This window comes from Peribacillus sp. YIM B13481, from assembly GCF_042787985.1.
Taxonomy (GTDB): domain Bacteria; phylum Bacillota; class Bacilli; order Bacillales; family DSM-1321; genus Peribacillus; species Peribacillus simplex_A.
Genome location: NZ_JBHZPE010000002.1, coordinates 1 through 42,347, shown reverse-complemented (window position 1 = coordinate 42,347; position 42,347 = coordinate 1). Strand labels below are relative to the sequence as shown.

The window sequence follows — 42,347 nt, the reverse complement described above, 5'->3', positions numbered from 1 at the left end:
CATCAAGGAAGCCATCCAGGGATGATGGAAGGTCATCAAGGAAGCCATTCAGGGATGACGGGAGGCCATCAAGGAAGCCATTCAGGGATGACGGGAGGCCATCAAGGAAGCCATTCAGGTCTGATGGAAGGCCATCAAGGAAGCCATCCAGGGATGATGGGAGGCCATCCAGGAGGCCAACCAGGAATGATGGGAGGCTTCCAAGGAGGTCAACCAGGAATGATGGGAGGTCATCCAGGAGGTCAACCAGGAATGATGGGAGGCCATCCAGGAGGTCAACCAGGAATGATGGGAGGCCATCCAGGAGGCCATTCAGGAATGATGGGAGGCTTCCAAGGAGGTCAACCAGGAATGATGGGAGGCCATCCAGGAGGCCAACCAGGAATGATGGGAGGCCATCCAGGAGGTCAACCAGGAATGATGGGAGGCCATCCAGGAGGCCAACCAGGAATGATGGGAGGCCATCCAGGAGGCCAACCAGGAATGATGGGAGGCCATCCAGGAGGTCAATCAGGCATGATGGGAGGCTTCCAAGGAGGCCAACCAGGAATGATGGGAGGCTTTCAAGGAGGTCAACCAGGAATGATGGGAGGCCATCCAGGAGGTCAACCAGGAATGATGGGAGGCCAACCAGGAGGCCAACCAGGAATGATGGGAGGCCAGCCGGGAAGCCAACCAGGGATGATGGGAGGTCAAGGTGGAGGTCAGCCAGGAAGTCAGCTAGAGATGATGATGCCGGGTCAATTTGGTGGTCAGCCGGGCATGATGCGGGGGCAGCCTGAAGCTATGTTGCCTGGACAAATGGGAGGACAGCCTGGCCAATTCGGTGGCGTTCGTGCTCCTGAAACATTTGGGATACCAACATATGTAGATGAAAGCGATGACTACTAATTATCAAGGAGACAGTGTTTTTAACACTCGTCTCCTCTCTTATATAAATCGTAAGCCAAAGAAAGTCCACCATCTTCAAAGCAGTGTCTATTTAATAACTTTTGAAAAGGGTCATCCAATAATCCTTAAAGGATTCAGCAGTTTTGAAAAATGGGATCGGCAAAGAGAATTGACTTCTTTATTAAAACAAAAGGGTTTCCATCAAACGTATTATATTCATCAGAATTTAATGCCCTTTCAATTCAAAGGGAAATGGTATGGCAGTATGGACTATTTTCCGCCGAGTAAGAAAAAATTCCGATTTTCCAATCATAAGGACCGTTTAGAGGGAATTCAGTTACTGGAAAGCTTCCATGATGTTTCTGAACATCTCTCCATTAACGCGCCTGTTTTTGATCAATCAAAAAAATGGAAAGAGCGTTTATCACTATTTAAAAATAACTTTTCTTATGTTCGCCAATATGTTTCCGAAGATATTATTAAAGAATGGATTAGATGGGGGGAGTGGGCATTAGAGGGTTTTGATAAAAACCAGTCTTTATGGAGTAAGGAAAAGAAAGTCATCATTCATGGTGATTGTGCCCACCATAATTTCTTGCGGAGAGAAGACGGCACTTTAACCTTAATCGATTTTGATCTAATGGCAAGTGCTCCAAGATGCATTGATTATTTACAGTATGCAAATCGAATTTCACCTCATTTGGAAGATGCGGCCACCAAGTTGTGGGAAGTGCCGCAATTGCAAAGCTATCAGTCTGACCTGGCCTTTTTATATGCTTTAACTTATCCTACGGATATTTTCCGTGAATGGAATCGTCTTAATAAAAGTTCTTCTCAGCTTCATTCGGTCTGGAAAATGACTGTGGAAGGTTTTTCGGAGCGGATTAAGATGAATGAAAAATTGGAGAAGAAGATTTCTTCCCTAAAGAGGAAATAAAACGCGCTTTTGGCCGTAACTTACAGAGTACATTCATCGTTAGACACCCATGCTAATTATGAGCGGAATATAGCTCATTCTATTGCAATGGGAGGGTTATTTTGCAGAAAATAAAATGGACACTGCCACTTTATACGGTATTAGCCGCTGTCAGCTTGGTTGGATGTGCTAATAATGATACAGCGAAAAACGAAAATATAACGAATGAAACAGGGTACCATACAACTGAAAAAGATGTATTGGTACGAAACATCAATTATCGGAATATGGGGCAAGGCCTTTACGATAAAGATGATGCATACAGTACGCGGGATCGTAATTACCATGGCCATGAAAGTAAACCGCTTAGGGCCCGATCATCTTATTATAATTCTTATGAAGGCACGTTAGCCGACAAAGCTAATGGAATCGCAAATGGAGTGGACCCTGTTATCGATGCCAGAACAATCATCATGAAAGACGAAATGCTGGTTGCCTTGCTGCTTAATGACTACAGCCAAGCAAAAAATGTCAAAGAAAAAGTCAAGAATGAAATCGGACCGCTTTCAAATGGCCGGAACCTATACGTCACAACCGATCAAGGTGTCTATTATAGGTCGATGACACTTGATAACAATCTTCGTGATGGCGATACGAGGGAAATGGTCATTCTGGATGCCAATGACATGTTCGAGAATCTTAACATTCATCAAGATCACTTAAAATAATTACAGGGCTGACCCCGATTCCATGGTCAGCCCTTTTAGATTTTTTCTGGTTAAGAATCCTTATTTGGGTCAAACTACTTAAAAAGTAAACGCCTTAAGAGGTGAGAATATTGATTAATCAACTAAGGATCCAATTTTTCATGATACTTTTCATACTGCCATTTTGTTTAACCGTTTATGCCGAAGGACCTGTGCAGAAGGAAAATGAACCAATTGAAAGGAAAGTCATCCTTCAGCGTATGTATCTGGATGGCGAGTTAAGTGAGGAGAAATTGACAGAAACAATTTGGTCGATGGAAGACTTTTGGTCAAAATATCAAGGGTGGAAAGTAGTCGATCAAAATGAAGAACATATTGTCCTTAAGAAAATTGAAAATGACATATCTCCGCTTTTAAAAGCGAATGGTTACCTTGGGATGAGGGAAGATGGTACCTTATCCATTTTTATCGGAAGGCCTGAGCACGCCAAGATCATTCATACTTTTTACCAAATAGACGTTGGTAAACTTGAAGTATACAAGCAGGAGGAACTGCAAAAAGGGATACCGATCATGAATAAAGACCAATATAAACAGCTCATTAAAGAATATGAGCCATATTCGGTAAACTAGGATGGGATGACACCCATCCTCTTTGTTTTTCTCCAGCCGTAAACCCCAAATGCGATAAAACGGGATATCGTCCATTGGAAAAGTCTTTGCCGACTACTAAATAACTTTTAATGAACAACCCTTCTTTTTTATGATAAAATGAGAGGTACAGCAAAATCAGGGAGAGAATTAATTTGTATGATTATATAAAAGGCAAGGTCGATTATATTGGACCTGAATACATAGTTGTGGAAAATGGGGGAATCGGATATCAAGTGATGACGCCGAATCCTTTTATTTTTTCCGCCCAATACCAGAAAGAAATCCAAGTTTTTTTATATCATTATGTGCGCGAGGATATGGCTGCATTTTACGGATTTCAGACTCGGCAAGAAAAGGCATTATTCACAAAATTATTGAATGTTACCGGAATCGGACCGAAGGGTGCTCTAGCCATATTGGCATCAGGACAAGTTGATCAGGTGGTGCAGGCGATCGAAAGTGAAGATGAATCGTTTTTGGTGAAATTCCCGGGAGTCGGAAAGAAAACGGCACGGCAAATGATTCTGGATTTAAAAGGGAAACTTGAGAACATTATTCCGGATGCGTTTCCAAGCTTGTTTAACGAAGGCGTAACGGCTGCACTCAGTCCCAATGGTTATACGGAAGCGTTGGATGAGGCCATTCTTGCTTTGAAGGCTCTTGGTTATTCTGAAAAGGAAATCCAAAAGGTTGCTAAGAAGTTGCAGACGGAAGATATGACGACTGAGCAATACATTAAGAAAGCATTGCAAATGATGTTAAGATAAGGAGTGGCGCAATGGAGGAGAGAATATTCAATCAGGAAGCCGATCTGAACGAACTATCCTTTGAACAAAGCCTGCGGCCGCAAAACTTAAAGCAATATATTGGACAGGATAAAGTGAAAGCGAATTTGAGCGTATACATCGAAGCGGCAAGGATGAGGGAAGAAACGCTTGATCATGTACTTTTATATGGACCGCCCGGACTTGGGAAGACGACGCTAGCTGTCATCATCGCCAATGAAATGGGTGTCAATATCCGCACGACTTCCGGTCCCGCCATTGAGCGGCCGGGAGATCTGGCGGCCATTTTGAGTGCACTTGAGCCCGGTGATGTGTTATTCATTGATGAGATTCACCGTCTTCCTCGTGTTGTCGAAGAAGTGCTATACCCGGCTATGGAGGACTTCTGTCTGGATATTGTAGTCGGTAAGGGGCCGGAAGCCCGTTCGATCAGAATCGACCTGCCTCCGTTCACCCTCGTAGGGGCCACGACACGTGCAGGGTCACTATCTGCACCGCTCAGGGACCGTTTTGGCGTTTTAAGCCGTCTTGAATATTATACGGAAAACCATTTGGCTGATATCATCATCCGTACAGCAAGAATCATGGATACGGAAATGAATGATCAGGCAGCTGCAGAGCTTGCAAGAAGGTCAAGGGGCACCCCGAGAATTGCTAATCGGCTTTTACGGAGGGTCAGGGATTTCGCCCAGGTACGCGGTGATGGTACGATAACTGCCGAACTTGCCGATTATGCGCTTGAATTAATGCAGGTCGACCGTTTAGGACTCGATCATATTGACCATAAATTACTTAAAGGGATCATTGAAAAATTCCGTGGTGGGCCCGTGGGTCTGGAAACGATTGCCGCAACGATTGGCGAAGAGGCACATACGATCGAAGACGTGTACGAACCATATCTGTTACAAGTCGGTTTTCTTCAGCGGACTCCAAGAGGCCGGATGGCAACACAGCTGGTTTATGAGCATTTCGGAATGGAGATGCCTGAATGATGAATATACCAAAAATGGTAATGATACTGGGTGTGATTATATTCGTGATTGGTTTTGCGATGAAATATATCCATCTTGGCAGGCTGCCGGGAGATATTTTTCTGAAAAAGGGGAATACGACTTTTTACTTTCCTATCGTTACATCAATCATCGTCAGTGTGGTGTTGTCCGCCATTTTTTATTTGATCGGCCGTTTTAAATAATAATTACAGCTTGATAGACAGGTTAGGAAGTGGAACAGATGAAATTGGAAATGTTTGATTTTCATTTACCGGAGGAATTGATTGCACAAGTTCCTTTGGAGGATAGGGAAGCAAGTAGATTGATGGTGTTGGACAAAGAAACCGGAAAACTCCAGCATGATGTATTCAGCCATATCACGGAATATATCAAACCGGGAGATTGCCTGGTGTTGAATGATACGAAGGTGCTGCCGGCCCGGCTATACGGCAGTAAAGAAGAAACGGGTGCAAAGGTTGAAGTATTGCTGCTTAAGCAAGAGCATGATGATGTATGGGAAACGCTCGTGAAGCCAGCCAAACGGATTAAAGTAGGCTCGACAATCATTTTTGGCGATGGTAAACTAAGTGCCGTCTGTACAGGTGTACTTGAGCATGGCGGCCGAATCCTTGAGTTTAAATATGAAGGCATATTTTATGAAATACTAGAGAAGCTTGGCGAAATGCCTTTACCTCCATATATCAAGGAACAGCTCGACGATCAGGACCGTTATCAAACGGTATATGCGCGTGAACGGGGATCTGCAGCGGCACCTACGGCAGGCCTGCACTTTACCGAGGATTTGCTCGGGAAACTTAAAGGGATGGGTGTCCACATCGCTTTCATCACGCTACATGTTGGGCTTGGTACGTTCCGCCCTGTCAGTGTGGATGATATTGACAGCCACGAAATGCATTCAGAGTTTTATCAAATGACTGAAGGCACAGCCAGATTACTGAATGATGTGAAAGAAAAAGGCGGGAAAATCATCACGGTTGGCACTACGTCAACAAGGACATTAGAAACGATTGCGTCCCGTAATGATGGGGTTTTCAAGGAAGAGAATGGCTGGACGAGCATCTTCATTTATCCTGGTTATGAGTTCAAAGGGATCGATGCGATGATAACGAACTTCCATTTACCGAAATCTACTTTAATCATGCTTATTTCTGCACTTGCAGGCAGGGAGCATATCCTTCATGCCTATGAAACGGCCGTTGAAGAAAAATACAGGTTCTTTAGTTTTGGAGATGCAATGTTAATTAAGTAATAAAGAGTGAGAAGCTCTTGAAGGGAGTTATTGCGTTGACTGCAATACGATATGAGTTAATCAAAACATGTAAACAGACAGGAGCACGGCTAGGCCGGGTTCATACGCCGCATGGTTCTTTTGAAACGCCGGCATTCATGCCGGTTGGAACGATGGCTACTGTTAAAACGATGTCTCCAGAAGATTTGAAACAAATGGGGGCAGGCATCATCCTGAGCAATACGTACCACTTATGGCTCCGCCCGGGGCATGAAATCATCAAGGAAGCTGGCGGATTGCATAAGTTCATGAACTGGGATCGGGCGATTTTGACGGATTCAGGCGGCTTTCAAGTCTTCAGTTTGAGCGAATTCCGCAAAATTGAAGAAGAGGGCGTACATTTCAGGAACCATCTGAATGGTGATAAATTATTTTTATCCCCAGAAAAAGCGATGGAAATACAAAACGCGCTAGGCTCCGATATTATGATGGCATTCGATGAATGTCCGCCATTTCCGGCAACCGAAGAGTACATGAAGAAATCGGTTGAACGGACATCACGCTGGGCGGAACGCTGTTTGAATGCCCATGAGCGCCCAAATGACCAAGGGCTGTTCGGGATCGTTCAAGGCGGGGAGTTTGAAAACCTTCGTAAACAAAGTGCAAAAGACCTTGTCTCCCTTGATTTTCCGGGTTATGCTATTGGAGGACTATCCGTAGGGGAACCGAAGGATATCATGAACCGCGTTCTTGAGTTTACAAGTCCGCTGCTTCCAACTAACAAACCGCGTTACCTGATGGGGGTAGGTTCGCCGGACTCATTGATCGATGGTGCAATCCGCGGTGTCGATATGTTTGACTGTGTACTGCCGACGCGAATTGCGCGTAATGGTACGCTGATGACTAGCAATGGGCGGCTGGTTGTGAAAAATGCGAAATATGCACGCGATTTTGGTCCAATCGATGAAAATTGCGATTGCCATGTATGCAAGAATTATAGCCGGGCATATATCCGCCATTTGATTAAATGTGAAGAAACCTTCGGAATTCGTCTAACGACTTACCATAACCTTCATTTTCTGTTAAACTTAATGGAACAGGTCAGACAAGCTATTCGAGAAGATCGTCTTGGAGACTTTAGGGAAGAGTTTTTTGAGCAATATGGTTTCAACGAACCAAATGCGAGAAACTTCTAATTCCATAAATATTTTAATGAACGAAAGGAGTGAATTTACAAATGGGTTCTTTAACACAAATACTTCCGTTGATCTTAATGTTCGTATTGTTCTATTTCTTATTGATCCGTCCGCAGCAAAAACGCCAAAAAGCTACGCAAAGCATGCAAACTAGCTTGAAAAAAGGTGATAAAGTTGCTACTATCGGCGGCATGCACGGAACAATCGATTCGATCGATGAATTGAAAATCGTCATTAAATCACCAGACGGTACAAAACTGACTTTCGACCGTGCCTCAATCCGTGAAATTACGGAAAGTGCACCAAATAAAGAAGCAACATTATAAGACAAACGAAAACCGGGCCATGTGCCCGGTTTTTTTGCTGTGTTTTTTTAATTGGTGCGTGATTCGGAGCTCATGTTGACCCCAAGCACGCCACCCATCATGGCCGTAATGACAAAACAGCCGTAGTAGATCCATTGCTTGATGGTGAAGAGTGCATCGTGACCTAAATATTGAAAAAGGAACACGACCAACAGATAAAGCATTCCAGTACTTCCGCCTAAGAATAGTCCTTGCTTTTTCCCTTTGCCTCCTGATATGAATCCACCAATGAACAGCGATAAAAAGGACACGATCATGATCACGTATGTCAGGGATGATTCCGTCAGTGAAGTAAAACGAAGAAGGATGGAAACGATTAAACTTGCAATCATCGCTATGGCAAAGATGGAGCCTACGCCATAAATTACGGCGACACTCATTTTTTTAGTTTCGATGGGTATTCCTCCTTTTTAAAAGGCTGTTACGTTTTAGCCTGTTTATGTGTTAGTACAAGCATATTCCCGGTATGGAACCTTTAGACCAGGTTTACAGAAGCTTCCCATAAAATTAGAAAAGATTGTGGAGTAATTTTTCAGTTCCCAAGCCATCCTATGGAATGAAGGATGTGTTAAATGAAGTGGAAACCTATCTGGCTGTTATTTTTAGAACAACAGTGATCTATCTAGTCATCTGGTTCCTTTTTCGAATGATGGGTAAGCGGGAAGTAGGGGAACTTAGCGTTCTTGATTTAGTGGTATCCATCATGATAGGGGACATTGCCGTGCTATCCTTTGAAGATTTGGAAAAACCGTTTGTTCGACAGACTATCCCAATGTTTGTCCTCGCGGGCCTCCAAATGACATTGGCATTGATCTCATTGAAAAGTGTCAGGTTTCGCAATTTCATGGACGGTAAGCCGCAGATCATTATCAATCAGGGGAAAATAGATGAAAAGGCGATGCGTAAACAACGATATAATTTTGATGACTTATTGACCCAGCTTCGTGAACAAGGAATTAATGATTTAAATGTTGTTAAATTTGCCATCCTTGAAACTTCAGGGAAGCTCTCGGTGATTAAAAATACACAAGAAGAAAGGTCGGAAAGTGTAGAAACTCCCTACCCCCTTATAATCGACGGAGAGATTCAGGAGGCTAATCTCGATAAAATTGGCAAAAATCATTTTTGGCTCCGGTACCAGTTGAAAAAAATGGGAGAAACGAATATTAAAGAGATTTCGATTTGCGGATACATAGATGGCCAATTTTACATCGATAAGAATGAAACGAAGAAATGACCGAAGCCGTTAAATGCTTCGGTTCAATTTATTTCCAAGCAAACTTTGATAAAAAGCCGCCCACTACTGGAATCCTGATCAAATCCGCTTTTTTTATGCTGCCTGTCATGAGGAGGGAAAATGTGAACAGCAGGATCACGACCGTCACGGACAGCAAAAGCCGTCCGCCAAGAGGCAGTGAGGAGAGCGGGACTTTATAAAGGTAATAACCGCCCCAGCCTGAAATTAAGGCAAGGCCCAAAGCTGACATGTAGCTCCGGAAATGAAGCGTGAAAGGGACGACCTTCAGCACGGTTGAAAAGTGCAGAAAAGTAACGAGCATCGAACCGACGGCTATCCCGATTGCGGCTCCCATGATCCCGAAACTTTCTTTCGACGCCAGCAGCCAAATCACACCGATTTTAAGGATGTTCCCAGCCAGACTGTTGAACATTGCGGCTTTTGCTAGATCCAGTGCTTGAAGCATGGACTGTAGCGGGTACTGGAAATAATAAAGGATAAAAAAAGGTGCCAGGAATTTAATGAAAACAGCAGCATGGGAAGAGCCATACATGACTTGTAAAATAGGTTCGGCAAAAATGAACAGAATGACGACAGCTAAACAGCCTGTGATAAAGGTGATTTTCAGGGACTGTTGAAGCCTGTGCTCAACGAGTAGAAAGTTTCCGGTCGTACGGGCTTCGCTCACTGCTGGGACAAGTGCCGTCGCCAATGATGACGTAACGAAAGAAGGAAGCATGAGTAAGGGCAGTGCGTACCCTGTCAATTCCCCGTATTGGCTGGTGGCTGCTGCCGCGGTGACACCGGCGATTTGCAAACTCTGGGCAACCACTATCGGTTCAAAAAACCACGAAACCGAACCAATCATCCTGCTTCCGGTGGTAGGAAGGGCAATCCCCATCAATTCGGTGAACGTTCCTTTTCCTGATTTGACATTCTTGATAAATCCTTTCCGGAACTTAAAATGTTTCTTTAATTTAAAGCTAGTCAATAAGTAGATGAGTGAAACAAGTTCTCCGATAATTGAAGCGAACATCGCCCCAGCTGCAGCGTATTCGATTCCATATGGCAAAAAGGCCTTCGTCAGGACGGCTATGAATGTGATTCTTGCCACCTGTTCGATGACTTGTGAGAAAGCGAAGGGCTTCATATTTTGCTTCCCTTGGAAATAACCGCGCAGTACGGATGAAATGGCGATGATCGGTACGATAGGAGCGATTGCCATGAGTGGCCATACCGTCCGATCGTCAGTGAATAGGTATTCTGAGAGAACCGGCGCGAAAAGCAGCATGGCAGGAGTGAAAATCATTGATAGAGTAAAGGTGCAGGCCAAAGAGACGACAAGGATTTTCTTGATTTTCCGTTCATCACCTTTGGCATTGGCCTCAGCAACGAATTTGGAAATGGCGATAGGCAGGCCTAACTGGGTAATGTTCACGACGAGAAATAGGGTCGGTAAAGCCATCATATATAAACCAACGCCTTCTTCGCCGATGAAGCGGGCGATGACAATGCGGTTAATGAACCCAAGAACCCTTGTAATCAGGCTTGCGATTAATAAAATCAGCGTCCCTTTTAAAAACTTGGACATTGAACTCCCTCCCTGCCTTCTCAAAAAAGCGGTTATGCTATACAATTATCTATATGCTTGTACTTGGACAAAGCATGACAAAAGTGTTTGCGTTCTTACAAATGATCGGATTTCCTTCTAAGAAAATGCGCATTCATATGAGAATCATTTTTACTGGAGGCAAAGTGATGACGAAAAAGAATCATCCCTATCAAAGGTATTATGTAAAGGTACGTCCATTTTTGAAAAGCAAGCGTGAGGAATTCCAAATGGTTGGATTGAATGCCGTAACAGAGGAAGATATATGGGGAACCTTAACCAAAAATAAATGGAAGCGTCCGCAGGAAAACATTCACATTCACGAACTCGTAGCCGACATCGTGACTTTTTCGAGCAACCAGTTCATGACCTTCCAAATGGTTGAAGCCTATAAATCACCAAACCTTTTTGAGCCGATTTCTGAAGATGAGCTGAAGGATCTTTTGAAGGAATAAAGCAAAGATATACTTAAATTGACAGCGGTTTGTATATGACTCATAATAGATATGGTTATGCCTTTTTTGGGAAAATTATGGGAAGCTAAGTCTTTTTTCTCAAGAAGCAAAAGGGATGCATTTATTATAAATAAAAAAATGTCAGTTTTATTAAAACTTCAGGAACAGGCGTATTATAGAAAGGGGCCTACTACATAATGGTAAAAAGAAGCAGGATCGTTGCGTTTTTTCTAATCGCACTTTTGATTTTCGCAGCGATGGGATCGACTTCAAAAGGAATCCTAAAGGATATCAAGCTGGGTCTTGACCTTCAAGGTGGTTTTGAAGTGTTATATCAAGTAAAACCGCTGGCTGGGGGAAAGATTACCCCGGATGTTCTGAAAGCTACAGTGAGCTCCCTTGAGAGGCGTGTCAATGTATTAGGTGTCAATGAACCTAGCATTCAAATTGAAGGGAAGGACAGGATCCGTGTTCAATTGGCCGGAGTTAAAGACCAAAATAAAGCTCGGGAAATCCTTTCGACCCAAGCCAAATTATCCTTCCGTGATTACAACGATAAGGAAATGATGACAGGTGCTGACCTGAAAGAAGGCGGCGCGAAACAAACGTTCCAAGATAATAAACCGGTTGTTGAAGTCACATTGAAAGATGTGGATAAGTTTAAAGAAATCACTCAAAAAATTTCCACGATGCAACGTCCGACAAATGTACTCGCAATCTGGTTGGATTTCGAGAAAGGAAAAGACTCCTTTAAAGATGCGGCTTCACAGGACAATATGATATCCGCTCCAGCTGTCAGTGAAGTTTTTAATACGAAGAAGGTATATATCACCGGTCAATTTACGGTGGAAGAAGCGAAAGAGCTTGCCGCCCTTCTGGATGCAGGTGCCCTGCCTGTTGATCTAAAGGAAAAGTACTCCACATCTGTAGGTGCCCAATTTGGTGCAGGTGCACTGCATGATACTGTTTTTGCGGGAATCATCGGAATTGCACTTGTTTTCATCTTCATGCTTGTGTATTACCGCTTCCCTGGATTCATTGCAGTCGTCACTTTAAGCATATACCTTTTCTTGACGCTATTGGTGTTCGATTGGATGAATGCGGTCCTTACGCTGCCTGGTATTGCGGCATTGGTACTCGGGGTCGGGATGGCTGTCGATGCCAACATCATAACCTACGAGCGGATTAGAGATGAATTGAAACTTGGCCGTTCTGTAAAAGCAGCTTATAAAGAAGGTACGAAAAACTCACTTGCTACGATTACGGATGCGAACTTAACGACCTTGCTGGCTGCGGCTGTTCTATTCTATTATGGAACAAGCTCCGTTAAAGGGTTTGCGACCACATTGATCATTTCGATTTTAATGAGTTTCATTACAGCCGTTTATGGTACGCGTCTTTTCATGAGCCTTTGGGTGAATAGCGGGTTCCTTGACAAACGCACAACATGGTTTGGCGTGAAGAAGAAATACATTCACGATTTATCGGAGAAAATTAATTTAATGTCATTGCCAACACGCTTTGATAAAATCGATTTCGTCAAACATCGGAAAGTTTTTTATGGCATTTCAGTCGGTGTAACGATTATCGGGATCATTTTCCTGCTCGTTTTCAGATTGAATCTTGGGATTGATTTCACGAGCGGTACCCGGATTGAGGTTGCGTCCAAAGATGTCTTGACGAAACAGCAAGTCGAAACCGAAATGGTCAAGGTCGGTATTGATAAGGACGATGTCAAGGATGTCAGGCTCACTGGAAAAGAAAATAAAAATGCTGTCGTTCGAACAGTCGGTGTCCTTAATAAGCAGGAAATCGCAAAATTGAAGGACCATTTCAAGAAAGATTATGGAGCAGAACCGAATGTCAGCACCGTATCGCCGACAGTCGGAAAAGAACTCGCGAAAAATGCCATAAAAGCGTTAGCGATAGCATCACTCGGAATCATTTTGTATGTAACAGTGCGATTTGAATGGCGGATGGCTGTACCTGCCGTCGTAGCGCTTATACATGACGCATTCTTCATCATAACGATATTTAGTGTATTTCGGCTCGAAGTGGATATCACCTTCATTGCTGCGGTTCTGACGATCGTCGGTTATTCGATCAATGATACGATCGTAACCTTTGACCGTATTCGTGAAAACTTACGCTTCAGTCGTAAAGTCAAAACCGCTGAAGAGCTTGAGAATATTGTAAATATCAGTATCAGGCAAACATTGACGAGATCCATTAACACCGTACTAACTGTTCTCATTACGGTTATCGCGTTGATGATCTTCGGTAGTGAAGCTATCCGAAACTTCTCAATTGCCCTGTTTATCGGTTTAATATGCGGAGTGTATTCGTCTCTATTAATCGCGTCCCAATTCTGGCTTGATTTAAAAATCAGGGAATTGAAGAAAAAAGGACCACTGAACACCGCAAAAGAAAAGAAACAAAGTCTTGAAGGACAAGTTTAATATGTGAGAGGAGGCTGGCATGATGTCAGCCTTCTTTTTGTGAGACTAGCTTATTGAATAGGGAATTACAGCCATTTTTGAGTTTAAAATAAATTGAAACCGTTATTGTCGTTTTGTATAATAAGTAAGTTAAGGGGTGAATTCATGTTAAAACCAAAAACCCGGTGGAACTTGCGAACTGCCGATGAAAACAAAGTTGCTGTACTAGCTGAAGAGCTTCATATCACACCTTTGGTTGCAGCCCTGCTTGTGAATCGAGGCCTGGACACGATTGAAAGTGCCCGATCATTTTTATTTGTAAAAAATCAAACTTTTCATGATCCATTTTTATTGAAAGATATGGATAAAGCAGTATATAGAATAAGAGAAGCCATTCAAAATGGAGAAAAAATACGGATTTTCGGTGATTATGACGCAGATGGGGTGACATCGACCACAGTGATGATGACGGCGCTAACGAGATTGGGGGCCGATGTGGATTTTTATATCCCGAATCGGTTTACAGAGGGCTATGGTCCGAATCCGATGGCGTTCCGCCTTGCAGCTGAGCAAGGGGTGAAGGTATTAATAACCGTCGATACCGGAATTTCTGCAGTCGATGAAGCAAAACTTGCCGGCGAGCTTGGCATGGATTATATTTTGACCGACCACCATGAGCCGGGACCGGAACTGCCTGAGGCATTGGCAATCATCCATCCTAAACTTGAGGACAGTTCCTACCCATTTGAAGATCTTGCCGGAGTAGGTGTCGCTTTTAAGCTGGCACATGCTTTGCTAGGGGAATTGCCTGAGGATTTACTTGAAATAGCGGCCATCGGCACCATTGCGGATTTAGTGCCTTTACAAGGGGAAAACCGCCTCATCGCTGCGAAAGGAATCGAGCAGTTACGATTGACTGGCCGTCCGGGGCTTGTTGCCCTAATGAAAGTGGCGAATGTTCAGCAGGAAGCATTGAATGAAGAATCAATCGGTTTTGCGATGGCACCGCGGATCAATGCTGTCGGACGACTTGGAGATGCCGACCCGGCTGTGGATTTATTGATGTCTGAAAACTTGGCAGAAGCGATGGAACTTGCCAATGAAATCAATGATATTAATAAAGAGCGTCAGGCGATGGTTGCGGCAATGGCGGAAGAAGCGATTCAAGAGGTTGAGGAAAACTTCCCGCCTGAGTCCAATGGTGTTCTTATCATCGGGAGAGAAGGCTGGAACGCAGGGGTAGTGGGTATTGTAGCCTCCAAACTGGTTGAACGCTTTTACCGCCCCACGATTGTATTAAGTTATGACCGGGAAAAGGGATATGCCAAAGGTTCAGCCCGGAGCATTGCCGGTTTCGATCTTTTTGAAAGTCTTTCCACCTGCCGTGAATTACTGCCTCATTTTGGTGGACATCCGATGGCTGCTGGAATGACATTGAAAATAGAAGATGTTCAGGAGCTTAGGGACCGCATGAACTTGATTGCGAAGGAACAGCTCAGCGAAGAGGACTTCACACCAATTACCAACTTGGATGGAGCAACCACTCTAGCGGAAGTTTCCGTTCAAACGATTCAGGAAATGAGCTTGCTGGCGCCATTTGGGGTTACGAATCCAAAGCCGAAGATTTTGATAGATTCCGTACAGCTTTCAAGTGTCCGCAAAATCGGTGCCAACCAAAATCACTTGAAAGTGCAGCTTGAAGATGGTGAAAGTCATAAACTTGATGGAGTGGGCTTCGGTCTAGGTCATTTTGTGGATGAAATAGCTCCGCACGCTGAAGTCTCGGTGATTGGAGAGCTTTCCATCAATGAGTGGAATAATATGAAAAAGCCCCAGATCTTTGTCCAGGATGTCTCTGTAAACCATTGGCAGTTATTCGATTACCGCGGTAAGGGTCAGGCAGAGAAGTGGCTTGCCGACATTCCGGCACAAAACCGGAAGATCGTCATTTTCTCGGAAGATATCTATAGTAGATATCCATTTTTACAAAACCATTCCGATCTCGTTCATATCAAGAATGGACAGGATGCAGATCAGCTCGACTGCTTCGAAGGCCATGTGGTATTTATGGACATGCCGCCGTTAAGGGAATATTTGAAACGGGTGATTGCCAATAAGAATCCATCGCGTATCTACGCTCACCTTTCCCATGAACAGGACCATTTCTTAAGTACGATGCCAACAAGGGACCATTTTAAATGGTTTTATGCCTTCCTCGCCAAAAAGGGCCCGCTCGATGTGAAAAGATATGGTGATGACCTTGCCAAGTACCGCGGGTGGTCAAGAGATACCGTGGATTTCATTTCTAAGGTGTTTTTTGAGCTTGATTTTGTTACAATAGAGAATGGGTTAATCATGCTCACAACCAATGCGAAAAAACGCGATCTCAGTGAATCTGAATCGTATATAAGAAAGAAAGAGCAATTTGAGCTTGAACAAGAGCTTGTTTATTCTTCCTATCAGCAATTATTCGATTGGTTCAATCATTATTTAGTTCATGAGGCAACAGACCTTGAGGAGGAAACAAAGCAATGGATTTAAAGCAATATGTAACAATTGTACAAGACTGGCCGAAACCGGGTATTGTCTTCAAAGATATTACAACATTAATGGATAACGGCGCAGCTTATAAATACGCAACAGACCAAATCGTCGAGTACGCTCGCGATAAAAATATCGATTTAGTGGTCGGACCGGAAGCACGCGGATTCATTATCGGATGTCCAGTCGCATACTCATTGGAAGTGGGCTTTGCACCAGTGAGAAAAGAAGGGAAACTTCCGCGTGAAACGATAAAAGTCGAATATGGTTTAGAATACGGCAAGGATGTTTTGACTATCCATAAAGATGCCATTAAACCGGGACAGCGTATCCTGATTACGGACGATTTACTTGCAACTGGCGGTACAATCGAAGCGACGATCAAATTGGTTGAAGAGCTTGGCGGAATTGTTGCCGGGATTGCATTCCTTATTGAATTGACGGACTTGGATGGCAAAGATAAATTAGACGGCTATGATGTCTTGACATTAATGAGCTTTTAATAAAGAAGAGCACTCTGACCAGGGTGCTCTTTCTGTTTTACCCGATTTAAATGGATTTTGTCGAATTTCCAGTGAAAAAATGCAGTATTCTTTATAAAATACACTTTTACTCTTTACATCCTTGCCTTTTTTTTCGATAATAGTAATAATAAAGAGTTTTTCTGCTAATAAGTTTATTTGCACTTGCATCCGTGTTAAGCGGATTTATTTTTTTTCGCAAAAATTGTCACGTTTTGCAGAATAAAGGGAAGTGCTACCAATCATACTCAATCCGGATTATATCCGGTGGCAGTTAAAGTGGGGTTAAGGTGATTAAATGGCTAATGATCAAATATTGACTGCCGAGCAGGTTGTAGAACGGGCCAGCTTATATCTTCAGCCGGAAGAAGCTGAATTTATTCATAGAGCGTTTAAGTATGCAGAGTATTCTCACCGGGAACAATTCCGTAAATCGGGGGAGCCGTATATTATTCATCCGATTCAAGTGGCGGGCATTCTTGCTGATTTAGAAATGGACCCTGCAACTATTGCGGCAGGTTTTTTACATGATGTTGTTGAAGACACGGAGATCACTCTGAAGGATATTGAAGAGAATTTCAGTCCTGAAGTCGCCATGCTCGTAGATGGCGTGACCAAATTAGGGAAAATCAAGTATAAATCACAACAAGAGCAACAGGCGGAAAACCATCGGAAAATGTTCGTGGCGATGGCCCAGGATATTAGGGTCATCTTGATCAAGCTTGCCGACAGACTGCACAATATGCGGACATTGAAGCATCTGCCGCAGGAAAAGCAGAGAAGGATATCGAACGAGACGCTGGAAATCTTCGCACCCCTTGCCCATCGTCTTGGTATCAGTACGATTAAATGGGAACTTGAAGATACTGCACTAAGGTATTTGAATCCTCAGCAGTATTACCGAATCGTCAACCTGATGAAGAAAAAGCGTGCAGAACGTGAACAGTATCTGGAAGAAGTCATTGATGAAGTGCGTAAAAACGTTGAGGAAGTCAACATTAAGGCTGATCTTTCCGGCAGACCGAAACATATTTACAGCATTTATCGCAAAATGGCTTTGCAAAATAAGCAGTTCAGTGAAATTTATGATTTGCTTGCAGTCCGGATCGTCGTCAATAGCATAAAAGATTGCTATGCCGTTTTGGGGATCATCCATACATGCTGGAAGCCGATGCCTGGCCGATTTAAAGACTATATCGCCATGCCTAAGCCAAATATGTATCAATCGCTCCATACGACGGTGATCGGCCCGAAAGGCGATCCGCTGGAAGTGCAGATCCGCACTTCCGATATGCATCGCATTGCGGAGTTCGGGGTTGCCGCGCATTGGGCTTATAAAGAAGGAAAAGATGTAGGTGAACAGCCTTCATTAGAAGAAAAATTGACTTGGTTCCGGGAAATTCTTGAATTCCAGGATGATGCGACAAATGCCGAGGAATTCATGGAATCACTTAAAATTGATCTTTTTTCTGATATGGTATTCATTTTCACGCCAAAAGGCGATGTCATCGAACTGCCATCAGGATCCAACCCGATTGATTTCGCTTACAGGATTCACTCGGAAATCGGAAACAAAACGATCGGTTCCAAAGTGAACGGGAAAATGGTACCGCTGGATTATAAATTGAAAACTGGCGACATCATTGAAATCCTGACATCTAAGCATTCATATGGTCCAAGTCAGGACTGGCTTAAACTCACTCAAACATCTCAAGCGAAAAATAAGATCCGCCAATTTTTCAAAAAGCAGCGCCGCGAAGAAAATATCGAAAAGGGCAAAGAGCTTGTTGAAAAGGAAATCAAGGAAATGGAGTTCGATCTGAAAGAAATCCTTTCTGCCGAGAACATCAAGCGTGTTGCAGATAAATTCAATTTCCTGAATGAAGAAGATATGTATGCAGCAGTCGGGTATAACGGAATAACAGCACTTCAGGTGGCTAACCGCCTTACCGAAAAGTGGCGTAAGCAGAAAATGGTCGAGCAAGAAGCGGATATTTCAGAAGCGGTAGCCGATCTGAAAACCTTCTCCAATTCATCTAAAAAACGTGACTCAGGTGTAAGGGTACCGGGGATTGATAACCTGCTTATCCGTTTATCACGCTGTTGCAACCCAGTTCCAGGGGATGAAATCGTTGGTTATATAACCAAAGGCCGTGGAGTTTCAGTCCATAGGCAAGACTGCCCGAACCTGGAAAGTGGTGATTCCGATCATCGCCTCGTACCGGTTGAATGGGAAAGTACGATTAACGAGCGCAAGGAATACATCGTTGAAATTGAAATCAGCGGGTATGACCGCCGCGGCTTATTAAACGAAGTGCTGCAAGCCGTCAATGAAACCAAGACCAACATTTCAGCGGTCTCGGGTAAATCCGACAGGAATAAGGTGGCGACCATTCACATGTCGATTTATATTCATAACATTGCCCATTTACAAAAGGTCGTTGACCGTATCAAACAAATTTCAGATGTTTATTCCGTTAGACGGATAATGAACTAAGGGGTTATTATTACCATGCGTGTTGTTTTACAACGTTCCAAAGCCGCCAAAGTCGTTGTCGCAGACCAAATAATCGGTCAAATCGACAGCGGGCTCGTTCTGTTGGTCGGTGTCACCCATGGGGATACCATCGATGACGCCGCATATTTGGCCGATAAGATTGTCAATCTCAGAATATTTGAAGATGAAAATGAAAAGATGAACCACTCACTATTGGATGTGGGAGGTTCGATTTTATCAGTTTCACAATTCACCCTATATGGCGATTGCCGTAAAGGCCGTCGACCGAACTTCATGGACGCCGCCCGTCCTGAAGAGGCGAATCAAATATATGAAGCATTTAACGAGGAACTCCGGAATAAAGGCGTCCATACGGAAACAGGTCAATTCGGTGCCATGATGGACGTTCAGCTTACTAATGATGGTCCCGTTACATTAATACTGGAAAGCAAAAAATAACCTGCTGCGGCAGGTTTTTTGTTTTTAGTCAATCAGTACGGACGAAAATGAAAAGCCAGCTTCGATGGGAAGCTGGCTTGTCTTTATTTGAAATATCGCGCCAATCCATTATAAATGGCTGATGTGATTTTTTCTTGATACTCATTTGATGATAACGTCAATTCTTCCACTGGATTACTTAAATAACCTAGTTCAATAAGTGTAGCTACCCGTTTGTTTTCCCTGATAACATGAAAATCCCCGTATCGTGATCCGCGGTTTGGCACCTGCATGGTGGAACCGAGTGAATTGGCCAGTGTAGTGGCCAATGAACGTTGGTAGCCATGATAGTAGTATGTTGTTATCCCGCTGGTGATCTGGTCCTTGGTGCTATCATAATGGAGGCTGATGAAAGCATCCGCGTTATGGATATGTGAAGTGCCGACCCGGGAAGGGAGCGGAACATAGGTATTGCCGCTTCTGGTCAATATCACTTTGGCCCCTGCAGCCTGAAGTTTGTCACGCAGCAACTCGGCCGTCCGGATCGTCAGGTTTTTCTCAAGAGTGCCACCGACCCCTACTGTACCGCTATCCCTGCCGCCATGGCCAGGATCGATAACGATTGTTTTATCCTTTAAATATTTTTCAACCCCAGGGCGTTGGATCTGCTCGGAATTCCCTTCGACCGTCACGATCCACCCCGCAACATAAGCGGTTTTCCCGTTATTTAGTTTAATCGAATACCAATCGCCTTCCATGCCTGTTGCGGAGAATGTTTCACCTTCATTGACCTGCTTTACGATTTCCGAGTTGCCATCAGGCTCACTTCTAAAAATCGTTCCATCATGAATGATGGTAATCTTGTTTCCCTTTGCCTCAATCCTTTCTTCCTTTGGCGTTTGTTCAACATTCTCTTTTTCCAAGTACCAACTCACGACCCAGCCCTTTTTTGAACCGGAAAGCTGGATCTGCGTCATTTTTCCCTTTGTTTGTAAGACGGCGTAAGTCTCATCCTTGTTCACCGAACCGATGACCTTGCTGTTTAGAGATGCATCTTTCCGCACATTTAAACCCGTAGCGGTCACCCTTGCAGTGGCTCCAGCCGTATTGATTTTCGAATTACCTTTATCTTGGCTTATTTGTATGTAAGGTTCAGCTACCCAGCCGCGGACTCCTTGGAAATCAATTTCGGCCCACTCATTTTCAATGCGAAAAACGGTCACTGACGTATTTTTATTCAGCTTTCCTAGCGTTGCGCTGCTTCTCGATGGTTCCGAACGGACATTAAGCCGGTCCACCAAAGTGACACCTGTTTTTACAGAGTGGTTCGTTGCTTCTTTTTTCTTAGATGAACCTTTCTTCGCTGCATCCCCGGAAGCGGCGGGAAGCTTAAGATAATCAGAAGAGACCCAGCCTTCAAGATCCGATGTTTTGACTTTTATCCAATTTTCATTCTTTTCAGTGATGTCGACAGCTGTTCCTTTATTCAAGGAGCCAACCGTTTGAAATGTTGTGCCGGGACCTGTACGGACGCGGACTGAGCTGCCTGAGATCATTCCTTGTCCGGATTCCTTTTTGACCAGGTTGATGTCCGAATCCGACGTTCTTTCCACTAGCCAATTGGCGACCCAGCCAGTTTTACCGATGCCCATCCGGATTTCGATCCAGTCGCCATCTTCCTTCAGGATTGGATAGGATTCCCCTTTTGCCAGTTTTTTTACGATAGGGAAACTGAGACCCGCGCCTTCACGTACATTGACCACTTTGGACGTCACGATAATTTCCCCTTCATCTTTTCCAAAAGCGTGATCGATGGGGAAAATTGCTGCCATAATCAGCATTAGGATCAGGCCGAATAAACCCGATTTCTTCTTCATAAGTTGTCTCTCCCTTTTAACGTCTATATGTATGTATTCTCGTTCAACAAAAATTTTCCTCTTTCCCTGTGCAAAAAACATTTTTTTTAGGAAAGAATAAAGCTTATATAACACTAGGAGGGAACCACATGAAATTCAGCGAAAAAAATCAAACGAGCTTAAGCGGGGGCAATCAAGTATTAGGTGTCGATTTTCACGATTTCATCCAGAAGGAACAAAGCTCAAACCTTGTTGAATTGGCATCAGAATACGGAGTCAATGTCAGGACGATCAAAAATTCGAAAAAACATTTTAACCAATAAAACGCGACAAAATACTGAAGCCTGCCTTGACATTTGAAGTTAACGTCCGTATGATTATAAAATATCAGACTTATTACTGCAATAACCAATGATGGAGAAGAGTAATTAAGAAACACATGGAAAGAGAGGAAATGCCGAGGCTGAAAGCATTCCACATGATGACTTAATGAAAGAACCCTCCGTAGGCTTCACTCCGAACGGATTTTTTCTTAATAGGAGATGGACGTAAAACAGGCGTTAACTGTTTTTGAGCGGGGGCACTTATTTTTTGTGCTTCAACTAGGGTGGCACCACGGGATATCCAAACTCTCGTCCCTTGTAACGGATAAGTTACAAGGGACGGGAGTTTTTTGTTTGGAAAAAATCAGTATAGCGCCGTATCAGAAAGGGCGCCTTGCTTTTAAGGAGGAAATAATATGTCTATTCAGATTCCTAGAGGTACCCAGGATTTATTGCCTGGACAAACGGAAATTTGGCAGTATATCGAAAAGACAGCGCGTGAGATTTGTCACCGTTATCAATATAAAGAAATCCGCACACCGATTTTTGAGCACACGGAATTATTTTTACGTGGTGTAGGGGATACGACCGATATCGTACAAAAAGAGATGTATTCATTTCAAGATCGCGGTGAAAGGAATTTAACCCTTCGTCCGGAAGGCACCGCATCAGTTGTTCGGTCTTATATCGAGAACAAAATGTTCGGGTGGGCCAATCAGCCGGTCAAGCTTTATTATATCGGGCCGATGTTCCGTTACGAACGTCCACAAGCAGGCCGCTTCCGTCAGTTCGTTCAATTCGGCATCGAGGCCTTAGGAAGTAAGGATCCCGGAATCGATGCAGAGGTTTTGTCACTTGCGATGAACCTGTACAAAGAACTTGGATTGAAAAAGCTGAAACTTGTGATCAACAGCCTTGGTGATAAGGAAAGCCGGACAGCGCATCGGAATGCATTAATCAAACATTTCGAACCTCGTATTGGCGAGTTTTGCCGTGATTGTCAAAATCGTCTGGAAAAAAACCCATTGCGTATCCTGGATTGCAAAAAAGATCACGATCACGAATTGATGAACACGGCGCCATCCATCATTGAATATTTAAATGATGAATCCCGTATTTATTTCGAAAAGGTTAAACAGCATCTTACGGACTTGGAAATCGAATTCGTCGAGGATCCGACGCTAGTGCGGGGCTTGGATTACTATAATCATACTGCTTTTGAAATCATGAGTGATGCAGAGGGCTTTGGCGCCATTACAACACTTTGCGGAGGCGGCCGATATAACGGGCTTGCTGAAGAACTTGGCGGACCGGAAACACCCGGAATCGGCTTTGCGCTTAGCATTGAACGCCTGATTGCAGCACTGCAAGCAGAAAACATCGAGCTTCCGATCAAAAAGGGTATTGACTGCTATCTTGTTTCATTAGGTGAAGCGGCCAAGGATTATACCGTCAAACTTGCCCATCAATTGCGGAATGCCGGTTTTACTGTCGAAAAAGACTATCAAGACCGTAAAGTGAAAGCTCAATTCAAATCAGCCGACCGTCTCGAAGCGAGATATGTGGCGACACTCGGTGAAGAGGAATTGGCAAATAATAAAATCAACGTGAAGTTCATGGAAACCGGTGAACAAGTCCAAATGGATCTTGCCACATTCGTTGAACAATTCAAAAAGCTACAGGCTTAAGGGGGAAATACCATGTTTGGCAGAACATACTTCAATGGTGAAGTGACAGAAGCAGCTATTGGTGAAAAAGTAACATTAAAAGGATGGGTACAAAAACGTCGGGATTTGGGCGGGGTCATCTTTATCGACCTGCGTGACAGAAGCGGAGTCGTCCAAGTCGTTTTCAATCCGGACATTTCGGCAGAAGCCTTGGCCACAGCTGAAAAGATCCGTAATGAATATGTCCTTGATATCCAAGGGACAGTCATCAAACGTGAGGAAGCCAACTTCAACCCGAATGTAACAACAGGTACGGTCGAAGTTCAAGCCGAAAACGTTACAATTTTAAATGAAGCGAAAACCCCTCCGTTCATCATTGATGAAAGAACGGATGTTTCTGAAGATATCCGCTTGAAATACCGTTATTTGGACTTGCGCCGTCCAGCGATGTTCGAAACGCTGAAAATGCGTAACCAAACAACAAAAGCAATCCGTGATTACTTGGACGGTGAAGGCTTCCTGGATATCGAAACACCTATCTTAACGAAAAGCACACCTGAAGGAGCGCGTGATTACTTAGTGCCTAGCCGTGTACACGAAGGTGAGTTCTATGCACTTCCACAGTCACCGCAAATCTTCAAGCAGCTATTGATGGTATCCGGTTTCGAACGTTATTATCAAATTGCCCGCTGTTTCCGTGATGAAGATTTACGTGCCGACAGACAGCCTGAATTCACGCAAATCGATATTGAAACAAGCTTCATGAGCCAAGAAGATATCATTAACACCGCAGAAAACATGATGGCTAAAGTGATGAAAGACGTAAAAGGGCTTGACGTAACACTGCCATTCCCTAGAATGACATACTTTGAAGCGATGGGCCGTTACGGTTCCGACAAACCGGATACACGTTTCGGAATGGAACTTAAAGATGTCTCTGGAATCGTCAAAGACAGTGATTTCAAAGTATTCACCGGAGCTATTGCAAACGGCGGACAAGTTAAAGCGATCGTCGTTAAGGACGGAAATGCAGATTATTCCCGTAAAGATATTGATGGATTGGCTGAATTTGCAGCGATTTACGGTGCAAAAGGCCTTGCATGGCTGAAAGTTGAAGAAGACGGAGTAAAAGGACCAATCGCTAAATTCTTCGCGGAAGATCAACAGCAATTAGTATCCGTATTGGAAGCTGAAGTGGGCGATCTAATCTTATTCGTTGCAGATAAGAAAGGCGTAGTCGCTGATGCACTTGGAGCACTTCGCAACAAGCTTGGTAAAGAAAGAGGCTTGATTGATCAAAGCAAATTCAACTTCCTATGGGTGACGGACTGGCCATTATTTGAATATGACGAAGAAGAAGGACGCTACTATGCAGCACACCATCCATTCACAATGCCATTCCGTGAAGACATGGACAAACTGGAATCAGACCCAGCAAGCGTCCGTGCACAAGCATATGACCTTGTCTTGAACGGCTACGAACTTGGCGGCGGATCACTGCGTATTTACGAACGCGACGTTCAGGAAAAAATGTTCAAAGTCCTTGGATTCTCGGAAGAAGAAGCGAACGCACAATTCGGCTTCCTAATGGATGCATTCGAATACGGAACGCCACCACACGGCGGAATCGCCCTTGGATTGGACCGTATGGTCATGCTGCTTGCTGGCCGCACGAACCTTCGAGACACCATCGCGTTCCCGAAAACAGCAAGCGCAAGCGACCTGCTGGTTGACGCACCAAGTGCTGTAAGTGACAAGCAATTGGCCGAACTTAGCCTAAGGCTTGCTGCACTAAAAAAATAATCAATCTGACAAAAATATGAAAAAATACCTAGATGGTTTCTCTTGAAACAGAGTTAAGCATTATGATATGATGTTTTCAACAAGTAAGAGTCCTGATGTGTTCGTTCTTTAACCTATAAGTTTTGACCGAACACTTATAGTTACCGGGAGCACTAGTTTCCTGGCCGCGTAAATGCCTCCCTCGAAGAGGACTTACAAACGCGAGGAACCGAGCACCCACCTGCGGAGAGCGGGTTCAAAACAAAGGCGTAAACGGCACAATTGGGACTCTTACAACTTACAAAGCAACTCATGTTAAATAAACATGGGTTTTTTTGTGCGTTAAAATAGTGAAGAATGGTAACTTACAAGTAAAAAGGGTGAATTCACGAGTAAATGGCATGAATTCACGAGTAAATGGTGCAAACTCACGAGTAAAAGGCTTGAATTTACGAGTAAATGGTGCAAACTCACGAGTAAAAGGTGTGAATTCACGAGTAAATGGTGCAAACTCACGAGTAATGGAGTGAAATTACGAGTAAATGGCATGAAATTACGAGTAATGGCGTGAACCCGCAAGTAATGGCGTGAACTCACGAGTAATGGAGTGAAATTACGAGTAAATGGCATGAAATTACGAGTAATGGAGTGAAATTACGAGTAAAAGGGGTGAACTCACGAGTAATGGCATGAATTCACGAGTAATGGTGCAAACTCACGAGTAATGGAGTGAAATTACGAGTAAAGAGCATGATTTTACAGTAAAAAGGGTGAATTCTCGACCGAATAAAAAAAATACATGAGTTTAGGAACAAATCTCACGAATTAAACAGAGTAAACTCAGAGTAAAATGCTGATTTTTAGTTTCCCAGCAGGAAAAAAGGTTTTAATAAAGAAGCTAAAAAAGAAGGAGTTGACGAATGAATGCTAAAACCGTGTGAAAAGCCTATGAAAATGCTCAAACTGGAGGCATTAAGCAGGAGGCTAACATCAAACCATCCAAAACAGGAACAGATAAGGAACGATTTCCGAAAAATTCGAACAGGGTTTAACGGGGAGCGGAGTATTGGAAATGAGTTGAAGGATCTTCCAAAAGAATATCGAGTATTACATGATTTGAGGTTAAGTCACGATGGGAGCCGTTATTTTCAAATGGATTTCCTTATTATCACCCGGAATTACTGTATCATCATCGAAGTGAAAAACTTTGCGGGAATGCTCTATTTTGATCGCTCTTATCCTCAATTGATTCGGACAAAAGATGGGCAGGAACAAGCTTATCTGGATCCATTAATTCAAGTGGATGTGCAAAAATCCTGCTTAATGGATTGGCTCACTCTTCATAACTTTCCCTCGCTACCGATTGAAACGCTCATTGCAAATGCAAACTCGAATACCATCATAAGGACTACCCCAGGTTTTACCCCCATTTTCAAAAAAATCACGGGAAAAGAAACTCTGATTTCCAAGATTCATACCATTGAAGAAAAGTATCCTTCTGCGCAGTTGACCCAAAGGCAGAGCAATAAACTATCGAACACATTGCTGCAAAAAAATACCCCATATGATCCGGATATACTCGAATGGTATCAAATTGATGTGAAAGATCTGCTAAATAGCGTTCAATGCCCTGATTGTTCAGCTCTTCATATGCAATATCACTGGGGCAAATGGTCATGTGGTCAATGTTCTTACGCCTCCAAGGATGCCCACATTCAAACTCTTCGTGATTATGCCCTCCTCATAGAGCCCAAAATTACGAATCAACAAGCACGGCTTTTATTACAAATAGATTCAATTGATATCATGCAACGAATGCTATCTGCTCTTGAATTGCCCTATTTGGGACAATATAAAAATAGAGTATATAGACTTGATGGATTAATTTACGAGTAAAGCGCCCAAACTCACGAGTAAACGCCCTAAACTCACGAGTAAACGCCCTAAACTCACGAGTAAACGCTCCAAACTCACGAGTAAAGTGCCCAAACTCACGAGTAAAGCGCCCAAACTCATGACCAAACCCAATTTCTCTCGAGTAAGTCTCCATTATTCTCGAATACAACTTAAATATCCCCATTTAAGTAACATTCCGCAATATAGATTCGTAAATTATAGTAAGATTGAAATAATAATTAGCCAAGGATAGAAAGTAGTGAGAGCTTTGAAGGATTTATTGAATGCAAAGAGGAAGGAAATGCTTCAATTAGTGGAGCAGCTAGTGAATATAGATAGTGGTTCTCATACGAAAAAGGGCATTGATGAAATTGGTTCGATTTTAAAAACGAAATTTGAAAGTTTGGATTTTATTGTGGATACGGTTGAGCAGCAGAAGTATGGCAATCAGCTGGTCATCCAGCATCGTGACGCGCATCAGCCGCATATTGTTGTCGTCGCACATATGGATACGGTTTTTCCTGAAGGGACAGCCCAAAAACGTCCTTTTAAAGTGAAGGGAAATCGGGCTTACGGTCCTGGTGTTGCTGATATGAAGGCTAGTTTGGTTTTGCTTTTTTATGCGATCCTTTGTTTGAAACAATCGGGGCAGACAGGCTATAAGCATATCCAAATCATTCTCAATAGTGATGAAGAGATCGGGTCTCCGTCGTCCGCTTCACTTATATCGGAAAAGGCGGCTGATAAGAAGTTCGCGTTAATTCTTGAACCGGCAAGGGCGGATGGTTCACTGGTCACGTCAAGAAGGGGCTGCGGGCAATTTAAGGTGGATGTAGTGGGGGTGGCCGCCCATTCAGGAATCGAACCAGAAAAGGGTAGAAGTGCAATTGAAGAATTGGCTCATAAGATCATCGCCTTACACCAATTGAATGATCCAAAGAAAGGAATCAGCGTTAATGTCGGCATGATTGAAGGAGGTTCTGCTGTCAATACCATCGCTTCCCATGCAGCCGCTTATGTGGATGTGCGGATCTCTGAAAAAAAGCAAGAAGGCATCATCCTCAAACAATTGAAAAAAATCTGCGCGGAAACCTATATTCCAGGGACGAAAACGGTATTAAGCGGGAAAATGGACCGGTCTCCCATGGAAAAGAACGAGAAAACGAACTTGCTTTTAGAGACGATCCGTCAGTCTGGGAAGGAGATTGGCATCCAAATCACGGATATGGCCACTGGTGGAGGATCGGATGCTTCTTTTACTTCTGAATTGGGTATAGCGACAGTGGATGGACTCGGGCCCATTGGAGGGGATGCACATAGTGATGAGGAGTATTTGGATATTCCCAGCCTGACAGAACGGACTCTCCTGCTGGCTACCATCCTTCAAAAATTATCGAAAATGACCTAGTACATTAATTCCGATTAGACTGCTTATATTTCGCTTGTCATAAATGATGTTTATGATATATTGTTAAATGGGAAGCTAAATAAGAACAGAATTTATTGGAGTTGAATATATATGCTGCATCAGTTTTCACGAAATGAATTAGCAATTGGCAAGGAAGGCATCGATATACTGAAAAACACGACCGTTGCTGTCCTGGGTGTGGGGGGCGTAGGTTCTTTTTCAGCTGAAGCATTGGCACGCACGGGTGTCGGCCGTATTATTCTTGTGGATAAGGACGATGTCGACATAACTAATGTAAACAGGCAGATTCATGCACTATTATCAACAGTCGGTCAACCGAAAGCGGAATTGATGAAAAATCGCATTCAAGACATCAATCCCGACTGCGAAGTGATCGCTCTTAAAATGTTCTATACAGAAGAAACGTTTGAGGAATTCTTCAGTTATGGCCTGGATTATGTCATTGATGCATCCGATACGGTCATTTATAAGATGCATGTGATGAAGGAATGCCTGAAACGGAATATCAAGGTGATTTCAAGCATGGGGGCCGCTAATAAAATGGATCCTACGCGTTTCCAAATTGCCGATATCTCCAAAACGCATACAGATCCGCTTGCAAAGGTCATTCGTACTAGATTGCGTAAAGAAGGCATCACAAAGGGAATTCCCGTCGTCTTCTCGGACGAAAGCCCGATTGTCATTCGTGAGGATGTCCGGAAAGAAGTCGGCAATGATGAGGCAAAAATCCGTAAAGCCCAAATGCCGCCATCTTCGAATGCTTTCGTACCATCTGTAGCGGGCTTAATTGCGGCAAGCTGGGTAATCAATGATATTTTAAAAGACATTGAAGTTCGCCGTGTAAATGATTGATAATAAGTTGACTGACTCTATACGGGGTCAGTTTTTTTGTCGAAAAAGCATATATTTCCTTATAATAACTTTTTTATCCATATCTTATAGACGGGGTCGAAAGAATGAGATAAAATATTTTCAGAATATTTTTTTTATTCAGATATCATTTTTACTTAAAAGAACATACAAAACAAGGGGGTTTCAAATGAAGAATAAAAAGCTGGCAGGAGTGTTTCTATCGCTTTCATTGGTTGCAGGGGCGCTCGCAGGCTGTGGTGGCGACTTGAAAACCAGCAGTTCAGGCGGGAGTTCATCCAAATCGGGTGACACAATCAAAATTGGGGCCAACCTTGAATTGTCCGGAGGTACGGCATCATTCGGCCAATCGGCCGCAGACGGTTTGAAACTGGCCATCGATGAAATTAATAAAGAGGGCATCAACGGTAAGAAACTGGAAATCGTTAAGGTTGATAACAAATCAGATGCAGCAGAAGCTACAAGCGGTTCGATTAAGTTAGTCAGTCAGGACAAGGTTGTTGCTGTAGTCGGATCAGCGACAAGCACAAATACCTTGGCACAGGTTCAGGTCGCACAGGATAATAAAGTTCCTCTACTTACACCAACTGCAACAAATCCCGACATCACCAATAAAGCTGGAAAGCTGAATGATTATGTGTTCAGAACTTGCTTTATCGATCCATTCCAAGGTACGGTTGCAGCCAATTTCGCATCCGACGAAATAGGGGCGAAGACGGCTGCGATCTATGTGGACAGCGCAAGTGATTATTCTAAAGGGTTGGCCGCAGCTTTTAAAGAAGCGTTCACTGCCAAGGGCGGTAAAATCGTTGCAGAAGAAGCTTATGTTACAAAAGATACTGATTTCCGCTCTACATTGACGAGGATCAAATCCGCAAAACCAGAGTTCGTTTTCCTTCCTGGTTATTATGAAGAAGTCGGATTGATCTTAAAGCAGGCCCGTGAGGACGGGATGGACCTTCCGTTCATGGGCGGAGACGGCTGGGATTCCCCGAAGGTCGTTGAAATTGCCGGAGCGGAGGCGTTAAAAAATACCTATATTACGAATCACTATTCCCCAGAAGATGAAGATCCAAAAATTCAGGATTTCGTTGCAGCCTTCAAAAAGGAATACAATAAAACACCGGATGCTTTTGCCGCACTTGGCTATGATACTGGGTACTACCTGGCAGATGCCATCAAAAGGTCTGGAGATGCCTCTCCCGAAAAAATCAGACAAGCGTTGGAAGAAGTCAAAGATCTTAAATTAGTTTCCGGAACGCTGAACCTTGATGAAAATCATGATCCGATCAAATCGGCGACCATTTTGGAATATGTAGATGGCAAACAAACATTCAAGACAAAAATCAATCCATAATACCTTATGTGGATAGGGGGCAGCACCCCCTATTCTATATTCACTTAAATAACGCCTTATCGGGGAGAGTGGAATATGGAACTGATTCAGCAATTGGTAAATGGCATTTCACTCGGCAGCATTTATGCATTGATTGCGCTTGGCTATACGATGGTATATGGGATCGTCAAGCTGATAAACTTCGCCCATGGCGACGTATTCATGGTTGGTTCATTTGTAGGGTTTTACGCCATAACCGTTATGGACTTATCCTTCATCCCGGCTTTATTGATTTCGATGGTCACTTGTGCCATCTTTGGCGTTTTAATTGAACGGATCGCTTATAAACCCCTTCGTAATGCAACACGGATTGCGGCCTTGATAACGGCCATCGGTGTTTCCCTTCTGATAGAAAATGGGCTGATTTACATCCGGGGCGCCCAGCCGGAAGCCTATCCAAATAATGTCCTTCCGATGGATAAACTCGATATATTCGGCGTTTCCATCAGCAGTCAATCGATATTGATCTTATCTGTATCCATCATTTTAATGATCATCCTACAATTCGTTGTCCATAAAACCAAAATCGGCAAAGCGATGCGTGCCGTTTCATTCGATTCCGAAGCGGCTAAGCTTATGGGAATCAATGTGAATCATACGATTTCAGCTACCTTCGCCATAGGCTCGGCCCTGGCAGGGGCGGCCGGTGTCATTTTTGGAATCTACTATATTAAAATCGAGCCGTTGATGGGCGTCCTTCCTGGCCTTAAAGCGTTTGTGGCCGCGGTATTGGGCGGTATCGGCATCATTCCGGGAGCAATGGTCGGCGGATTGCTGCTTGGAGTCATCGAGGCCTTGGTCAGTGCCGCCGGTTACTCTTTATGGCGCGATGGTGTGGCTTTCATCGTTCTTATCTTGATTTTGATTTTCTTGCCGCAGGGTCTATTCGGTAAAAATAAAAGAGAAAAAGTATAGGGGAGACAAAGCGATGACTACTTTAAAGAATTCAAAGGGTTTTTGGCTCTCGATCGTGCTCGCACTCATTTTTTTCGGAATCATGCAGTTCACCATTTCAAACGGTATGCTCAATCCATTTTATATCAACACACTCATGTTCATCGGCATCAATATCATGCTGGCGACGAGCCTTCATTTAATCATCGGTATAACCGGGCAGTTCTCTATCGGACATGCAGGCTTTTTAGCGGTAGGGGCCTATGCTTCGGCAGTCATGACGATGAAGCTGGAACTTCCTTTCATCCTGGCTGTATTGGCTGGGGGCATCATCGCTGCCGTTGCCGGTATGGTGATCGGGATACCGAGCCTACGCCTGAAGGGGGATTACTTGGCGATCGCAACACTTGGTTTTGGGGAAATTGTCCGGATAATCCTTTTGAATATTGAATATGTAGGCGGGGCAAGCGGAATGCAGGTATCTCATCTGACCACATGGCCATGGGTATTTGCCTGTGTCATGATCACCATCATGGTCATCCGGAATTTTACCAATTCGACTCATGGACGTGCATGCATATCCGTAAGGGAAGATGAAACGGCGGCAGATTCGATGGGAATCAATACGACTTATTATAAGGTGGCGGCTTTCGTCATCGGAGCTTTTTTTGCCGGAGTTGCAGGATCGCTTTATGCCCATAATTTCTATATTATCCAGCCATCGAATTTCGGTTTCCTAAAATCCTTCGATATTCTGATTTTCGTCGTACTTGGCGGTCTGGGAAGTTTATCAGGTTCGGTTTTGGCAGCCATTTTACTGACGATCGTGACGACATTCCTTCAGGATTATCCGGAAACGAGGATGATCATATACAGTCTTGTCCTGATCTTGATGATGATTTTCCGCCCGCAGGGTTTAATGGGAACAAGGGAAATCACGGCACTGTTCACACATAAGAAAACGAATGGGGGCAAAAAGGATGGAAGCCACAATACCGTTGCTTAAAGTAGATTCGGTGGGTATCCGTTTTGGCGGGTTGAAAGCCGTGTCAGATGTGAACGTTGAATTATTTCCAGGGGAACTTGTTGGCCTTATCGGACCGAATGGAGCTGGAAAAACGACATTCTTCAACTTGTTGACGGGTGTTTATGTCCCTACAGAAGGGACGATTGCCTTGAATGGGGAAAATCTAAAAAAGCAGCCGCCTTATAAAATTACCCGTAAAGGGATTTCGAGGACCTTTCAAAATATCCGCCTCTTCAGTGAGCTATCCGTGATCGATAATGTGAAGGTGGCTTACCACTCGCTCGCCAAGCATATGATTCCAAGTTCCATATTCCGGTTGCCGGGACATTTTTCCGGAGAAAAGGAGATGGATGAAAAGGCGTTGGAATTCTTGAGGATTTTCAACCTTGACCATTTTAAGGATGAAAAGGCGAAGAATCTGCCATACGGACAGCAAAGGCGGCTGGAAATTGCACGTGCTCTCGCCGCAAACCCGAAACTGCTTTTACTTGATGAACCAGCAGCCGGGATGAATCCGCATGAAACGAAAGAATTGATGAATCTCATTGCTTTTATCCGGAAGGAATTCAACCTTACCGTATTGCTCATTGAGCATGATATGTCACTGGTCATGGGGGTATGCGAACGGATTTACGTGCTCGATCATGGACAGCTCATCGCTCACGGAAAGCCGGAAGAAATCCGCAATGATCCAAAAGTTATCGAGGCGTATCTGGGCGAGGAGGTTTCATGATGCTGAAAATAGAGGACATCAATGTTTATTACGGCAATATCCAAGCATTAAAAGGTGTTTCCATGGAGATTAACGAAGGGGAGATCGTGACTTTGATCGGAGCGAATGGAGCGGGAAAAAGCACGTTGCTCAAAACGATTTCCGGGCTGTTAAAACCAAAGCAGGGAAAAGTTCTGTTCGAAGGCGATCCGATTGGAGGAGAGGCAGCACAGTCCATCGTGAAAATGGGCATTTCCCATGTACCTGAAGGCCGCCGTGTCTTTGCCAACATGACGGTTGCCGAAAACCTCGAGCTTGGGGCCTATTTGCGAAAGGACAAGGAAGGCATTAATAAAGATATGGAAAGGGTCCATGAGTTATTTCCGAGGCTGCTGGAGAGAATCAAACAGCAGGCTGGCACGCTTTCGGGAGGGGAACAGCAGATGCTTGCAATGGGTCGGGCCCTAATGGCGAAGCCCCGTTTATTACTGCTCGATGAACCTTCAATGGGCCTTGCGCCGCTGCTGGTGAAGCAAATATTCAACATCATCCAGGAAATCAGTGAGGCCGGCACCACGATCCTTTTGGTCGAGCAAAATGCCAACCTCGCTTTATCTATTGCAGATCGGGCATATGTCGTTGAAACGGGCCGAATCGTCCTCTCGGGCAATGCCGAGGAACTCACTTCAAGTGAAGAAATTAAATTGGCTTATTTAGGAGGACACTGAACCGCCGTTTGGCGGTTTTTTTGTGGGGAATTGAAGCTTGGAAGATGGGAAATATACAAGGTAGCTGAAAAATGGACAGGAGATTCATGCATGATTTTATGCATTCAAAATAGTATTATTCAATTTTGATATAGGAATTAAGACTAAAGAGGAGCGAAAAAACTGGGTTTAATTCCCTATCAGTATACTTGTATTTTGGTAAAAATGTAATTAATAGGATGGGTAAAATGAGAGAATGAATAAAATTTTTTGAGCAATAAATGAAGATTTTACAATTTCGATATAATTAAATTATCGGTTTTTTCTGAATATATCCATTGTTTTCACAATATTTAAAATATATAAAGATAAAAATGACAGTGTACTCCTTATGAAAAACTTACTATTTAGCGAAATATTCTCATAATTATTGTATAGACGGAATGAAAATTATGCGGTAAACTATTTTTCGAAATATTAATTTAATTTGAAAAATTTCATTTAATCAATTTTTTCTGGGGCATCTTGAATAAATATTCATGCATCAGAGCTATGATTACAAAATGGGGGGATTATTTTGAAGAAGAAAAAATTAGCAGGGGCATTCCTTTCTCTAACACTTGCTGCAGGAGTTCTGGCGGGTTGTTCCGGCTCCGGTTCATCAGATAAAACAAGCGGGGACGGTGATACGATCAAGATCGGTGTCAACCTTGAATTATCAGGCGGTGTAGCCTCATATGGTCAATCAATTGCGGAAGGCCTGGAACTTGCGACTGCAGAAATCAATAAAGAAGGCATTGACGGAAAAAAAATCAAACTAATAAAAGTCGATAATAAATCTGAAGCGTCCGAAGCGACTAGCGGCGCAATCAAGCTGACATCACAAGATAAGGTTGCGGCGATCGTGGGTGCAGCGACAAGCACGAACTCGATTGCACAAGTGCAGATTGCACAAGATAATAAAGTGCCGGTCATCTCACCTTCTGGTACAAGCCCTGAAATCACTTTCAGCAAGGATAAATTGAATGATTACATTTTCAGGACAAGCTTCATCGATCCTTTCCAAGGAACGGTTGCTGCGAATTTTGCCACTAAAGAAATCAAAGCGAAAAGTGCGGCCATCTATATTGACAGCTCAAGTGATTATTCAAAAGGATTAGCTGCAGCCTTTAAAGAACAATTCGAAAAAAATGGCGGAAAGATCGTAGCTGAGGAAGCTTACATTGCGAAGGATACGGATTTCCGTTCCACATTGACTCGTTTGAAATCGGCAAAACCTGATTTCATCTTCCTGCCTGGTTACTATGAGGAAGCTGGTCTGATCGTGAAGCAGGCGCGTGAAACTGGACTTGACGTCCCATTCATGGGCGGAGACGGCTGGGACTCTCCTAAGCTAGTTGAAATTGCCGGTGCAAAAGCGCTAAATAACACGTTCATAACGAACCATTATTCTTCAGGTGACCCTGATGAGAAAATTCAGAAATTTGTGTCAGCTTTTAAAGCGAAGTACAAAGATAAATCCCCGGATGCATTTAACGCTCTAGGATATGACACAGGATACTTCCTTGCCGATGCGATCAAACGTGCCGGTTCAGCCGATTCAGAAAAAATTAAAGAAGCGCTGGAAAAAACGAAAAACCTTGAGCTTGTAACGGGTACTTTTACATTGGATAAAAAACATAATCCGATCAAATCCGCTACAATCCTTGAATTTAAAGAGGGAAAACAAGTATTCAACACAAAAATCAATCCTTAATTTCGGAGAATAACTCCAACCCTTTCGCCGGCCCTTCGTCATAAAAGAAGGTGCTGGCGAATTCTCATTTTTCAGGTATACCAGGTCACTGAACTTCCCCTTGGCGGAATGCAAAGAGTCTGGACTAATCACATTATAAAATTAGATTTTTCAAGGAGAGTCGAACATGGAATTGATACAGCAGTTAATAAACGGAGTTTCACTAGGAAGTATTTATGCCCTTATCGCTCTCGGTTATACGATGGTTTACGGGATTGTTAAATTGATAAACTTTGCACATGGTGATGTCTTCATGGTCGGCTCATTCGTTGGATTTTACTCGATAACGGTTCTGGATCTTTCATTTGTGCCAGCTCTATTAATCTCGATGACGATCTGTGCGCTCTTTGGAGTGATAATCGAGCGTATCGCATACAAGCCATTACGAAACGCTACGCGTATTGCAGCACTTATCACGGCCATCGGGGTCTCCCTTTTGATCGAATACGGATTCATCTACGTCCGTGGTGCACAGCCGGAGGCTTACCCGAATGATGTATTGCCGACGGACAAGTTCAATATCTTTGGAGTTTCCATCAATAGTCAATCGGTTTTGATTTTTGGAGTGGCTGTAGTCCTGATGATCATTCTTCAAATCATCGTTCATAAAACAAAAATAGGAAAAGCCATGCGTGCTGTTTCATTCGATGCGGATGCAGCCAAGCTGATGGGGATCAATGTTAATAACACGATTTCTGCCACCTTTGCAATCGGCTCCGCTTTAGCTGGGGCAGCGGGCGTCATTTTCGGCATTTATTATATTAAGATCGAACCGCTAATGGGTGTGCTTCCGGGGTTGAAGGCATTTGTCGCCGCCGTACTTGGAGGGATCGGGATTATACCGGGCGCCATGGTCGGAGGCTTATTACTTGGTGTCATCGAGGCTTTGGTCAGTGCCGCCGGTTACTCATTATGGCGTGATGCGGTAGCCTTCGTCGTACTGATTCTTATCTTGATTTTCATGCCACAAGGCTTATTCGGTAAAAACAAAAAAGAAAAAGTATAGGGGAGACAAAGCAATGACTACATTTAAGCGGGCAAAAGGTTTTTGGCTCTCGATTTTACTATCATTGATCTTTTTCGCCGTAGTTCAAGTGTTAATCGGCGGCGGATCGCTAAATCCTTTTTATCAAAATACGCTCATGTTCATCGGGATCAATATCATTCTGGCAGCGAGCCTTCACTTGATCATCGGGATAACAGGGCAGTTTTCCATCGGGCATGCCGGATTCCTGGCAGTCGGAGCCTATGCTTCAGCCGTTATGACCATGAAGCTTGACATGCCTTTTGTTGCAGCATTGATAGTGGGCGGTTTGGCGGCAGCGCTGGCAGGATTGATCATCGGAATCCCAAGCTTACGTTTAAAAGGTGACTACTTGGCGATTGCCACCCTCGGTTTTGGGGAAATCGTCCGGATCGTGCTTTTGAATATCGATTATGTTGGCGGGGCAAGCGGGATGCAGGTATCCCATTTGACCACTTGGCCTTGGGTATTCGCTTCCGTTATCGTTACGATCATCGTCATCAGGAACTTCACAAGTTCGACACATGGCAGAGCCTGCATATCGATCCGTGAGGACGAGACAGCTGCCGATTCGATGGGGATCAATACGACCTATTACAAAGTTGTCGCGTTTGCGATCGGTGCCTTTTTCGCCGGAATTGCTGGAGGGCTTTACGCTCATAACTTCTACATCATCCAGCCATCCAACTTCGGATTCCTGAAGTCATTCGATATCTTGATCTTAGTTGTACTTGGCGGCCTTGGAAGTCTTTCAGGAGCCGTATTGGCGGCCATCTTACTGACTGTTGTCACGACATTCCTTCAGGATTATCCTGAAACGCGAATGATCATTTATAGCCTGGTGCTAATCGTCATGATGATCTATCGTCCACAAGGTTTAATGGGGACAAAAGAAATAACATCCATGTTCAAACGTAAAGGAGGCAGCAGCCATGAAAATAAAAACACCGCTGCTTAAAGTCGATTCGGTCGGCATCCAGTTCGGGGGGCTAAAAGCCGTTTCCGATGTTAACGTCGAGCTGTACCCTGGGGAATTGGTTGGCTTGATTGGACCGAACGGAGCCGGGAAAACGACTTTTTTTAACTTACTGACAGGGGTATACGTCCCGACGGAGGGAACGATTTCTTTAAAAGGGGAGGACTTGAGAAAAAAGCCTCCATATAAAATCACACAAAAAGGCATCAGCCGGACATTCCAGAACATTCGCTTATTCAGTGAACTATCCGTGATCGATAATGTAAAGGTGGCCTATCATTCCCTTTCGAAGCATAGCATTTTAAGCTCGATCTTCCGGATGCCGATCCATTTTAAAGGCGAAAAGGAAATGGATGAAAAGGCGATTGAGTTCCTGAAGATTTTCAACCTTGATCAATATAAGGATGAAAAGGCTAAGAACCTGCCATATGGCAAACAAAGACGTTTGGAAATTGCCCGTGCACTTGCAGCCAACCCGAAATTGCTTTTGCTGGATGAACCGGCAGCGGGAATGAACCCTCAAGAGACGCACGAGCTCATGAACCTGATTGCCCTCATCCGTGAGAAATTTGATTTGACCGTATTATTGATTGAACATGATATGCCGCTCGTCATGGGTGTTTGCGAACGCATATATGTACTCGATCACGGACAGCTGATCGCTCAAGGCAAGCCAGAGGAAATCCGTAACAATCCAAAAGTCATCGAGGCCTATCTGGGCGAGGAGGTTTCATAATGTTAAAAATCGAGGACATCAACGTCTATTATGGAAACATTCAAGCCTTGAAAGGAATCTCGCTTTCTATTAATGAAGGTGAAATCGTTACCCTGATCGGGGCAAACGGAGCGGGGAAAAGCACGATGCTGAAAACCATTTCCGGACTGTTAAAACCAAAACAGGGGAAAATCATGTATGAAGGGCAATCCATCGGCGGAAAGGCCGCACAATCCATCGTGAAAATGGGCATTTCCCATGTACCTGAAGGCCGGCGTGTATTTGCTAATATGACCGTTGAAGAGAACCTTCAGCTTGGTGCCTATTTACGCAAAGATAAGGCAGGCATCAAGCAGGACATGGAGAAAGTCTATGAATTATTCCCGCGTTTGCTTGAACGCCTGAAACAGCAATCCGGAACCCTTTCCGGCGGTGAACAGCAAATGCTCGCAATGGGCAGGGCACTCATGGCCAAGCCCCGGCTTTTGTTGTTGGACGAGCCATCCATGGGACTCGCCCCATTATTGGTGAAGCAAATCTTTCATATCATCGAAGAAATCAATAAAACAGGTACAACGATCCTGCTGGTTGAACAAAATGCCAACCTTGCCCTATCCATCGCGGACAGAGCCTATGTTGTCGAAACCGGCCGAATTGTCCTATCAGGCAAATCTGAGGAACTGACCGCAAGCGAAGAAATCAAGAATGCCTATTTAGGAGGACATTAAACCGCTTTATAGCGGATTCAAACTGCAGACAAACTCGAAGAAAAGCGAGTGTGCCTGCAGTTTTTTTTTTTTTTTTTTGAAAAAAGTTCCAGTTGATTTCAGAAATCCGCTCCCTTTCCGCCGACTGTCTGCCAAGCCTCATCAAAGCAAGCGCCTGCGGGGTCTCGGCTAGCCAGTAATTCGGCAGGAGTGTCGCAAATTTCTTCAATCTAATGAGGGTTACAGCCATAATAAAAAGTAAAAAACATGAAGGGAAAACAAGTTTACTTTTAATCAGGGTTCGAGGTGAGATACTTCCGAACTCCTTTTGTCTACAAACTGAAACCACTAAGCGTTTTTTTCTTTTGGAAAATATGTAATTTTACTAGTTAAAAAGGTTAGTAAAACCAAATCACTCGGTATACAATCTAGTTAGGGATAATAGTAGAATGGGTTCATGTCAAAACCTCATCCATAGCTATTCTTAATCATATTTTTTGGAGTGATTTCATGCACAAACTTATTCAGGCCTTACTACCGGTTCTACTGCTGTTTATGATTCTGCCAATCTGCGAGCCGGATGCTGCATCTGCAGAAGAAATCCCGCAATCCGATGGTGTCATCGTCAAATATAAAGAGACGAATGATGAGCCGATCAATGACTTGATAGAAAAGGTCGAGGTCCCTAAAGGGGAAACGACCGACAACGTTATCGAGGAACTTGAAGAACAGAAGAATGTGGAATATGCAGAGCCAAACTATCTTTTCAAGAAGATGAACAGTCCGAACGACCCTGCCTATAAAGACCAGTGGCATCATAAAACGCTCGGAACGAATGCAGCATGGACAAAAACCATGGGCTCAAAAGAAATGATCGTAGCCATTATTGACGATGGGATCGATCGTAACCACGCTGATTTAAAAGGGAAAATCGTCAATGCCTATGATACGGTACGCAATCGGAAGAATATCGTACCAAAAGGGGAGCATGGAACGCATATCGCCGGCATCATTGCAGGTTCTGCGAACAACGGCATTGGTGGAGCGGGTGTTGCGCCTAACGTAAAACTCATGCCGATCAACGTTTTTGATGGCGAATATGCCAATACGGCCGATATCATTGACGCCATTCATTTTGCCGTACAGCATAAGGCTAACATCATCAATATGAGCCTGGGAGACACCAGTTATTCGGAGGCGTTGAACAAGGCTGTCCAAGAAGCCTATAAAAAAGGCGTCCTGATCGTCGCAGCTGCCGGGAATGAAGGTGATATGGGCAAAAATGTACAGCGTGTGTATCCAGCTGCATTCAGCCATGTCATTTCCGTTGCCGCCACTGACTCAAGGGATAAGCGTACCAGTTATTCCAACTACCATTCAACAGTGGATATTGCAGCCCCTGGAGATGATATCCTTTCAACCTTACCGGATGGTAAATACGGCTGGATGAGCGGAACATCGATGGCCACGCCGATGGTGACGGGTGTAGCGGCACTGATTTGGTCGTATGAGCCCAAGCTCAACAAATCGGAGGTCGAATACCGCCTATATGATTCAGCCGTGGACCTCGGTGCAAAAGGGAAAGACATCTACTATGGAAACGGGCGGCTCAATGCCAAAAAAGCGCTGGAAATGAAGACGCTGACCAAACCGGCCGTGACCGCGATTTCCGATAGGGACACCAAGATGAATGGGAAAATCCCAACTGATTTCAAAACGGGGACCGTCTCCATTTATACCGATAAAAAACAACTCGCCACAGTGAAGATCAACGGCGAAAAGTCGTTTACAGCGTCCATCGAAAAACAAACAGCCGGCACGACCATCTCTACTAGGGTCATCGATAAATCGGGAAATAAAAGTATACCCGTTTCATTTAAAGTGGCAGATAAAACGGCTCCCTTAAAACCGTCAGTAAATACGGTAGGAGACAATACCGTTAAAGTAGTTGGAAAAGCGGAAGCGGGATCTGCAGTCACTGTCAAAAATGGCAGTACGGTCCTTGGTAAAGCAAATTCCAATAACGCTGGGAATTTCACCGTAACGATGTCAAAGAAACAAAAAGCAGGAATGGTCCTATCCGTTACAGCAACCGATAAAGCAGGAAATACAAGCTCAGCCAAAACAGTGACCGTCGCAGACAAAACAGCACCAAGTAAACCTACGGTCAACACGGTCACGACAAAAACGACAAAAGTAACAGGCAAAGCAGAAGCCAACTCCACTGTCTCCATCAAAGTATCAGGAAAAGTGATCGGCTCTGCCACAGCAACGAATAAAGGTACTTTCTCGGTTAAAATCCCCAAGCAAAAAGCAGGGAAAAACCTATATACCTATGCCAAAGACAAAGCGAAAAACGTAAGTGAATCAAGGAAAGTCACGGTTAAAAAGTGATATGAAAATAGGAACAGCCCCCATAATAAGTACTGGGGGCTGTACTTGTATCACTCTTGTTTTGGGTCAAAAAAAAGAAGCAATAGCGAATATTGCTTCTTTGCTCATCTGTTGTTTCAACTACTTTGCAATATCGTCCTACACGAAATACTTTAAATTTCACCTTCTTCAAGCCTCCTATTATATTCAATTTTACTTATTAATCCTTTTGCATTACAGGTAAGACAATCTGTATAAATATCGTAGGCCCCCGTACCTGCACAAACATGGCATTTAACATGAGTTTCCGGTATATCCTTTTGCATGAATGAAAAAAGTTTTCCAATATACTGCAGAATAAGCATTCCCAAAACTCCTTTTTTTTTAATCATACAACAAAAAAAGGCGAAACCAACATGAAATACAATATCATTACTTAAATCAAATAAAACCATTACATACTTTACATTGAATTAAAAAATCGCCTCGATAAATTCAAGGTTATTTTATTAGGTAAGAAAGGGCGAGGAGTGAACAGTCCTTAAAGATATACTTATTTAATTGTTCGTTGCCGTAAAGTTTTGTTCCAACTCTCCCTTTAAATCAAAGGCTGTTTTCACATACTTTGTTACTATTTACCAGGTAGTGAGTTGTGGTTGATTTCCCCTCCAGATGCTCGCTTTCCGCGGGGCGGGCGGTGAGCCTCCT

37 protein-coding genes, 1 other RNA gene, 1 pseudogene and 1 other annotated feature are annotated in these 42,347 nt (G+C 43.7%); of the genes and pseudogenes, 35 read left to right on the top strand and 4 right to left on the bottom strand.

From position 1 onward, the window contains the following. The 10 genes and pseudogenes from ACFX4X_RS01685 to yajC all read left to right on the top strand — a co-directional run. Positions 1 to 891 (top strand): annotated as a pseudogene (locus ACFX4X_RS01685) (hypothetical protein); the annotation flags it as partial. After that, a complete protein-coding gene (locus ACFX4X_RS01680; protein WP_289319962.1) occupies positions 881 to 1,828 on the top strand; it encodes a phosphotransferase in 948 nt (315 codons plus the stop codon). The pseudogene ACFX4X_RS01685 and the gene ACFX4X_RS01680, both read left to right, overlap by 11 nt. 101 nt (positions 1,829 to 1,929) lie before the next feature. Further along, a complete protein-coding gene (locus ACFX4X_RS01675; protein WP_284470112.1) occupies positions 1,930 to 2,535 on the top strand; it encodes a YhcN/YlaJ family sporulation lipoprotein in 606 nt (201 codons plus the stop codon). Between the two features lie 110 nt (positions 2,536 to 2,645). Further along, positions 2,646 to 3,146, top strand: a complete 501-nt coding sequence (locus ACFX4X_RS01670; protein WP_061464232.1) for an intercompartmental signaling factor BofC — start codon at positions 2,646 to 2,648, stop codon at positions 3,144 to 3,146. A gap of 173 nt (positions 3,147 to 3,319) precedes the next feature. Next, a complete protein-coding gene (gene ruvA / locus ACFX4X_RS01665) occupies positions 3,320 to 3,934 on the top strand; it encodes a Holliday junction branch migration protein RuvA (protein WP_061464231.1) in 615 nt (204 codons plus the stop codon). 11 nt (positions 3,935 to 3,945) lie between these two features. Further along, positions 3,946 to 4,944: a Holliday junction branch migration DNA helicase RuvB gene (ruvB, locus tag ACFX4X_RS01660; protein WP_089361645.1), complete on the top strand. Its 999-nt coding sequence runs from the start codon at positions 3,946 to 3,948 to the stop codon at positions 4,942 to 4,944. Beyond that, entirely contained in the window at positions 4,941 to 5,147 is a 207-nt protein-coding gene (locus ACFX4X_RS01655; protein WP_034308809.1) for a DUF2905 domain-containing protein, read from the top strand. Before ruvB ends, ACFX4X_RS01655 begins: the two co-directional genes overlap by 4 nt. A gap of 38 nt (positions 5,148 to 5,185) precedes the next feature. Next, the gene (gene queA / locus ACFX4X_RS01650) at positions 5,186 to 6,214 is read left to right on the top strand and encodes a tRNA preQ1(34) S-adenosylmethionine ribosyltransferase-isomerase QueA (RefSeq protein WP_377381117.1); all 1,029 of its coding nucleotides are present in this window, start codon (positions 5,186 to 5,188) and stop codon (positions 6,212 to 6,214) included. Between the two features lie 35 nt (positions 6,215 to 6,249). After that, positions 6,250 to 7,389, top strand: coding sequence for a tRNA guanosine(34) transglycosylase Tgt (gene tgt / locus ACFX4X_RS01645; protein ID WP_061464228.1), 1,140 nt, complete (start codon positions 6,250 to 6,252; stop codon positions 7,387 to 7,389). Between the two features lie 41 nt (positions 7,390 to 7,430). Beyond that, on the top strand, positions 7,431 to 7,715 hold the full coding sequence (yajC, locus tag ACFX4X_RS01640; protein ID WP_061464227.1) for a preprotein translocase subunit YajC: 285 nt from the start codon (positions 7,431 to 7,433) through the stop codon (positions 7,713 to 7,715). Between the two features lie 47 nt (positions 7,716 to 7,762). Here the strand turns inward: yajC and ACFX4X_RS01635 are convergent, their stop codons facing one another. Continuing rightward, complete coding sequence (locus ACFX4X_RS01635) at positions 7,763 to 8,134, bottom strand: TIGR04086 family membrane protein (RefSeq protein WP_185147791.1); 372 nt, start codon at positions 8,132 to 8,134, stop codon at positions 7,763 to 7,765. Positions 8,135 to 8,331: 197 nt separating this feature from the next. On the opposite strand from ACFX4X_RS01635, the gene ACFX4X_RS01630 reads away from it, so the two are divergent. Then, the gene (locus tag ACFX4X_RS01630; protein ID WP_411730394.1) at positions 8,332 to 8,991 is read left to right on the top strand and encodes a DUF421 domain-containing protein; all 660 of its coding nucleotides are present in this window, start codon (positions 8,332 to 8,334) and stop codon (positions 8,989 to 8,991) included. A 28-nt stretch (positions 8,992 to 9,019) separates the two neighbouring features. Here the strand turns inward: ACFX4X_RS01630 and spoVB are convergent, their stop codons facing one another. After that, the gene (gene spoVB, locus ACFX4X_RS01625) at positions 9,020 to 10,582 is read right to left on the bottom strand and encodes a stage V sporulation protein B (protein WP_377381110.1); all 1,563 of its coding nucleotides are present in this window, start codon (positions 10,580 to 10,582) and stop codon (positions 9,020 to 9,022) included. A 167-nt stretch (positions 10,583 to 10,749) separates the two neighbouring features. Between spoVB and ACFX4X_RS01620 the strand changes: the two genes are divergently transcribed. From ACFX4X_RS01620 to dtd, 6 genes are all read left to right on the top strand, one after another. Further along, a complete protein-coding gene (locus ACFX4X_RS01620; RefSeq protein ID WP_061464223.1) occupies positions 10,750 to 11,055 on the top strand; it encodes a post-transcriptional regulator in 306 nt (101 codons plus the stop codon). 197 nt (positions 11,056 to 11,252) lie between these two features. Then, on the top strand, positions 11,253 to 13,514 hold the full coding sequence (gene secDF, locus ACFX4X_RS01615; RefSeq protein WP_377381107.1) for a protein translocase subunit SecDF: 2,262 nt from the start codon (positions 11,253 to 11,255) through the stop codon (positions 13,512 to 13,514). A 144-nt stretch (positions 13,515 to 13,658) separates the two neighbouring features. Then, positions 13,659 to 16,034, top strand: a complete 2,376-nt coding sequence (recJ, locus tag ACFX4X_RS01610) for a single-stranded-DNA-specific exonuclease RecJ (RefSeq protein ID WP_377381104.1) — start codon at positions 13,659 to 13,661, stop codon at positions 16,032 to 16,034. Continuing rightward, positions 16,025 to 16,537, top strand: a complete 513-nt coding sequence (locus ACFX4X_RS01605) for an adenine phosphoribosyltransferase (protein ID WP_284470116.1) — start codon at positions 16,025 to 16,027, stop codon at positions 16,535 to 16,537. Before recJ ends, ACFX4X_RS01605 begins: the two co-directional genes overlap by 10 nt. 316 nt (positions 16,538 to 16,853) lie before the next feature. After that, the gene (locus ACFX4X_RS01600; protein WP_061464219.1) at positions 16,854 to 19,052 is read left to right on the top strand and encodes a RelA/SpoT family protein; all 2,199 of its coding nucleotides are present in this window, start codon (positions 16,854 to 16,856) and stop codon (positions 19,050 to 19,052) included. A 15-nt stretch (positions 19,053 to 19,067) separates the two neighbouring features. Next, positions 19,068 to 19,511 carry a D-aminoacyl-tRNA deacylase gene (dtd, locus tag ACFX4X_RS01595; RefSeq protein ID WP_061464218.1) on the top strand — a complete coding sequence of 148 codons (444 nt, stop codon included), beginning with the start codon at positions 19,068 to 19,070 and terminating at the stop codon, positions 19,509 to 19,511. 83 nt (positions 19,512 to 19,594) lie between these two features. Here the strand turns inward: dtd and ACFX4X_RS01590 are convergent, their stop codons facing one another. Continuing rightward, entirely contained in the window at positions 19,595 to 21,367 is a 1,773-nt protein-coding gene (locus ACFX4X_RS01590) for an N-acetylmuramoyl-L-alanine amidase family protein (RefSeq protein ID WP_377381099.1), read from the bottom strand. A 128-nt stretch (positions 21,368 to 21,495) separates the two neighbouring features. Here ACFX4X_RS01590 and ACFX4X_RS01585 point away from each other — a divergent pair, with 128 nt between their 5' ends. The 18 genes from ACFX4X_RS01585 (at position 21,496) to ACFX4X_RS01500 (ending at position 41,660) form a co-directional block, all read left to right on the top strand. Beyond that, positions 21,496 to 21,669, top strand: coding sequence for a hypothetical protein (locus tag ACFX4X_RS01585; RefSeq protein WP_167555992.1), 174 nt, complete (start codon positions 21,496 to 21,498; stop codon positions 21,667 to 21,669). 79 nt (positions 21,670 to 21,748) lie between these two features. Beyond that, positions 21,749 to 21,989, top strand: a binding site (T-box leader). 96 nt (positions 21,990 to 22,085) lie between these two features. Then, positions 22,086 to 23,357, top strand: coding sequence for a histidine--tRNA ligase (hisS, locus tag ACFX4X_RS01580; protein ID WP_089361637.1), 1,272 nt, complete (start codon positions 22,086 to 22,088; stop codon positions 23,355 to 23,357). 12 nt (positions 23,358 to 23,369) lie between these two features. Then, positions 23,370 to 25,139, top strand: a complete 1,770-nt coding sequence (gene aspS / locus ACFX4X_RS01575) for an aspartate--tRNA ligase (RefSeq protein WP_377381094.1) — start codon at positions 23,370 to 23,372, stop codon at positions 25,137 to 25,139. An 86-nt stretch (positions 25,140 to 25,225) separates the two neighbouring features. Continuing rightward, a non-coding RNA gene (gene ssrS, locus ACFX4X_RS01570) (6S RNA) lies at positions 25,226 to 25,411 on the top strand. Positions 25,412 to 26,042: 631 nt separating this feature from the next. After that, positions 26,043 to 27,014, top strand: coding sequence for an NERD domain-containing protein (locus tag ACFX4X_RS01565; RefSeq protein WP_377381091.1), 972 nt, complete (start codon positions 26,043 to 26,045; stop codon positions 27,012 to 27,014). Positions 27,015 to 27,273: 259 nt separating this feature from the next. Next, positions 27,274 to 28,422 (top strand): M20 family metallopeptidase, encoded by a 1,149-nt coding sequence (locus tag ACFX4X_RS01560; protein WP_377381088.1) that lies wholly within the window; start codon positions 27,274 to 27,276, stop codon positions 28,420 to 28,422. Between the two features lie 111 nt (positions 28,423 to 28,533). Beyond that, positions 28,534 to 29,295, top strand: coding sequence for a tRNA threonylcarbamoyladenosine dehydratase (locus ACFX4X_RS01555; protein WP_125160028.1), 762 nt, complete (start codon positions 28,534 to 28,536; stop codon positions 29,293 to 29,295). A 187-nt stretch (positions 29,296 to 29,482) separates the two neighbouring features. After that, the gene (locus tag ACFX4X_RS01550) at positions 29,483 to 30,670 is read left to right on the top strand and encodes an ABC transporter substrate-binding protein (RefSeq protein ID WP_377381085.1); all 1,188 of its coding nucleotides are present in this window, start codon (positions 29,483 to 29,485) and stop codon (positions 30,668 to 30,670) included. 75 nt (positions 30,671 to 30,745) lie between these two features. Continuing rightward, entirely contained in the window at positions 30,746 to 31,624 is an 879-nt protein-coding gene (locus ACFX4X_RS01545) for a branched-chain amino acid ABC transporter permease (RefSeq protein WP_125160026.1), read from the top strand. A gap of 13 nt (positions 31,625 to 31,637) precedes the next feature. Continuing rightward, complete coding sequence (locus ACFX4X_RS01540) at positions 31,638 to 32,609, top strand: branched-chain amino acid ABC transporter permease (RefSeq protein ID WP_377381082.1); 972 nt, start codon at positions 31,638 to 31,640, stop codon at positions 32,607 to 32,609. Beyond that, on the top strand, positions 32,584 to 33,363 hold the full coding sequence (locus tag ACFX4X_RS01535; protein ID WP_089361629.1) for an ABC transporter ATP-binding protein: 780 nt from the start codon (positions 32,584 to 32,586) through the stop codon (positions 33,361 to 33,363). The genes ACFX4X_RS01540 and ACFX4X_RS01535 overlap by 26 nt, the downstream gene beginning before the upstream one ends. Next, positions 33,363 to 34,070 carry an ABC transporter ATP-binding protein gene (locus tag ACFX4X_RS01530; RefSeq protein WP_377381080.1) on the top strand — a complete coding sequence of 236 codons (708 nt, stop codon included), beginning with the start codon at positions 33,363 to 33,365 and terminating at the stop codon, positions 34,068 to 34,070. The genes ACFX4X_RS01535 and ACFX4X_RS01530 overlap by 1 nt, the downstream gene beginning before the upstream one ends. 556 nt (positions 34,071 to 34,626) lie before the next feature. Beyond that, a complete protein-coding gene (locus ACFX4X_RS01525; RefSeq protein WP_377381078.1) occupies positions 34,627 to 35,805 on the top strand; it encodes an ABC transporter substrate-binding protein in 1,179 nt (392 codons plus the stop codon). 166 nt (positions 35,806 to 35,971) lie between these two features. Beyond that, on the top strand, positions 35,972 to 36,850 hold the full coding sequence (locus ACFX4X_RS01520) for a branched-chain amino acid ABC transporter permease (protein ID WP_061464210.1): 879 nt from the start codon (positions 35,972 to 35,974) through the stop codon (positions 36,848 to 36,850). 13 nt (positions 36,851 to 36,863) lie between these two features. Next, positions 36,864 to 37,826, top strand: a complete 963-nt coding sequence (locus tag ACFX4X_RS01515) for a branched-chain amino acid ABC transporter permease (protein ID WP_125162139.1) — start codon at positions 36,864 to 36,866, stop codon at positions 37,824 to 37,826. Beyond that, complete coding sequence (locus tag ACFX4X_RS01510) at positions 37,801 to 38,580, top strand: ABC transporter ATP-binding protein (protein WP_125162140.1); 780 nt, start codon at positions 37,801 to 37,803, stop codon at positions 38,578 to 38,580. The genes ACFX4X_RS01515 and ACFX4X_RS01510 overlap by 26 nt, the downstream gene beginning before the upstream one ends. After that, positions 38,580 to 39,287, top strand: coding sequence for an ABC transporter ATP-binding protein (locus ACFX4X_RS01505; RefSeq protein WP_061464207.1), 708 nt, complete (start codon positions 38,580 to 38,582; stop codon positions 39,285 to 39,287). The genes ACFX4X_RS01510 and ACFX4X_RS01505 overlap by 1 nt, the downstream gene beginning before the upstream one ends. Before the next feature lie 489 nt (positions 39,288 to 39,776). Beyond that, positions 39,777 to 41,660 carry a S8 family serine peptidase gene (locus ACFX4X_RS01500; RefSeq protein WP_377381073.1) on the top strand — a complete coding sequence of 628 codons (1,884 nt, stop codon included), beginning with the start codon at positions 39,777 to 39,779 and terminating at the stop codon, positions 41,658 to 41,660. 152 nt (positions 41,661 to 41,812) lie between these two features. Here ACFX4X_RS01500 and ACFX4X_RS01495 read toward each other — a convergent pair whose 3' ends face one another. Continuing rightward, entirely contained in the window at positions 41,813 to 42,004 is a 192-nt protein-coding gene (locus tag ACFX4X_RS01495; RefSeq protein ID WP_061464205.1) for a hypothetical protein, read from the bottom strand. Positions 42,005 to 42,347 lie beyond the last annotated feature (343 nt).

Bases quoted from the DNA above. Each gene is read 5' to 3' on its own strand.
- yajC (WP_061464227.1), top strand. From the start codon at position 7,431: ATGGGTTCTTTAACACAAATACTTCCGTTGATCTTAATGTTCGTATTG.
- aspS (WP_377381094.1), top strand. From the start codon at position 23,370: ATGTTTGGCAGAACATACTTCAATGGTGAAGTGACAGAAGCAGCTATT.
- ACFX4X_RS01550 (WP_377381085.1), top strand. From the start codon at position 29,483: ATGAAGAATAAAAAGCTGGCAGGAGTGTTTCTATCGCTTTCATTGGTT.
- ACFX4X_RS01505 (WP_061464207.1), top strand. From the start codon at position 38,580: ATGTTAAAAATCGAGGACATCAACGTCTATTATGGAAACATTCAAGCC.
- ACFX4X_RS01520 (WP_061464210.1), top strand. From the start codon at position 35,972: ATGGAATTGATACAGCAGTTAATAAACGGAGTTTCACTAGGAAGTATT.
- ACFX4X_RS01600 (WP_061464219.1), top strand. From the start codon at position 16,854: ATGGCTAATGATCAAATATTGACTGCCGAGCAGGTTGTAGAACGGGCC.
- spoVB (WP_377381110.1), bottom strand. From the start codon at position 10,582: ATGTCCAAGTTTTTAAAAGGGACGCTGATTTTATTAATCGCAAGCCTG.
- ACFX4X_RS01545 (WP_125160026.1), top strand. From the start codon at position 30,746: ATGGAACTGATTCAGCAATTGGTAAATGGCATTTCACTCGGCAGCATT.
- recJ (WP_377381104.1), top strand. From the start codon at position 13,659: ATGTTAAAACCAAAAACCCGGTGGAACTTGCGAACTGCCGATGAAAAC.
- ACFX4X_RS01555 (WP_125160028.1), top strand. From the start codon at position 28,534: ATGCTGCATCAGTTTTCACGAAATGAATTAGCAATTGGCAAGGAAGGC.
- ACFX4X_RS01680 (WP_289319962.1), top strand. From the start codon at position 881: ATGACTACTAATTATCAAGGAGACAGTGTTTTTAACACTCGTCTCCTC.
- ACFX4X_RS01585 (WP_167555992.1), top strand. From the start codon at position 21,496: ATGAAATTCAGCGAAAAAAATCAAACGAGCTTAAGCGGGGGCAATCAA.
- dtd (WP_061464218.1), top strand. From the start codon at position 19,068: ATGCGTGTTGTTTTACAACGTTCCAAAGCCGCCAAAGTCGTTGTCGCA.
- ACFX4X_RS01605 (WP_284470116.1), top strand. From the start codon at position 16,025: ATGGATTTAAAGCAATATGTAACAATTGTACAAGACTGGCCGAAACCG.
- ruvB (WP_089361645.1), top strand. From the start codon at position 3,946: ATGGAGGAGAGAATATTCAATCAGGAAGCCGATCTGAACGAACTATCC.
- secDF (WP_377381107.1), top strand. From the start codon at position 11,253: ATGGTAAAAAGAAGCAGGATCGTTGCGTTTTTTCTAATCGCACTTTTG.
- ACFX4X_RS01530 (WP_377381080.1), top strand. From the start codon at position 33,363: ATGCTGAAAATAGAGGACATCAATGTTTATTACGGCAATATCCAAGCA.
- ACFX4X_RS01510 (WP_125162140.1), top strand. From the start codon at position 37,801: ATGAAAATAAAAACACCGCTGCTTAAAGTCGATTCGGTCGGCATCCAG.
- ACFX4X_RS01655 (WP_034308809.1), top strand. From the start codon at position 4,941: ATGATGAATATACCAAAAATGGTAATGATACTGGGTGTGATTATATTC.
- hisS (WP_089361637.1), top strand. From the start codon at position 22,086: ATGTCTATTCAGATTCCTAGAGGTACCCAGGATTTATTGCCTGGACAA.
- ACFX4X_RS01535 (WP_089361629.1), top strand. From the start codon at position 32,584: ATGGAAGCCACAATACCGTTGCTTAAAGTAGATTCGGTGGGTATCCGT.
- ACFX4X_RS01495 (WP_061464205.1), bottom strand. From the start codon at position 42,004: ATGCTTATTCTGCAGTATATTGGAAAACTTTTTTCATTCATGCAAAAG.
- ACFX4X_RS01620 (WP_061464223.1), top strand. From the start codon at position 10,750: ATGACGAAAAAGAATCATCCCTATCAAAGGTATTATGTAAAGGTACGT.
- ACFX4X_RS01590 (WP_377381099.1), bottom strand. From the start codon at position 21,367: ATGAAGAAGAAATCGGGTTTATTCGGCCTGATCCTAATGCTGATTATG.
- queA (WP_377381117.1), top strand. From the start codon at position 5,186: ATGAAATTGGAAATGTTTGATTTTCATTTACCGGAGGAATTGATTGCA.
- ACFX4X_RS01500 (WP_377381073.1), top strand. From the start codon at position 39,777: ATGCACAAACTTATTCAGGCCTTACTACCGGTTCTACTGCTGTTTATG.
- ACFX4X_RS01515 (WP_125162139.1), top strand. From the start codon at position 36,864: ATGACTACATTTAAGCGGGCAAAAGGTTTTTGGCTCTCGATTTTACTA.
- ACFX4X_RS01565 (WP_377381091.1), top strand. From the start codon at position 26,043: ATGCTAAAACCGTGTGAAAAGCCTATGAAAATGCTCAAACTGGAGGCA.
- ACFX4X_RS01540 (WP_377381082.1), top strand. From the start codon at position 31,638: ATGACTACTTTAAAGAATTCAAAGGGTTTTTGGCTCTCGATCGTGCTC.
- ACFX4X_RS01635 (WP_185147791.1), bottom strand. From the start codon at position 8,134: ATGAGTGTCGCCGTAATTTATGGCGTAGGCTCCATCTTTGCCATAGCG.